The organism is Hydrocarboniphaga sp. (assembly GCF_028291725.1).
GTDB lineage: Bacteria > Pseudomonadota > Gammaproteobacteria > Nevskiales > Nevskiaceae > Hydrocarboniphaga.
The window spans coordinates 1-57,671 of the sequence record NZ_JAQGNT010000055.1 but is presented as its reverse complement, the minus strand read 5'-3'; the positions used below and the strand labels follow the sequence as shown (position 1 = coordinate 57,671).

Annotated in this window: 42 protein-coding genes (1 of these 42 running past the window's edge); 12 read left to right on the top strand and 30 right to left on the bottom strand. The window is 66.0% G+C overall.

Features of this window, described 5'->3' with window-relative positions; translation table 11 throughout:
- The 24 genes from JWQ90_RS15250 to aceE all read right to left on the bottom strand — a co-directional run.
- A protein-coding gene (locus JWQ90_RS15250) for a DUF6519 domain-containing protein (RefSeq protein WP_299695711.1) crosses the window boundary here: on the bottom strand, positions 1 to 1,805 show its 5' portion. Its footprint begins 1,423 nt before the window's first position; 1,805 of the gene's 3,228 nt are visible here — the first part of the coding sequence; its start codon is at positions 1,803 to 1,805; its stop codon lies beyond the left edge, outside the window.
- Between the two features lie 12 nt (positions 1,806 to 1,817).
- Positions 1,818 to 3,998: a hypothetical protein gene (locus tag JWQ90_RS15245; RefSeq protein ID WP_299695709.1), complete on the bottom strand. Its 2,181-nt coding sequence runs from the start codon at positions 3,996 to 3,998 to the stop codon at positions 1,818 to 1,820.
- Positions 3,995 to 6,766: a putative baseplate assembly protein gene (locus tag JWQ90_RS15240; RefSeq protein WP_299695707.1), complete on the bottom strand. Its 2,772-nt coding sequence runs from the start codon at positions 6,764 to 6,766 to the stop codon at positions 3,995 to 3,997. The genes JWQ90_RS15245 and JWQ90_RS15240 overlap by 4 nt, the downstream gene beginning before the upstream one ends.
- A gap of 1 nt (position 6,767) precedes the next feature.
- Positions 6,768 to 9,353, bottom strand: a complete 2,586-nt coding sequence (locus JWQ90_RS15235; RefSeq protein WP_299695705.1) for a putative baseplate assembly protein — start codon at positions 9,351 to 9,353, stop codon at positions 6,768 to 6,770.
- Positions 9,350 to 9,718, bottom strand: a complete 369-nt coding sequence (locus tag JWQ90_RS15230) for a GPW/gp25 family protein (RefSeq protein ID WP_299695703.1) — start codon at positions 9,716 to 9,718, stop codon at positions 9,350 to 9,352. Before JWQ90_RS15230 ends, JWQ90_RS15235 begins: the two co-directional genes overlap by 4 nt.
- Positions 9,719 to 9,737: 19 nt before the next feature.
- On the bottom strand, positions 9,738 to 10,046 hold the full coding sequence (locus tag JWQ90_RS15225) for a hypothetical protein (protein ID WP_299695701.1): 309 nt from the start codon (positions 10,044 to 10,046) through the stop codon (positions 9,738 to 9,740).
- Between the two features lie 2 nt (positions 10,047 to 10,048).
- Entirely contained in the window at positions 10,049 to 10,573 is a 525-nt protein-coding gene (locus tag JWQ90_RS15220) for a phage baseplate assembly protein V (RefSeq protein ID WP_299695699.1), read from the bottom strand.
- A complete protein-coding gene (locus tag JWQ90_RS15215) occupies positions 10,570 to 11,712 on the bottom strand; it encodes a hypothetical protein (protein WP_299695697.1) in 1,143 nt (380 codons plus the stop codon). The genes JWQ90_RS15220 and JWQ90_RS15215 overlap by 4 nt, the downstream gene beginning before the upstream one ends.
- Positions 11,705 to 12,067, bottom strand: coding sequence for a hypothetical protein (locus tag JWQ90_RS15210; protein ID WP_299695695.1), 363 nt, complete (start codon positions 12,065 to 12,067; stop codon positions 11,705 to 11,707). Before JWQ90_RS15210 ends, JWQ90_RS15215 begins: the two co-directional genes overlap by 8 nt.
- A 9-nt stretch (positions 12,068 to 12,076) precedes the next feature.
- Positions 12,077 to 12,724 (bottom strand): hypothetical protein, encoded by a 648-nt coding sequence (locus tag JWQ90_RS15205; RefSeq protein WP_299695693.1) that lies wholly within the window; start codon positions 12,722 to 12,724, stop codon positions 12,077 to 12,079.
- 15 nt (positions 12,725 to 12,739) lie between these two features.
- Complete coding sequence (locus JWQ90_RS15200; RefSeq protein ID WP_299695691.1) at positions 12,740 to 17,416, bottom strand: DUF4157 domain-containing protein; 4,677 nt, start codon at positions 17,414 to 17,416, stop codon at positions 12,740 to 12,742.
- Positions 17,413 to 18,057: a hypothetical protein gene (locus JWQ90_RS15195; protein WP_299695689.1), complete on the bottom strand. Its 645-nt coding sequence runs from the start codon at positions 18,055 to 18,057 to the stop codon at positions 17,413 to 17,415. Before JWQ90_RS15195 ends, JWQ90_RS15200 begins: the two co-directional genes overlap by 4 nt.
- Entirely contained in the window at positions 18,054 to 18,308 is a 255-nt protein-coding gene (locus JWQ90_RS15190) for a hypothetical protein (protein WP_299695688.1), read from the bottom strand. The genes JWQ90_RS15195 and JWQ90_RS15190 overlap by 4 nt, the downstream gene beginning before the upstream one ends.
- Positions 18,305 to 20,224 carry an ATP-binding protein gene (locus tag JWQ90_RS15185; protein ID WP_299695687.1) on the bottom strand — a complete coding sequence of 640 codons (1,920 nt, stop codon included), beginning with the start codon at positions 20,222 to 20,224 and terminating at the stop codon, positions 18,305 to 18,307. The genes JWQ90_RS15190 and JWQ90_RS15185 overlap by 4 nt, the downstream gene beginning before the upstream one ends.
- Positions 20,221 to 21,543 carry a DUF4255 domain-containing protein gene (locus JWQ90_RS15180; RefSeq protein WP_299695686.1) on the bottom strand — a complete coding sequence of 441 codons (1,323 nt, stop codon included), beginning with the start codon at positions 21,541 to 21,543 and terminating at the stop codon, positions 20,221 to 20,223. The genes JWQ90_RS15185 and JWQ90_RS15180 overlap by 4 nt, the downstream gene beginning before the upstream one ends.
- Complete coding sequence (locus JWQ90_RS15175; RefSeq protein WP_299695684.1) at positions 21,540 to 22,199, bottom strand: hypothetical protein; 660 nt, start codon at positions 22,197 to 22,199, stop codon at positions 21,540 to 21,542. The genes JWQ90_RS15180 and JWQ90_RS15175 overlap by 4 nt, the downstream gene beginning before the upstream one ends.
- Positions 22,196 to 22,897, bottom strand: a complete 702-nt coding sequence (locus tag JWQ90_RS15170) for a hypothetical protein (RefSeq protein WP_299695683.1) — start codon at positions 22,895 to 22,897, stop codon at positions 22,196 to 22,198. The genes JWQ90_RS15175 and JWQ90_RS15170 overlap by 4 nt, the downstream gene beginning before the upstream one ends.
- 9 nt (positions 22,898 to 22,906) lie before the next feature.
- Positions 22,907 to 23,428 (bottom strand): phage tail protein, encoded by a 522-nt coding sequence (locus JWQ90_RS15165; RefSeq protein ID WP_299695682.1) that lies wholly within the window; start codon positions 23,426 to 23,428, stop codon positions 22,907 to 22,909.
- Between the two features lie 18 nt (positions 23,429 to 23,446).
- Positions 23,447 to 24,997, bottom strand: coding sequence for a phage tail sheath subtilisin-like domain-containing protein (locus JWQ90_RS15160; protein WP_299695681.1), 1,551 nt, complete (start codon positions 24,995 to 24,997; stop codon positions 23,447 to 23,449).
- A gap of 41 nt (positions 24,998 to 25,038) precedes the next feature.
- Positions 25,039 to 25,407 (bottom strand): hypothetical protein, encoded by a 369-nt coding sequence (locus tag JWQ90_RS15155; protein WP_299695680.1) that lies wholly within the window; start codon positions 25,405 to 25,407, stop codon positions 25,039 to 25,041.
- Between the two features lie 16 nt (positions 25,408 to 25,423).
- Positions 25,424 to 25,705 (bottom strand): hypothetical protein, encoded by a 282-nt coding sequence (locus JWQ90_RS15150; protein ID WP_299695679.1) that lies wholly within the window; start codon positions 25,703 to 25,705, stop codon positions 25,424 to 25,426.
- A gap of 241 nt (positions 25,706 to 25,946) precedes the next feature.
- Complete coding sequence (locus tag JWQ90_RS15145; protein WP_299695678.1) at positions 25,947 to 26,924, bottom strand: sigma-54 dependent transcriptional regulator; 978 nt, start codon at positions 26,922 to 26,924, stop codon at positions 25,947 to 25,949.
- Positions 26,925 to 27,261: 337 nt separating this feature from the next.
- A complete protein-coding gene (gene aceF / locus JWQ90_RS15140; protein WP_299695677.1) occupies positions 27,262 to 29,025 on the bottom strand; it encodes a dihydrolipoyllysine-residue acetyltransferase in 1,764 nt (587 codons plus the stop codon).
- A 21-nt stretch (positions 29,026 to 29,046) separates the two neighbouring features.
- Positions 29,047 to 31,707, bottom strand: a complete 2,661-nt coding sequence (aceE, locus tag JWQ90_RS15135) for a pyruvate dehydrogenase (acetyl-transferring), homodimeric type (RefSeq protein ID WP_299695676.1) — start codon at positions 31,705 to 31,707, stop codon at positions 29,047 to 29,049.
- A gap of 110 nt (positions 31,708 to 31,817) precedes the next feature.
- Here aceE and JWQ90_RS15130 point away from each other — a divergent pair, with 110 nt between their 5' ends.
- The 4 genes from JWQ90_RS15130 (at position 31,818) to JWQ90_RS15115 (ending at position 36,124) form a co-directional block, all read left to right on the top strand.
- Complete coding sequence (locus JWQ90_RS15130; protein ID WP_299695675.1) at positions 31,818 to 32,723, top strand: LysR family transcriptional regulator; 906 nt, start codon at positions 31,818 to 31,820, stop codon at positions 32,721 to 32,723.
- A gap of 265 nt (positions 32,724 to 32,988) precedes the next feature.
- Positions 32,989 to 33,771, top strand: coding sequence for an SDR family oxidoreductase (locus JWQ90_RS15125; RefSeq protein ID WP_299695674.1), 783 nt, complete (start codon positions 32,989 to 32,991; stop codon positions 33,769 to 33,771).
- Between the two features lie 146 nt (positions 33,772 to 33,917).
- Positions 33,918 to 34,913: an NADPH:quinone oxidoreductase family protein gene (locus tag JWQ90_RS15120; protein WP_299695673.1), complete on the top strand. Its 996-nt coding sequence runs from the start codon at positions 33,918 to 33,920 to the stop codon at positions 34,911 to 34,913.
- Positions 34,913 to 36,124, top strand: coding sequence for an acyl-CoA dehydrogenase family protein (locus tag JWQ90_RS15115; protein ID WP_299695672.1), 1,212 nt, complete (start codon positions 34,913 to 34,915; stop codon positions 36,122 to 36,124). The genes JWQ90_RS15120 and JWQ90_RS15115 overlap by 1 nt, the downstream gene beginning before the upstream one ends.
- 139 nt (positions 36,125 to 36,263) lie before the next feature.
- Here the strand turns inward: JWQ90_RS15115 and JWQ90_RS15110 are convergent, their stop codons facing one another.
- Entirely contained in the window at positions 36,264 to 37,229 is a 966-nt protein-coding gene (locus tag JWQ90_RS15110; RefSeq protein ID WP_299695671.1) for a cation diffusion facilitator family transporter, read from the bottom strand.
- Positions 37,230 to 37,368: 139 nt separating this feature from the next.
- On the opposite strand from JWQ90_RS15110, the gene JWQ90_RS15105 reads away from it, so the two are divergent.
- Entirely contained in the window at positions 37,369 to 37,881 is a 513-nt protein-coding gene (locus JWQ90_RS15105; RefSeq protein WP_299695670.1) for a cytochrome c, read from the top strand.
- A gap of 4 nt (positions 37,882 to 37,885) precedes the next feature.
- On the opposite strand, the gene JWQ90_RS15100 is transcribed toward JWQ90_RS15105, so the two are convergent.
- A complete protein-coding gene (locus tag JWQ90_RS15100) occupies positions 37,886 to 39,187 on the bottom strand; it encodes a hypothetical protein (protein ID WP_299695669.1) in 1,302 nt (433 codons plus the stop codon).
- Between the two features lie 235 nt (positions 39,188 to 39,422).
- Here JWQ90_RS15100 and JWQ90_RS15095 point away from each other — a divergent pair, with 235 nt between their 5' ends.
- The gene (locus JWQ90_RS15095) at positions 39,423 to 41,261 is read left to right on the top strand and encodes an acyl-CoA dehydrogenase (RefSeq protein ID WP_299695668.1); all 1,839 of its coding nucleotides are present in this window, start codon (positions 39,423 to 39,425) and stop codon (positions 41,259 to 41,261) included.
- Between the two features lie 83 nt (positions 41,262 to 41,344).
- Here the strand turns inward: JWQ90_RS15095 and JWQ90_RS15090 are convergent, their stop codons facing one another.
- Genes JWQ90_RS15090 through JWQ90_RS15080 form a run of 3 tightly spaced genes read right to left on the bottom strand, consistent with a single transcriptional unit; the run spans position 41,345 to position 43,208 of the window.
- Entirely contained in the window at positions 41,345 to 42,205 is an 861-nt protein-coding gene (locus tag JWQ90_RS15090) for a carbon-nitrogen hydrolase family protein (protein WP_299695667.1), read from the bottom strand.
- Entirely contained in the window at positions 42,202 to 42,798 is a 597-nt protein-coding gene (locus JWQ90_RS15085) for a GNAT family N-acetyltransferase (RefSeq protein WP_299695666.1), read from the bottom strand. The genes JWQ90_RS15090 and JWQ90_RS15085 overlap by 4 nt, the downstream gene beginning before the upstream one ends.
- Before the next feature lie 2 nt (positions 42,799 to 42,800).
- Positions 42,801 to 43,208, bottom strand: a complete 408-nt coding sequence (locus tag JWQ90_RS15080; protein WP_299695665.1) for a ketosteroid isomerase-related protein — start codon at positions 43,206 to 43,208, stop codon at positions 42,801 to 42,803.
- 420 nt (positions 43,209 to 43,628) lie between these two features.
- On the opposite strand from JWQ90_RS15080, the gene JWQ90_RS15075 reads away from it, so the two are divergent.
- The 5 genes from JWQ90_RS15075 (at position 43,629) to glgB (ending at position 55,236) form a co-directional block, all read left to right on the top strand.
- Positions 43,629 to 44,828 carry an acyl-CoA dehydrogenase family protein gene (locus tag JWQ90_RS15075; RefSeq protein ID WP_299695664.1) on the top strand — a complete coding sequence of 400 codons (1,200 nt, stop codon included), beginning with the start codon at positions 43,629 to 43,631 and terminating at the stop codon, positions 44,826 to 44,828.
- Positions 44,829 to 44,980: 152 nt separating this feature from the next.
- Positions 44,981 to 45,823: an SDR family oxidoreductase gene (locus JWQ90_RS15070; RefSeq protein ID WP_299695663.1), complete on the top strand. Its 843-nt coding sequence runs from the start codon at positions 44,981 to 44,983 to the stop codon at positions 45,821 to 45,823.
- Positions 45,824 to 46,081: 258 nt separating this feature from the next.
- On the top strand, positions 46,082 to 49,357 hold the full coding sequence (locus JWQ90_RS15065) for an alpha-1,4-glucan--maltose-1-phosphate maltosyltransferase (protein ID WP_299695662.1): 3,276 nt from the start codon (positions 46,082 to 46,084) through the stop codon (positions 49,355 to 49,357).
- A 160-nt stretch (positions 49,358 to 49,517) separates the two neighbouring features.
- Positions 49,518 to 52,964 (top strand): maltose alpha-D-glucosyltransferase, encoded by a 3,447-nt coding sequence (gene treS, locus JWQ90_RS15060; protein WP_299695661.1) that lies wholly within the window; start codon positions 49,518 to 49,520, stop codon positions 52,962 to 52,964.
- A gap of 55 nt (positions 52,965 to 53,019) precedes the next feature.
- The gene (glgB, locus tag JWQ90_RS15055; RefSeq protein WP_299695660.1) at positions 53,020 to 55,236 is read left to right on the top strand and encodes a 1,4-alpha-glucan branching protein GlgB; all 2,217 of its coding nucleotides are present in this window, start codon (positions 53,020 to 53,022) and stop codon (positions 55,234 to 55,236) included.
- A gap of 83 nt (positions 55,237 to 55,319) precedes the next feature.
- On the opposite strand, the gene JWQ90_RS15050 is transcribed toward glgB, so the two are convergent.
- Complete coding sequence (locus JWQ90_RS15050) at positions 55,320 to 56,540, bottom strand: patatin-like phospholipase family protein (RefSeq protein ID WP_299695659.1); 1,221 nt, start codon at positions 56,538 to 56,540, stop codon at positions 55,320 to 55,322.
- Between the two features lie 268 nt (positions 56,541 to 56,808).
- Between JWQ90_RS15050 and JWQ90_RS15045 the strand changes: the two genes are divergently transcribed.
- The gene (locus JWQ90_RS15045) at positions 56,809 to 57,441 is read left to right on the top strand and encodes a LysE family translocator (RefSeq protein WP_299695658.1); all 633 of its coding nucleotides are present in this window, start codon (positions 56,809 to 56,811) and stop codon (positions 57,439 to 57,441) included.
- Positions 57,442 to 57,671 lie beyond the last annotated feature (230 nt).

Here is a 57,671-nt window from a genome sequence, read left to right as displayed (position 1 = left end):
GCCAGCTGGCCGATCAGTGCGACCGCGACGCCGGCCGCTTTTTCCGCGGGCCCGATCGCGAGTTGCCGCAGGCGCAGACCCTGCACGCTGTCTGCGACGATCGAGGCGAAACCGGCCGCCTCGGATGCCCGGTAAACGATACTGAATCGTTCCAGCGTCAAATCGGCGCTTTTGCCGATCGTGATCGCAGCTGCTTCGGTCAGTAGGCGGGTGGCCAGGCCCTGTCCACGCAGCGTCAGCGTCGCAGCGCCCTCGATGCGCAGCGGCGCTCGCAGCGCGTAGTCACCGGCCTCCAGGCATACCGTGCCGCCACCACGCGCGACCACCGTGTCGATCGCCTGCTGCAGCGAAGGCGCGCCCTGCGCGTGTGCCTGCGGGCTCACGCAGATCGTGCAGCCGCAGTTCTCATGGCCGAACGACGGCGGCCAGAACTGGCGGCAATCGGTGGGCTGGCTGCCCGGCGTATACAGGCCGAGCTTCGCGTAGTGATGGTGGATGCCGCGCGGCGGCGCATGGTCGAGCAGCTCGACGGAAGCGTCGGTGCTGCGCGCTGCAAACACCCACCAGTCGCCGGATTTGAACGCGCCGCCGGCAGAGAAAAGATCGAAGCTGACGACGATGCCGCTTTCCAGCGCAAGCGTGACCGTACCGTCGGCCGGCACCGGAATCGCGCCGCTGCTGGCGGCACTGCCCAGGTCGAAATACAGGCTGGGCTGCGCGGTATCGGTACGCAGCACCTGGCTTTTCTGATCCCAGCGCCGGATGCGCGTATGCCGCTCCGCGGCAGGCCTGCCCTGCGCGTCGACCGGGAACAGTCCGGCGCTGACCGGCTTCTCCAGCGTGATCGTGCGCGTCGCATCGTCGACGCCGCCGCCAACGGCGACGCGGTGCAGCTCGCCGGGGAGATTGTTGAGCTCAAGCCAGTCGTCGACGATCTCGATCCAGTCGCCGTCGCTGAAGCGCAGCACGCCGTCCTTGCCGACGCTTTCGACGAGCAGCGTGCCGGCATCGACGAAGCGCGTGACGCGCGTCTCCACCGAGGCGTTGTCGCGCGACCATTTGAACGTCGCCTTGCCCGGCTCGCCGCCGTCGTGAATCTCGACGCGGTACAGCTGGTTCTCCAGGCCGGTGTAGCCACCGGTGGGCGGAATCAGGCAGGGATTGTCGCTGCCGTAAGTCGCGGTGGCGGTGCTCAGCCGGCCGACTGAGGGCGCAGTCAAAGCCGACCAGCCCGGAATGTCATCCGCATCGGTGTCGCAGGCGAGGCTCACATTGCGCTCGTTGGCGAGCACCTTGACCTGCCACACGGTCTGCAGGCGCGTCGTGGTATCCACGCCCAGCGCCTTGTCGACCAGATCCGGCGCCTCGAACTGCGTCAGCTCGCGCTGCCAGACATCGACGTAGACCAGGTGCGGCCCGCCCGACGTGGGCAGAGCCAGCGGATTCGGCAGATAGGGCTGCTGGTCGTACGGAATCGGCTGAGTACCATACAGCTCGGCCAGCGCCGCGTCCCAGGCCGACGCCGGCAGACCGTGATTCTCCGCGAGCAGGCCGTCGACATAGATACGGCCGCGGCCGATGGTCAATTGCGCGCCGTTGACGGCGAGCTTGAAGCCGTCCGGCGTCGTCAGCGGCACGACGGCCGCGCCGCCAAAGGTGTCGTAGCGCGTCGCCTGGTCGCGGCGGTTGATCTGTGCGACCAGATCGTTCCAGTCCCAGTCGGTCAGCGGCCGCCCCTGTTGCAGCAGCACGCCGCCATAGTCGCGCGCGGGCTCGTAGACGTACCGGCTGTAGTCACCGCTCATGTCGTGCTCCTCTCAGCTTTCATAGAGAATTCCGGCTTGAAGGCCGACGCGCAGATACTCGTCGAGCCGCATGCGCAGATTGGTTTCGCGCTGCGGCTGGAATAGGAAGTTGAATGCGCCCGGCTGGCCCTCGTTGTCGGCGCCGCTCAGCAACTGCGCGCCGGACGAGACCGCGAGCTGCGCATAAGCCGCGAAGCCATAGCGCAGCGAGGTGAAGCGCGGCACCGCCAGCTCCGGCGATGCCGCCGATTCCGGCAGGCAGCGATAGCGGCGCGGCACGCGCGCGGTGTCCGGCAGATAGCTGAAGCGCACGCAGCCTTCCTGACGCCGCTGTGCAATCACCGGCGCGCCCCAGGTGTCCGCCGCGGCAAGGCTTGCGAGCAGGATCGAGTTCGACACCAGCGGCAGCTTCAGTGCATTGAGCTTGCCGACCACGGTGCAGCCCTTGAGCTGCAGCGCGCCGCCAGCGCCGCTGCCGTCGACTGCGGCGTAGGCGATGCTGCTCGCCGCAGTGGCGTCGATGATGCTGTCGGTCGCCGCCACGGTGGCTTGCGCAGCGACGCGCAGCGCGCCGCTGATGGTCCGCTCCAGCGTCAGCGCGAGGCTGTCGATCTCGACGATCAGGCTCACCGCGCCGGGTTGCTGCGGCGAACTGTCGGCGTTCAACGCGAGGCCCGGCACCAGCGTGCAATGTGCCAGAACCAGCCGCGCGAGCCGGTTGCCGGCGGTGTCGGCGACATGTAGAGGCGCGCCGGTGATCAGCAGGCCGTCGAGCCGAATCCCGGCGTCATCGCCGCCGCTCAAGGCCAGCTCGCCGCTGAGTACCAGCGTCGGCCGGCAGCCGTTGGCGGCGCGCAGTTCGACCTGTTTCTGCGCCGGCGCGTTGATCGCCAGAGTCTCTGCGTAACGGCCGCTGTCGCCGATCTCGACCACGCCGCCATCGGCGCCGAGCGCGTTCAACGCGGCCTGGATCGTCGCGTAATCCTGCGGCACCCTCGCCAAGTGCGGCGGCGGCTGCGCATCAGCGGCCACGCGCTCGTATTCGCCGCCGCCGAGCGCACCGCTGAAGCCGTAGTGAAAGTCGACGCGCAGCTGTGTGCCGGCCGGCAAGCCCGGCGGCAGCGCGATGCGGCCGAGCAGCGGGTCGACGACGTAGTGATCGTCGCTCGGCAGATGCGCCCAGCTGCCGCCGAGATCGTCAAGATTGCAGACACGCACTTTGGCCGGATCGACCGCCTGGAAGCTGCCGCCGGAATTCTCGTACAGACACAGGCTTTTCGGCTCGGCGTCGGCGCTGGAGTAATAGTCGGCCAGCGATGCGGCCAGCACGCGCCGGCTGATCGGCAGCGGCACGTTGAGCGGCGTCGACAACTGCGCGAAATCGGCCAGCGTCTGCGGATGCGTGTACAGCGGCTGGTCGATGCCCAGCGGATGGAAGCGCCAGCGGCGCTCGTCGACCGCGACCGCCGGCGACGCCGTCAGCGGCCAGGCGTCGAGGCGCCACAGAAACAGGCCGACATTGGGAATGTTGTAGCGGCCGCGCCGGCTGCCGATGCGGCGCACGTCGACCGTGTGCATGACGCTGTCGAACGCGGTGCCGAGCCGTTCCAGCGGCTGCCACTGGCGCAGATCCGGCGCGGCCAGGCACTGCGGCCGCCGGTGGTTCATGTACTGCGTCATCACCAGCTTCTGGAAGAACTCCACCGCGGTCGCGTTCCAGCCGGTGACGTCGCGCGCCAGCTGCTCCAGCACGATCACGGTGCCCTTGCGGCGGCGGTAGGCGATGGTGTGCGCGACTTCGGCACGCGGGCTGGCGATCTTCGGCGTCACCCCGTGCAGCATGCGGTAGCCGATCAGGTCGCCGATGTAGGGCGCGGCCCAGTCCGCGCAGGTCTCGATGAACTGGTCGTCGTAGAGCTGGGCGAGATCCTCCTGCAACACGCCGAGCTGTTCGGCGAACACTGCCAGCAGCGAAGCCAGAGGGCCGGCCAGCGCGGCATTCTGCAGACGATCGGCCTGCTGCTGTTGCAGCGGCGTCAGCGGAATGCCGGCGTCGATCAGCGTCCGCAGTTCGACGTAGGCGTCGCGATCGTCCGCGAGCAGCCAGCCGGGCGTGACCACGGCCTGCGCCTGATCGCGGATGCGCAGAATCGCCGGCAACAGCTTGAACAGGCTTTGCGCGTCGATGCTCATGCCATGATCCCCAGCGACAGCGCCGCGACATCGAGCGTCAGCAGTTCGGCCGCGTTGACGCTGCCGTCGCTGTGCACCGCCGGCAGCGCCGCGATCAATCGGGGCCGCGGCTGTGGATCGATCGAACCAGCGTCGCTGCGATAGATCTGCCGGATATCCGCCGCGACCACGCCGCTGACGTTCTGGATCACCGCATAGGCTTCGTCGATCGTCACCGGCTGGCCGAAGTCGCGCGCATCGAAAGCGTAGGCGGCGCGCAAAGCCGTTGCGACCGCGGCCAGCGTCAGATCGGGATCGGCGGCGTCGGCGATCTTGACGGTCGCCTGCAGCGCGAAGCTCGCCCGGCCGTAGCTCTGCACGCACAGCGGCAGCAGCGGGTCGCCGTAGCGGCGCAGCGCGGCGACCAGGCTGTTGTGCGTCGCGCCGTTGTCGGCGAGCGTGCTGCCATCGGTGCCGGCGACGGTGACGTAGACGCCGCGTGCGCGGCCGTTGTCGATCCACAGCGCGTGCGCCTTGGCGATGCCGGCGAAGGCGCGCGCAAAATCGGCGTAATCCTGTGCGGAAACGGCGCGGTCCAGCGTCAGCACGCGCAGCGGCGCGTTGCGGCGCGCGCGGTCCCGTGTCTCCGCGTCCTGGCCGCCGCTGGCCGGCGCCGGATTGGTCGCCGCCTTCACGCCCAGCGGCCGCGTCAGCAGCGTGCTGATCTGGCCGCTGCGCAAATTGCCGGCCGCGCCGAGGCCCTTGCGATAACTGAAGCGCAGATTGTTCTGCGCGCTCGGCAGGCGCGCGCCCTCGCTGCCGTCGCCGAAGTCGAGCGTGGTCTTGCCGGCGTCGTCCTGGCGCAGCGCGTAGACGCGGTCCTTGGCGCCGCTGCCGTACAGCGTCGCGCGCTCGCTCCACAGCAGATTGTTGACGCGCACCTGCAGCGTGGACACCGCGCCGCTGGGATCGCTGCCGCTGGCGACGTAGGTCAGCGGCGGCTGCTTGAGCGTGAAGCTCTGGCTGGCCTGTGCGGCGTCGCCGCTGCCGCCGATCTCGGACACGGTTTCGCCATGCGTCGCCGGCGCAACATTGGCGTTGACCGCTACGCTGGCGCGCTCGTAGCAGTTCGTCAGCGGTGCCGACAACGTCAGCGTCGTGGTCTCGCGATCGCTGACGACGCCATCGGCGCCGTTGGCGATAGCGGCGGATTCCGACACCGTGTCATCGTCGTCCAGCGCCGCCTGCAGCAGCAGGCTGCCGGCCGGCGCGACGATCGTCACGTTGGCACCGTCGTGATCGGCGAGCGTCCAGCGCCAGCTGCCGCCAGGTGCCGGCGCGGCATCGAGCGCATCGGGATCGAGCGCCTGCCACTGGTCCGCGGCGATCTGCACTTCCGGCGCCGCGAGCATCACGAACGAGTCACCGGCACGCGCGCTGCGGCTGGCGTCGCCTGGAAAAGTGATGCCGGTGGTATCGGCCGGTATCGCGATGCGCTGGCGCTTGCCGCTGAGCGCGATCAGCTGGCCGGGCTGCAACTCCGGCTCGCGTTCCGCGAGCGCCAGGCAGCTGCCGTAGACCGGATACAGCAGCGGCCGCGATGCCAGCCTCAGCGCCTCGTTCTGGGCGAGCACGACGGTTTCGCGAAAGCCGAACTGGGCCAGATGCTCATCGCTGTCGACGACGATCCGCGTGAACCTGCCGCTCATCGCATAAGCGGCGCGTGAAGTCTGGACGGCGCTGTTGACCCGATACAGCTCGACATAGCCGGCCGGCGCGGTGGCGCCGCTGCCGCCGGCCAGCGCGACCCAGCTGCCGGTCACGATTCTTGGATAGCTCGCGTCGAGATCGATCTGCTGGTTTTTGGGATCGACGCTGACATTGTCCCAGTCGCCGTTCTGATCGACCTGGCCGGCCGGAACATTGCTGAGCAGCGCCGGTGCCGGGGCCGTGCTGCCGAACAGTGCCGCACGCTGCCGGAACACATGCACCGACACGCCTTGCGCCGACGGCTCGCTCCAGGATTTCCCCAGCCCTTTCGACCAGGCCAGGCGCGTAATGCCGCGCGCGGTGTCGATCGCCACCGCATCGATCCAGCGCAGATCCCAGCGCTCGCTACCGATGTCGTCGAGCCGCTCGCGGCCGACGATCAGAATCGCGTCGCCCGGCTGGATCGAGTTGCCGGTGCCGGCGATGAACAGCTCGGTGAGCCCGAGCCCGATCGACTGCGCGGCGGAGCGCTGCACCGCCATCGCATTCCACTCGACACGCGCGGTGATCGCGGCCACGGTCTCGAAAGTCTGCGGGCTCTGCTCGGGGTCGGGCACGCTCTGCACGCGCGTGCCGGCCGGAATCGTCACCGGCTGCGCGGCCAGCGCGCGCTGGCCGGGCGCGCTTTCCAGCGTGAACGCCAGCGCGGTGCTGGAGGCGACGCCCGGCGCGAGCCGGTAGCCGATCAGCCTCGCCAGTTCGAGCACCGAGCGGCGCTCGGTGGCGGTGCGCAGCCAGGACTCGTTGGCGATGCGCTCCTGATAGAACGTCAGCACGTCGGCCATGCAGGCGAAAGCGTCGCCGAGCGCGATCGTCCAGTCGTCGTTGCTGCGCGTGGTCAGCGCGGCGAGCGCCGGGTAGTCGGTGCTCGACAGCCGCGCCTGCAGTGTGGTCTTGAACTCGGAGTAGCGGCCGACGCGATACGAAACCGCCGGCAGGCCGGGCGCGTTGAACTTCGCCGCCGGCGTGTCGATCGCGGTGCCGGCGCAGCAGCCGCAGTCCTCGCTTGCGCTGTCCATGTCACTTGCCCCCATGAATATCGAGCCGCAGCACGCCGCGCTCGGGGAAGTTCGGGTCGTTGTCGAGCCTGGCGATTTCGAGCCGGTTGAGCGGCAGCTCGCCGTTCAACAGATAGCTCGGATCGCCAGTCCCCTGGCGCTGAAACTTCGTCACCTGCGCCGAGGCGACGCCGGGCACCTGATGCGCCGCGGCGTACAGCGGGCTCAGGTACACGGTCTGGCCGAACGTGAAGTTGTCCGGATGAAACAGACCCAGGCGGCCATCGGCGAGCCGGCGATTGCCGAGGAACTGCAGCAGGCTCTGCTTGACGTCGCTGCGGAAGTAGTCGTCCTTGACGCAGACATGCAGGCCGACTTCCAAGGGCACGTAGCGTGGATCGTTGAATTCCAGGTCGTGGCCGGCCATGCGGTAGCGGTCGACAAAGGGCAGCAGCTGGTTCTTCAGCGCCGCGCTGTCGACGCCGGCCAGCGGATCGACGGTGATGAACACCGTGTGCCAGCTGCCGGTCCAGCGCAGCGTCGCCGCGGCGCGCTGCACCTGCACGTTGCGCTCGGTGACGGCGGCGTAGTCGTCGGTGGTGACGGCGCGCTGCTGCGTGCGGAATGCCTGCGGCGCATTGCGGCGCACGCTGTCGGCGGATTCCGGATCGACACCGCCGGCGGCGGCCAGCGGATTGCGCACCGACAACAGCTGCGCCAGATCGCCGGGCTGCGCGACGACGTGGACGATGCGGTCGGCGCCGACATTGCCGGCGGCGCCGTTGCCGATGCGGTAAGCCGCGGTGAACGCAGTGCCGCTGTCCGGGCGCTCGCCGTGCTCGTCGTCGCCGAAACGCAGCGCGGCCGCGCCGTCGTCGTCGATCTCGACGACAAACTCGCTGGCGTCGCCGGCACTGTTGAGCAGATGGCGCTGCGCCTGCCAGCGCGTATTGCGCGTGCCCAGCACGCTGTCGAGCGCGATCTGCGGCAGCACCTGATCCATGCTCCAGTCGAAGACCTGCGCCGCCGACGCGAACGGACCGGCCGCGGCGCCGAGCGGGTTCGCAGCCTGGGTCAGCGGTGCGTACGCGAGCTGCGGGCGATAGCGCGGCGGAATTGCGATCCGCGCCGGCGGATCGCAGCGATCGGCACTGCAGTCGGGGATTGCGTACAGCGTCGGCTGCGGCACCGTGCCGAGCGCCTCGCGGTTGATCGTGCGGCCGTGATCGACCAGCAGCAGATTGCCGCGCGCGACGCTGATGTCGTCGAGATGCTGCGCACCATGCTCCGCGTCGGTGACGCCGGAGATGCACAGCGCAAACGGCAGCGCGTCGGCCAGCGCCCACTCGATCTCGGTGATCGGCTCGCCGGTCAGCGGATCGCTCAGCGTTGCCGGCGCGGTCGGCAACACCCGCGTCAGCTTCACGACATGACGGTGCGCCGGATCGGCGTCGCCGGCCTTGCCGGTGTTGGGGCCGACGAGTTCCTCGAACAGCAGCGCGTCGCCGGCCTTCAGGTCGGGATAAGCGCCCTTGAGCGTCGCCTGCGTCGCGCCCTGCGGCATACAGCAGCGCTGGTCGCTCCAGGTGTAGAACGACATCCGGTTGTGTGCGGCATACAGCGGCTGCCGATAGTCCGGAGCAAAACGCGAATCCAGCAGCGGCTCAAAAACCTGCGGCGCGAGCTGCATCGCCGCGTCGAACTGCGGCGAGTCGACGGCGATGCCGGTGTCGAAGCCCGGCAGCCGCGTCAGGAACTGCGTGCCGGCGAGCGGCAGCAACGCACTGGCGGCTTCGACCTGCAGCTGCAGCCAGGCGCGCGCGTTGCAGCCGTCGTGCATCGGATAGTCCACCAGCAGCGCATGGCGGCGCAGCGACACGCGGCGGCGCGCGGTGCCGAGATAGGCTTCGGTGGCGATCGCGTCCTGCTGATAGCTGAGCTGGTCCGCGGCATAGGCGAGCAACTCGGCGACGGCGATGCCGGTATCGGCCACGCTGCTCTGCTGCCACTGCGGCACCAGCTGCGCCATGCGGTCGAGAATCAGACGGCGGAAGCTCGAATAATCCTTCGCCAGGTAGTCGATGTCGGGCGCGTCCGCATCCGCCGGCGGACACAGGCTCTGCGGCGCGCAGTCAAAGTCGGACGGGCACTCGACCTTGAACGAGAAATCGATCTCGCGCATCCGCGGGTCGAAGTCGGCCGGTGGATCGTCGTCCAGCGGCGAGTTGACCAGGCGCAGCGTGTAGACCGAGAAGTCGCCGGCCAGCGCGGTGCGTACCAGCAGCGTGCTAGCCGCGTCGGGCAGCGCCTGCACGAGCGCGCGCGTCGCCGCCTCGCCGCTGGCGCTCAGCTGCGCGGGAAGCGGCGACGCCGGCGAGGCCCATTGCACTTCGATGTTCCTGACGCGCTCGCCGCCGAGCAGCTCGACATTGCCGGCCGAGAACGCCGCCGGCAAGGGCTTCAGGCAATGCACCAGCAGCGTGCGCTGGCGCAGCGCGTCGAACTCCGGCAACTCGCGGTCGATGACTTCCAGATAGTCGATGCCGTTGAGCGTCGGGTGCGCGGCGACCAGATTGCGGCGCAGCGCATCGCAGCAGCGATAGATCATGAGCCGTCTCCGAGCGCGCGCGTGAAGGTTTGCACCTGGCTCTGGTCGCTGCCGCGCAGGCTGTAGCGCACGGTGACGATCAAGCTTGCGTCGTCGGTATCGACGCTGACCCCCTGCAGCGCTATCAGATCGCCGAGCCACTGCTGCAGCGCGCCCTGCACCAGCATCTGTGTGGCGCCGGCCAGCTCGACCGAGTTCGGCGCGAACACCAGCTGCGCCACGCCACTGCCGAAATCCGGGCGCATCACCCGCTCGCCGGGCGCGGTGAACAGCACTTGCTCGATCAGGTCGCGCACATGACGCTCGTCAGGCGCTTCCGCGGTGCGGCCGCTGTGGTCGAACTGATAGGCATAAGCGAGATTCATCGCGCGCTCCCTTGCTGGCTCAATTCGCCGTCACGCGGTGCTGCACGCGCCGCGGTACCATCGGCGTTGACGTCGGCACGCAGGCCGATGCGCCGGTATCGATCGCGAGCGGCTGGCCCATCACGCGAACCTGCTGTGCGCCGCTGGTCCACTGCCCGCTAACGCAGGGACTCGACAAAGGACAGCCGGCGACCGCATACGGCATGGCAACCACCACCACGGCCTGGCCGCTGACGGTGACGCGGGCAATCGACATATTCGGCGTCGCCAGACCGGGAACATGCGAGCACTCGACAACAGCGCCGACGTGTAGAACATGGCCCGCCATGGCTAGGTCACCTCCAGCGCGTCGCCGTTGATGCTGACGGTGCCGCCCTGCAGCTTGATCGTCGCGCCGGCTCCGTTGTCGATGGTGATGCCGCTGTCGTTGACAATCAGCGTCGCGCCGCCGGCGCTTTCGATGACGATGCCGCCGCCGGCGCCGGGCGCGTCGCTGATCGTCAGGCCGTTGTGCTGCCGGGTCTGGAACGTGATGGCGGTGACCGGACTCGGCGTTGCCAGCGTCATCGGCGTCACCTGATTCTCGTCCCAGAAGCACCCGACCCAGATCGGGTGATCCATTTCGCCGTCCTCGAATTCGACCCATACGCGGGCCTCGAGATCCGGCAAAGCGAACAGACCACTGGCCGAGCCGGGCGCTCCCGCGATCGGCACACAGGGCAAGGCCCAGGTCGAGGTCTCCTTGCCGAGCACATTGGGCACTTTAAGCCGCAGGCGGCCCTGTTGAAGCGGGTCGAGGTTATCCGCCACCGTGCCGCGATATTTGCCGTGGAACCTGGCGCCGGCTCTGCTCATGCCGGCACCCTCGGTGTAATCGAGATCAGGCCGTTGCGGCTGAGTTGGAAGCTCTGCTTGAACTGCCCGCGCTTGAGTGTGCTCTTCACGCTCTGCACGTAATAGAGGCCGTCGTAAGCGAGGCCGGCTCCGCGCACACCGACCAGCTGGCGCGCCTTGAGCATGCGTCCGTAACGCAGCACATCAAGCTCGCCATTGGCACTAACGGCGTCCTGCGAGCGCGCCGCTTCGGCGACGCCGCGCTTGAGAGCCTCCAGAGGTTTCAGCTTGGCCGTGTCCTTGAGCAGCGAGACTCGCGTGAGCGGCGACGGCAGCAGGCCGAGCGGCGGCTGCAGCGGATTCGAGGCCGGAATCGGGATCGGCAATGCAGGCACATGCGCCACCGGCAACTGCACATAGACGATCGGCAGCACGCCCCGGGTGGAATCGAAGTTGAAACTCAGCGACTCGACATTGGTATACGCATCCATGTCGACGTTGAGTGCCGGCTGCGGCACACCGACTTTGATCTCGGGCCCAAAGTAGGCGACGCTGGTGCCGGGCGCAGGGCCGGGCTCGATGTAGAACACGTAGCCGCAAAGATGGGCTAGCTCCTGCAGGTACTCCAGATCGGTGCCGTTGTGCGCGGGAATCTTCTCGGCTGGAATCGGCGTATCCGGATAGATCGCCGACACCGGCAGCGGCACGATGCCGAACGATGCGTACTTGGCGCAGATCAGCGCGACGCGCGCCTCGATCGACATCGCCGCATACGGCAGGCCGCTCCAGTCATAGTTGTCCATCATCCGCGTCAGATCTTCGCCGGTCATCGACAATGTCCCCGAGCTTCCATTCGCGCCGGGCTGCACCGCGATATGAGTCATCACGCCATCGAACAGCGGTTGCGCCGTGCCGTTCATGGTGACGAACATCAGCACCCGCAACGGCGGCGTATAAGCACTGGCCGCCTGCACGCCCGCGATCAGCAGAATCTGATTCAGCGCCGACCTGCTGTTGAACTGAAAGCTGAGCTGAAAGCCGCTGGCGGAACCCGACGCCGTCGTGACCTCGACGCTGTCGAGCGCGTCCATCACCAGAGACGGAGCCGGAACCAGCACCGCCGGCCCCATCATCAGCGTCAGATGGATGCCCTTAAGCATCGCCCACTCCCGGAACGCCGGCCTGCAGCGTGATGCGCAGATGCCGGCCGATGGCCTCGGTCAAGTCATCCGGACTCATCGCCCGATTGGCGTCGCAGATGCGCCAGTACAACTCGGGATCGCCGAAGTAACGCGCGGCCAGGTTGTCCAGCCGGTCGCCACTGACCACCACATGCTCGTGCAGCAGCGCGTAGCGCTCCGGCTGGGGAATGAAGCGGCGCTGCAGATATGACAGCAGCGTGCCGTCCGCCTTGCTCATCTGCGTGGTGCCGACATTCGCATAGCGGCTGTTGGCCGGAAATTTCTGCGCCTGCAAGCCGCTGGCCTGCAGAAAAGCCTGGATCGCGTCGCTCATCGAAAACCCTCAGATGCCGAGAGCGGACAGCACACCGCCCACCGCTTTAATCGCCAGTTGTTCGGTGGCTTGCAGCCCGCTCAAAAACAAGCCGGCGCCGCGATGCCCCAGCGGAAAATCCTCAACCGTCAGCACGCGCAGCCCAAGGCTCAGCTTGGCGCGAATCGGATTCAGCGACGTATCGAAAGCTTCTTCGGTGATGCTGAATTCCGTGACCCGCACCGGCACCACGCGACTGCGGCCCCACACGAACAAGGCCAGTGGCGCTTCCATCGGCGCAATCTCCAGCGTGCCGTTCATGATCTGCGCGTTGTTCATCAGTAACTGGCCGCTGGTCGGATTCACCAGCGATTCCAACGCCGCAAGCTGCGGCTGGATGCCGAACTGCACCGCGTCCGGATTCTGATCCGGAAACTCGAGCTGGTCGGTAGCGTCGATCTCCGCCTCCAGCTTGATCGTTTCGATCGCCGGACCCTTCAAACGCAGCGGTTCGGCGCGTTGTCCGCCCTCCGCACCCTCGCCTTGAACCTGCAGCGAGCGCGATAGCGAGTCGGGGTTGTACTGCAGCGAGATCATGCGCTGGACGCGGCCGGAGCCCGGATCGATCAAAGCGAGGCCGGCTTTGAGGATGCGCGGGGAGTTTGGGAATGTACTCATGAGTGACCCACTGGTTCAGTCCGGTGAAATCGGGTGGGCGTCGCCGAGCACGCGTTTGCCGGGGCCGATTTTTCCGTTCGGTTCCCACGCCCACATCTTTTTCGGGGGACGGACCCTGCCGGTGACCGGGTCGTACTTGACCACCCAGTATTCGTATCCCTCGCGCCGCATCTTGTTGGCGTGGTCGGGACCGACGGTGGTCTCGAGGTTGTCGTCCACCCACTCCGTCTTCTTCTGCCCCGGCGTGGGCTCCGACGTGTCGTACTTCATCTCGGCGACGACGTGCTTGGGTTCATCGGGCGGTGGAGTTTCGTTCTCGAATACGCCGTCGAGTCCCTGATCCTTGGGTTTACCCAGCGCCGGCTCCTTGGACGAGCCCTTGAACTTGTATCCCTTTTCGTTCAAGTCAGCGCGACCCCTCTTCTCGCCATAGACGCCCTTGTCGGCGGTGAGATCCGGGTAGTCGTCGGGACTGATGGCCCGATCGAGGTCCTGCATGCGTTCGAGCTGCTTCTCCTTCGCCTTGAGCGCGTCGGAGTTGCGACCTTCGGCGCGTGCCAGATCATGCTCGGCCTGGTTCAGCTGATTTCGGGCCCTCTCCCTGACGTTGAACTTCGACTTGGTATTCGGATCCCAGGCTTCTCCCGGTTCCGCCTTGTCAAAAGCCTTCTGCTTCCGGGCAACCTCGTCCTTGGCAGCGGCAACGGCGGGTTCATTTTCTTTCATGAATTCGTCGAGCTCGCCGACCCGCTCCATGCGCCGCCCGTATTCCTCCTCCGCGTGCTGGCGGAGCTCCGTATCGTGTTTCGCTGCCGCGGGATCCAGATCCCGCCGGCGCTTGAGGCCGATGCGTTCCGCGGCTTCGGCCTCGATCTCCGCGCGCTTTGCGTCGGCCACTTCTTTTTTTGCCTCCTCGAGCGCAGCCTTGTGCTTCTGCAGTTCGTCGTGAATGTGATCACGCTCGGGCCGCGGACCCAGTTCCTTGTTGATCTGCTCGATTTCCGCGACCTCCCGGTGCACCTTGGCGGCGGTGTCCTCGGCGGCGATTCGGCGGCTGCGCGCCTCACGCACGGCGAGTTCGTCGGCGAGTTCGGCATCGAACTGCGCGGGCCCCACGTCCTGCCGGGCAGCAGCGCCGGCCCCTTCCGGCTCGACGTTCGATACCGCGGTTCCTTTCGTCGGTGCCGGGCCGCCGTGCGCACCGGCTTCGGGATGCGGCATTGCACGCGTGGAACTCATCGTTGTCGCAGGGCGAGTGGCCGGAGCCTGCGCATTTCCGGCACGAGGACCTGCGCCCGGGATCTCGCGTGCCGGTGGCATCTGCGAGACGCCCCCGGCTGGAGGCGAAGCCTCTCCGGCCGGTCCCGGCGTCTCCGGCCGGGGAGTTGCCGCGGGCGGAGATTTTTCCGGTGGCCTGAAGCCGATCGGCCCTTTGGGCGCCGGTGGTGTGGTCTCGGGGGCGGTTGGCTTATTGCGATGATGAAGCCGCGGACTATCTACATTCGTGTCCGGGGTGCCGGTTGCCCCCCGTGCTTTAGCGGGAGACACTTTTTCGTACGGTAGTTCGAAGCCCACCCGCCCCGGCTTGGGCGCGGGCGCTTCACCGGATGTGTCGGGTGTGGGCTGCTGTTTCGGCTGCGGTTCGGGTGCCTTCGTCGAGGTGTCTGACTGGGGCAATTGCTCGTCTGCCTGCGGGAAGGCGGGGCCATCCGGCGCTGGCTCGGGAAACCTCGCGGACGTGTCCGGGCCGGGAATTTCTTCATGCGGCGGTTTGAAGCCTGGGGCATCGGACGGCGGCGCGGGCGGTCTGTCGGTCGCCTCCGCGCCGGGGACACCCTCATGCGGGATGTTCAGATTATCGGGCAGGCCGGGCTTCGGCAGATCTACTGCCATGCCTCCGACTGCCGCGACCGGGGGCTCGAGCGGAATCGGCGGCAGTTTGGGCCGGAAAGGATTCGTGAACAACTTCGGGAAGCGCAGCTTCGCCGACTTGTAAAAGCGGCCCACACCTTCCTTCGCGCCAAAGAGCGCAATAAAGAAATTGCCGATGGCGAATCCCCGCTCGAAGTCCGGCATCTTCTGGTCAGTGAATGAACGGCGAAAGTCAGTCAACCCGGTGACGTCCGCGACCGCTCCGAAAAATGCAGAAGCCGCGCTGTCACCGGCCTTACGGCGTTCCTTGTACGCCTGCACACCGTAGTAGCCCATCGCGAAGCCGCTAACGAAAGCGATGAGACAAACAACGACCAGCGCGGCCTCTGCTCCGAGGATGAATGGCAGCGCGACAACCAGGGCTGCGAACACAAGCACGGCGGCAAGGACCCCAAGAAAGATATCGGCGCCGCGGACAATGCGGTCCCTGACCGGGTGGTCGTACACCCAGGCGGCATGGCGCGCGGCCTTGGGAATTTCCTTTAGCAGCTTCCACTTTTCGTCCGATATCTGGCCCAGTCCCTGGTTGACCGACGTGATGACGTCCTTGCGAGCCTGCTCCAACGGGTCATAGATCGTGTCACGCGTATCGACCACGATCTTGGTGAGCGCTGCCGCCGCGCGGACTATGCCCTCGTGATAGCTCCCGTCGAGATCGGTCAGCGTCGCTGCGAGAAAGTCGTCCGCGTTGCCGCTGAACTCGATCATCTCGAATTCTTTCTGCGCGCCTTCCTCGTTAAGCTGCTGTCGAAAGCTGGCAAATCTCTGCGCGAAGCGCAGCTTGGCGAGCGGGCCAGCCGACGCGAGGGAACTGACCCCCGTGTTGCGCGCGCCGGCGAATATCGCGCGAGTGCCCTCGGCGGCGTCGACCGAAAACTGCACCACTTCGCCGACGAACTGCCTCGCAGCCGCTGGATCGAGCTCTTCCTTCCGGCTCGCGAGCAAACCAACTGCATCGTTCACGACGTCGCCGATGGGTTTCATCGCCGTGGGCGCCGCGCGCAGGATCCGCTTGTCCGCACCGGAGCGGGCCTTGTCGATTTCGGATTTGACCTGCGATTCGAACTCAGCGTTGCGCTTCGTGGCATCGTGCTCGAGCAAGTCCAGGCGTGCGTGCAACGCCGCCCTGACCTTCGTGAGCTTGACGCCCACCTTCATACGCTTCACGTCGATATCGACCCGCGCCGCGGCGAGCTGATCGTCGACACCCTTGAGTACGGGTTGCAGGCCTTCCTTGTATTTTTCCAATGCGTCGTCGCGCTGCTTCCACACCTGGCGGATCAGATTCGACGTGATTTCCGAAAGTGAGGTGGTGATCGGTGGCTCGACCTTGTTCGCGTTTTCGATGAAGTCCATCGCGACTTCGGTGGCCGCATCGCGCTGAACTTCGGCGCGCCCGGCGCTCTGGCTGGTATTCGACCGGATATAGATGATGTCGTAATTGCCTGCGTAGTCGAGCGCTGTCGATCTGAATCCGGTCATGGTCTCCTTGATTCGTGTGCCCTCGTCCTTGTCGAGTTTTTCGAACCTCCTTCCCCACACGTTGAAAACCCCGGCCAACTCGCCGCGGTAGAGATCGAATCCGTCGGTGTAGGCCTGCTTCGCGTTCGCCGCATACTCGCCCGCGCGTTCCTTGCACTGCTTGACCTGCCAGGCCAGCTGCGATTCATGGGCGTCGACCAGCTGATCCACCTGCTTGTGCCGTGTGCCGGCCTTGGCGATCATCGCGTCTTCCGCGTCCTTCGCGTGATCGCCAGCCTTCTTGATCGCGGCATCCGCGCTCCGATCGACGTGCGCCCGCGCGTCCCGGGCATAGGATTCGACCGTCTTGCGCGACTCGCGTGCACCGAACGCCAACGCACGAAACAGCTCTGCAAGATCGACTTTGTCTGCTTCGAAGTTTCCTTCACGCGGCGTGGAATCACCAGTCGTTGCGACCGGATCGGTAAACCGGTCGGTCAGCCGTGGCATCTCGCTTTCACCGGTCTCTGCTGGGCTGACCGCGGGAGCAGTAGCGGACGCGCCTTCCCCGGCGGCTGCGGGACTCGCGAGTGGGTTCACCTGCGGCACCGGCCCTCCATTAATCGGCGGCTGCGCGGCCATGGGCTTGGGTGCAGCGTACGGAACAGATATGTTCGCCGGCGGGGATTGCGAGGGCTGGTCGAAGACGATCGGACCTGGGTCAGGCCTTTCGAGCAGCGGCGGCGAACTCTCGTTGCCGACAGGATCGCGAAGCGGCTTCCGCTGCACCACCCCAGCATTTCCCGCCGCCGCGCCTTTCGATGATTGCTGGACGACGTGTGCGAGCTCGTGCGCGATCAGGTGTCTGCCGGAGTGTGTCGTCGGCGCGAAATGGCCGGTGCCGAAGACGATGTGATTCCCTACGGTGTAGGCCTGTGCATCGATCTGGCGCGCGGAATCTGCCCCGGCTGAATCCGCATGCACGCGCACGTGCGAGAAGTCATGTCCGAGCCTGCGCTCCATGTCCATTCGCAAGCCGCGTTCGAGTGGCGCACCGGGCGTCACCAACGTGCGCTGCACACTTTCCGAGAGAGGCTCATAGTCGCCGGGACCCAGAGTGTTCTGGCTGAGGTGGACGCGACTGACACTCCCGACTTCACTTTCCGACACGGCCAGCGCCTGGTCCGCAGCGCGATCAGCTTCTCTTTCCAGATTGTCCCAGCGAGAGTTGCCGGCGCTCGAATGTTCCGAGTTGGGCGAAAGCGCCGGAGCAACCGACTGCCGGGATGCATGCGTCATGACGTGAGAGCTCCCGCTATGCCCTGCGCCATCAAATGCGGTGGGTCCTTCGCCGGCGCGTTGCTCTCGCGGCGGATGTTCAGCGTTCGAATCTCGCACGCACTGCCGATACCGTCGCCGGGTAAGCGCTGCGCTAGCTGTCGTGCGAGATCGCTTTGCAGCTCCAGCGCCAAGCTGGCCTGGTTGATATGCATGCCCCGCAGTACTACCCGATCGCTCGCTACAGTGATCTGCTTCATACCCATGCGTTGCAGCAGGTAGCTGACCTCGATGTTCGCGTAGCGGTCGTGGCTGTCCCTCACTTCGCTGCGCTTGCCGAACAGCGCATCGGCCGCGTCCTGCCGCGGCGCGGGCTCCAGCGGTGTACCGGCATTCGCAAGGACGCCATCGACGCTATCGGGCACTCCACCGGAGCCTTCAGCGGGCAGCCCGCGATGGCGCTGAATGCTCGTCGGAGCGCGGCCGACATCCGACGGCGCGTAGCCGGACAGAAACCGATCGGCCACCCGGTCCGCTTCCACCTCCAAAGCGTCCTTGCGGGCACCCATATTGAGCTTGGGTCGCAGTAGCACGCTGGCATGCGGCAGGTTCGACGGTGCCTTCGACGGGGGCGCGGGCTTGGCCGATCTGCGGGCGGTCATGCCTTGACTCCTTGCGTAATACTGCCAGCCAGGTGCGATCCGACCTTCGCAGGCGATGCGGATGCGGCGATACGCACGGCGCCGGTCTTGATCACCCCAATGTCGCCTTTCGCCACCAGCTGCCGCATCAGGCCCGGCTCGGCAAACATTCGCGTCAGCTCCTGCTGCAGGCCGGCAGCGAGCGCATGCCGGTCCCGGCGATCGAATCCCTTAAGTACCAGCCGGTCGATGTACAGAACCACGCGCTTCATACCCAGCCTCGGGTTTCGGCGTCGGACAAGGGCCGCTCGCGCTTGGACGCTTCGGCGTGCGTGGCCTGCAGCAGGTGCTTCATGCTCACGGCTTCGTGCGCTTCCGCTGCATTGAACGCGGCGTTGAGCGCGATGTTGCGGATGCTGCCGCCAGCAGCGCTGAGACGTGCGAGTTTGGCGTAGTCGAGCGCGGCGAGCGGCGTTGCGGCGGGGAAGATGCCGCGCCATAGGGTTTCACGTTGCGGTGCATCCGGGAACGGGAACTGCACGACGAAACGCAGACGCCGCTGGAATGCGGTGTCCAGCGCGGTCTTGAGGTTGGTCGTGAGGATCGAGAGGCCGCGGTGGGCTTCCATGCGCTGCAGTAGATAGCTCACCTCGATGTTGGCGTAGCGGTCGTGGCTGTCCTTCACTTCGCTGCGCTTGCCGAACAGAGCGTCGGCCTCGTCGAACAGCAGGATGGCGCCGCTGTCTTCGGCGGCGTCGAAGACGCGGCGCAGGTTCTTTTCGGTTTCGCCGATGTACTTGCTGACCACCGAGGCGAGATCGATGCGATAGAGATCGAGGTGCAGCTCTTTGGCCAGCACTTCGGCGGCCATGGTCTTGCCGGTGCCGCTTTCGCCGGCGAACAGCACGCTGATGCCGAGGCCGCGCGCGCCCTTGCCGGCGAAGCCCCATTGCTCGTAGACGGTGAGACGGTGGCGGACGTGCGCGGCGATCTGCTTGAGCGTGTTTTTCTGCGGCTCGGGCAGCACCAGGTCGTCCCAGCCGGCGGCGGGTTCGATGCGCTGGGCGAGTTCGTTCAGCCGCGTGTGTTCGGAGCTGCGGCAGGCTTGCCATAGCGCATCCGGCGCCATGTCCGCCGTATGGTCGTTCGGCAGTTCCGCAGCGGTCTGCGCGATGGTCCGCGCACTCAGGCGGAATTGCGCGGCGACGCCGTCCAGCGTGCCGTTGAGGCGCGCGGCGCCGGCGCCGAGCGCCTGTGTCCATAGTTGCTTCTGGTCGAGGCGCTCGGGCTTGTTCACGGTGAAATGCAGATCCGAGCGGCGCAGTTTCAGTCGCTCGCGTGTGGCGACGAATGCGACGCCGCCGACGCGTTCGATGAAGCGTCTCGCCGCGGCGCTGATCGCGGCTTCTCCGCATTCGATCAGCAGCGCGCTGTCGAGCAGCGCGGCTTCGCGTTCCCACAGCACGATCAGCGCTTCGGCCTCAAGCAGGTTCGCGGGGATGTCGTCCGTGTTCAGCGCGTGCAATTGCAGCGACCATTGCGCGGCGATGTGCGCGGCGATGTCCTGCTGGGCATGCGGATCATCGCCGCTGAGTTGCAGGATGGGCGAGCGAGCGGCCGGTGCCGCGAGTGCTTGGGTGATGCTGGCGCAAAGTCGCTGGTGGGCCGGCGCCATCAACTGTGCGAGCGGCAGCGGCTGCAGCAGCGGCTGCAGGCGCGGATCGAGGTAGTTGATGCCGGCGAGATAGTGCAGCACGCGCTCGTCGATGCGCAGCCGGGCGGCGGCGATGCTGGCTTCGTCGGCGGGTTCGAGCAGCCGCCAGCGGCGCAGCGGGCGCGCGGGCGTGAGCGCGCTCCAGTGCGGGTCCGCTAGCACGGCCAGCGCGAGGCCGAAGCTGGCGCCGCCGCGAGGGCTGGTTTTTGTGGAGGCGCACAGCGCGGCGAGTTCCGCGTCCATTTCCACGCCGGCGCAAAGCAGCAGCAGATCGCGCTCGAACGCGCTGAGGCCGAAGGCCTGCGCCAGCGTGTCGATGGCCGCCGGCGCGGATAGCGCGGCTTGGGCCGCTTGCAGTCCGGCAAGCGCATCCGCGGCGTCATCACCAGCGAGCTGGCGTTTGAGCCGCGCGAACTCGGCGGCGAGCAGGCGCTGGTTGGCGTCGCTCCAGTCGAGCGGCTGAGGCGCGTTCACGCCTGCACCTCGATTCTGGGGCCGATGAAGCTCGGCACTTCGCCGACCGTGCGTTTGACCAGCAGGCTGTCGATGCCGTCCACACGCAGCCGCACCCAATACTCGCCCACCGGCAACTTCGCGAACGTGAAGCTCGGCGTGGTCGTCGCGGTAGTGAAGCTGTCCGCGACGACTTCGTACCCGCCGAGTATCAGCGATACGCGCTGTTCGGGCCGAACCGGCGGCGTGCAGGTCGGCGTCAGTGTGAGATTGCCGGCGGCGTCGAGGTGGATCGGCGAAGCAAGGCCGCCGGTTATTTTTGGTGCGACGACGAGCGCCGCCGCATTGGTGGTACGCGCCTGGAGTTCGCCGACCTTCAACAGCTTCAGTGTGGCGGCGTAGGTACCGGCCGGGATGTTGTTTGGATCGTTTAGATCGAACGGTACCGACAACGCTGAAGCGGGATCGGCCTCGGGCCCCAGTTCGCGTTCGACGCCGAGTTTTGCATTGGACAGCAGCAGCCGGTATTGCCCGGCGCTTCCATCGAGGTTGTGGCCGGACACGATCAGCCTGTCGCCCATTTCCGCGGCGATTTGCGCGGTGTCGGGAGCTATGGATTCGATGTACGGATACGGCGGCAGCAGATCCGGCTGCACCTTGATGCCCGCTTCGCGATGAGTGACGGCATCGACCTTGCCGCGCGACAGCACCGGCAGCGGCGAGCGCGCCGGCTGCGTCGCCTGGATCAGCACCACCGATACCTGGTACGCGGCGCTGGGCCGGTAGCGGCTCTGCATCGCTGTCCACAGCTTGGAGAGTTCTTCGGTGTTGAGGTATTCCGGCGTGATGCGGATCTGTTCGATCTGCTGGTCCAGCCCGGAGTCGGCGAGCGCGCGCAGCGCGGGTGGCAGGTCGAGGCCAACGTCCGGCGACGGAACCAGTGCGGTGCGAATCGCGGTGCGCGTCAGTACCGGCGTCTCGTGCATCAGCTGCATCGCGTAGCCGAGCAGGATGTCGCCGTGCAGGTCGCCGCCGGAATAGGCGCTCAGCAGGTAGTGCAGATTCAAGGCCAGCGGCGGATTGCTGAGCCGGGTCTGACCGGCGGTATCGCGCGATGGCAGGCCCTCGTTGCACCAGCCGGTGTTGAGCGTGACTTTGTGCAGGAACAGATTGAGCTGCGAGGTTTCCGATCCGCTCGCCGACACCACCTGGTCGGGCGGCAGCGCACTGACCGTGACGGTGGTACCGAGAATGCCGCTGACGTTGCCATTGACGACGCCGTCGTTGAGCTTGTCGCGCAACACCGCGGTGACGCCGGCGATGGCGAGCGCGCTGCTCACCCACGCCCCGGCTGCCGCTTGGCCAGATAGTCGTCGAGCGACATCAGTTTTTTCGCCGGCTTGGCGGCGGGTGCCCGACGCGGCGGCGGCGCTTCGTGGACCGCGGTGATTTCGATGCGGCCGATCGTGACGTGGACCTCGTGCGCCTCGCTGTCCGCCGGTGGCCGGCTCGCGAATGCAACTGCCGCCGAAGGCGTGAAGCGCGTTTGTGGCGGAAGCAGTGGCGGCGGTGGGGGCCGGCGCTCGGATACAACAGCGCTGGCGGCATCCGCTGTGTCGACGAACGACGCATGCCGCTGCGGCGAAGCTTCCGCCTCGCGGCGCAGCTCTGGGGATCGGGGCCTGTCGATCAGCGGTGGCGGTAGCTCGATTGGCGGATCTTTGTCGAAAGAATCGAGGTGAGCGCGCGCGCGGGCGACGTGTGGCGCCGAAGTGAAGAAAGGACCATCGGCTTGCAGCGGGCCGGCAGCAATAGTTTGTCTTTCAGTCGAAAACGGGTGCGGCATTGGCGCGGGTGCGACCTCGTGCGCCACTTCTTCGCTCATCGGATGATTGAGCTGCATCGGCCCAGCGGCATACGGCAACCGAGTTGCGGATCGCACCGGCGCAGCGCTGCCTAGCGCCTGCGCCGAAAGCCTGCGCAGGAAGCCGCTCATGCCGCCACCATGCCCAGATAAGCCGCCCGGCGCTGTTCGCTGAGCGCGAGGATGTCGCGCTCGCACCAGCCGTAGGCGCCGGCCAGCGCATGCACTTCGCCCAGCAGCGCGCGGGCACGGGCATCGACCTCGTCCCAGAGCATCGCGCCGATGTCGAACGGTGCGTTCCAGGCATGTCCGCAAGTCTCGCAAGCCAGCGACAGTTCGATGTCGGCATCCGGGTCTAGCGATTCAAGCCCGGCCTCTACTGTGCCGAGCAGATCACGAAGCGTCGCCGTGTCGGGCCGCGAGACGCAGCAACGTTCGAGCAGATGCAGTGCGGCGGATTCCGCATCCGCGTGGCCCAGCACCGCCGCCAGATCGCGGCTGGTGACGGCGCGGAAGCGCAAGCCGTCGGCTTCGAATTCGGCGGCTGTATCGGGCGCTGCGGCCTCGGACAGAAACGCATCGGTGCGCAACGCCAGTTCCATGCGGTCGCCGCAATCCGGGCAGTCGGCATGGGCGACGATGCGCGGCCCGAAGCTGTGCTGACGCAGCCGCAGCAAGGCCTGGTTGCGCTGCCCTAGCGGCCGGTCGGCGAGCTGGTCTGCCGGCAACTCCGGGCAGGCGGCAGCGAACAGCAGCAACGCGCGGTCGAGCGCATGGCGCGTCTGGCCTTGCTCCCATATCGCCAGCAGATCCTTTGCGGCAAATCGCATGTTATGAACTCAGGGTTCGCTGTAGCTCGGCTCGGCCGGCTCGGTGACTTCGTAGTCGCGTTCCCAGCCCTCGTTTTCCAGCTTGATGTGCTGGATCGCGATGGCATTGGCATTGGCGTCCAGGTCGGGCAGCGCCTGGTATTCCGAAACCCAGCAGCGGTAGACCTTGTAGGCCAGCGCGAGCTGGCCGGCTTCGTTGTAGACCTCGATGATCAGGTCCTTGCGGAAGTCCTTCAGCGAGACTTCCGAGCCGAGGCCGGAGCCAAAGTTCCAGACCTTGTTGGCCCATCGCTCGAACTCGGTGTCGTGGGTGACACCGCGCTCCAGCGTGATCGCCTCGTACTTGGTTCGGCTCGGTGATTTCCGCGACGTGGACGGATCGCCGCCTTCGCGGTGCTCCACCGGATCGGTACTGCGCTTGAGCGCGCCAACCTTGGAGATGCCCGCGACATAGCGGCCGTCCCATTTCACCCGGAACTTGAAGTTCTTGTAGGGATCGAAGCGCGTCGCGTTGACGGTGAATTGTGCCATTTCGTTGTCCCCGGCTTTTCAGGACTGCGGAGTGATTTGCTGGATCTGGATCACGACGAATTCCGCCGGCTTCAGCGGTGCGAAACCGACAATGATGTTGACGATGCCGTTGTCGATGTCGGTTTGCGTCGTGGTCTCGCTGCTGCATTTGACGAAGTACGCGTCCTTCGGCGTCGAGCCCTGGAACGCGCCCTGGCGGAACAGGGTCTGCAGAAACCCGCCGACGTTGAGACGGATCTGCGACCACAGCGGCTCGTCGTTGGGCTCGAACACTACCCACTGCGTGCCGCGGAACAGGCTCTCCTCGATGTAGAGCGCGAGCCTGCGGATCGGCAGGTATTTCCATTGCGAGGCCAGCGCGTCGGTGCCTGCAAGCGTGCGCGTGCCCCAGACTACGGGCCCGGTCACCGGGAAATTGCGCAGGCAATTCACTGCCATCGGATTGAGCAGGCCGTTGTCGCCGTCGGTGAGATGTGCGGGCGGCGCCACCTGATCGCCGAACGCCAACCCGGAAACACCGGTGAGCGTGGCGTCGATGCCGGCCGGTGCCTTCCACACGCCGCGCTGCGCGTCGGTGCGCGCGATGATGCCGGCGACGACGCCGCCGGGTGCAAAGCTGGCGAGCCGGTTTTCCTGCAGCGGATCGGCAATCAACAGGCGCGGAAAATACAGCGCCGCGCTATCGCTGCGCGTGGTCGCTACCGCGCTCACGTCGGCGTCGGAGAGGGTCGTAGGGTCGGTCCACGTCAGCGGCGCATCCACAATGACCACCGCGCGCCGGCCCTGCGCATAGGCAATCGCCGCAGCCCAGGTCGCCGGAAGAAAATCCGAATCGCGCGTCGGCGGCGGCAGGCATAGCAGGTTGAACAGGTCGGTCTTGTCCAGCAAAGGCAGCCCGGCAGTCACTTCGGCGTCGCCGATCGCGGACCCGTCCGCTCCGGTCGCGGTGACGGAATACGCATTGCCGGCGGCGCTGAACGGATCGGTGCCCGCCGGTGCCGCAACGCTGGACTGCGGACGCGTGAGCACACCGATGCTGGCCACGCGGGCGAGTTGAGACTGCTGCGCGAGTACCGACGTCACGAAACGCGGATCGGCCGTGTCGATCGAGACGTTGCGGAAGGTTTCGGTAGTGCCGGTGCCGGCGTCCTTCAAATAGAGATTGAACAGGCTGATGTCAGTCGGATCCCGGGTCAGCCAGTCGATGCGGGCGAACAGCTTATTGGCCCAAACACCTTGATTCGCCGCAGCGAGAACGAAATTGTTGCCCGGGTCGAGGTCGAGTTGAGCGGTGGCGGCATCGGCAGGCACAACCCGCACGATCACCGCCCGGCTGCCGCCGTTGAGGAAGAACTGCTGCACCGCGTAACCAAGCGTGCTGGTACTCCACAGTCCGCCGTAGACGCGAGTGAAATCGGCGAAGCTCAGGATGGTCGCCGGCTGATCCGTGGGCCCGCGCGGGGCCGAACCGATGAACGCGGCAATGGACGTCGCCACGCCGGTGATCGTGCGCACGCTGCTGGGCAGCTCCTCGATGTAGACGCCGGGATAACTGAGTTGCACTGGCATTGGAAGCCCCTCGATTGATCGATCTGGAGTGCGCGCCGCGCTTAGGCGCTGCGGCCGACGAGAATGTCGATGGTGATGTCGGCAGTGGAGGTATTTTTGAATGTCAGGGTTGCTGCGCCGGCTCCCAGCAGCGACACAGCGCCGAGGCCGGCCAGGAACAGCGTGCCGTCCAGCACGATATCGCTCGTGCCGAAGTTGTAAGTGAGGGTATTGCTCGCCGCAGACGGGTTGATCACCAGCAACTGCACCGAGGTCCAATTGCCGGGCGCGATGTTGACCGCCTGCGTCGCGCCGGCAGCGACGGTGACCTCGAGCTTGTCGTAGGCATCCGCCTGTAGGCTGCCACCTGACGCGATCTGTGGCCCGCCGATGGCGCGTGTCGTTACGTTCCAGCTGATCGATTCCGTCACGAAAGGCTCCTTGGTCTCAAACACCCGCTGCGCTCGAATAAAGCTCGATGCCATCCGCCAGAACGCTGACCCGGATCTGCCGGCGCGCGACCATTTGGTCGAGCGCGGCCTGCAGCTCCATCGCGCTTGCTTTGAAGCCCACGTCGCCCAGCCACCACTGGCGGATTCCGACGGCGCTGTCCGCCGCATTCGGATGCGCCGCGAGATAGCGCAAGACCGCGTTGCTCAGTTCAGCAAGACGTCGTTCCATCACAACCAGCCTCCGGTTTGCGCACCGCAAGCCCAGTTCGACGGGCAAGCCTCGGGCCATCCGGTAGACATGGATAACGAGTTGATAGTTAAGTGTTTATTTTTTCGACATCGAAGCCGTGCGGCGGCGATAACCCACCCTCCGCCAATACCGCGGCCATGCAAATATCAATGCCTTCAAGGCGCAGCCGGGCGGGGCGTGGAGGCCCCAGGGGTGGGTTGATGACGACCCATCCGCGAACACACGAAAGCCGCCACACGCCGTGGCGATTGTCGAATGGGAATGCCGCTTAGCTGCGGAACTGCTGCGTGCCGATGTCGTACTTCTTCAGCAGCTTGCCGAGTGAGCGGCGCTCTTTGCCGGCCAGGCGCGCGGCGGCGCTGACATTGCCGCTGGTCTCTTCGAGCAGATGCACGAGGTAGCGGTGTTCAAACTCGGCGATGGCGAGCGCCTTGGCACTATGGAACGCCGGATAGGACAGACCATCGCCTGGCGCGTGCCCCAAGGACCGCAGCTCAGTGGGCGTTCCGCCATCGACATCACTGCTGCTGAAAACAATCTCGCGCCCATCGGCGAGCAGCACGAAGCGGTGCATCAGGTTTTCCAGCTCGCGCACGTTTCCGGGCCAGTGGTGGGCTTTCATCCAGTGCAGCGTGGCCGGATGCAGAGACTTGCGCGCGAGATTGTACTGCTCGCAAAAACGGGCAATGTAGTGGCGCGCGAGCGTTTCGATATCCTCGGCGCGTTCGCGCAGCGGTGGAATGCGCAACGACAGGATGTCGAGCCGGTACAACAGATCGCCGCGGAACTCGCCGCGGCCGACCAGTTCCTTCAGTGAACGGTTGCTAGCAGCGATGATGCGCGCGTCGCTGACCTGATCACGGTCGTGGCCAACTGGGCGATAGCGGTGATCCTGCAGAAAGCGCAGCAGCGCGACCTGCGCCTTGAGCGACAGCGAATCGACTTCGTCGAGAAACAGCGTGCCGCCGTTGGCCTGGGTAACCACGCCGAACCGCGCCTGCTTGGCATCGGTGAAAGCACCACGAACGTGGCCGAACAGCTCGGACTCGACGAGGTTGTCCGGGATGGCGCCGCAGTTGAGCGGTACGAACGGCTGGTCGCGCCGCGCACTCAGATAGTGGATCGCGCGTGCTGCCAACTCTTTGCCCGAGCCGGTTTCGCCCTCGATCAGCACCGGCGCGATGGCACCCGCGATTCTGCGAACCTGCTCCAGCATCGCGAGGAACCTGGGGGCCGCACCGACCATGTTCGGAAGATCGGGGGCCGCGAGGGCCTGAACCGATACCTCACCCACCGGCAATGCCGCCCAGCCAGAAAAAGCAGCGCTCCCCATTCTCATAAGCATCGCGCCCCCGCAGACTTCCAATGTCTCCGAACCCGATTCTGGCCCCATTTCCTGCTCGATCGCCAGAGCCTGGACCGACATACGGCGACGCTCAATGAGACCTGCGTCAAACTACTTCGACTACTGGCGCAAACTATCGTAGGCAATCACTTGCTGATATGCACGCGCGAGCAATATGTAACAGATGCCTTTGCAAGTGTTTCAAGTTGTACGAGCGCAGCTCGATCCAGCGGATCTTTTACAACGCCAGCCGTCGCAGATCGCCGAGCAGCCTGGTCAGCAGCACGATGAAGCGGGCGCCGAGGGCGCCGTCAATCACCCGGTGGTCGTAGCTCAGCGACAGCGGCAGCATCAGCCGCGGCTGGAAAGCTTTGCCGTCCCAGACCGGTTTCATCACGCCGCGCGACACGCCCAGGATCGCCACTTCGGGTGCGTTGACGATCGGCGTGAAATAGCTGCCGCCGATGCCGCCCAGGCTGGAGATCGAGAAGCAGCCCCCTTTCATTTCGTCGGGCTTGAGCTTGCCGTCGCGCGCCCTCGATGCCAGCTCGGCGCATTCATTGGCGAGCTGCACGATGCCCTTCTTGTCGACGTCGCGCACCACCGGCACGACCAGGCCGTTGGGGGTGTCGGCTGCGAAGCCGATGTGCAGGTATTTCTTCTTGATCAGGCTGGCGCCGTCGGGCGACAGCGAGGTGTTGAAATCGGGATGCGCCTGCATCGCCTTCTCGACCGCCTTCATTACGAAGGGCAGCAGCGTCAGCTTGGTGCCGGTCTCCTCGCTGGCCGACTTGCGGAAGGCTTCAAGCTCGGTGATGTCGGCGTCGTCGGTCTGGGTGACGTGCGGGATGTTGACCCAGGCGCGGTGCAGATGCGTGGCCGACAGCTTGCGGATGCGCGCCAGCGGCGTGGTCTCGATCTCGCCGAATAGGCTGAAATCCACGGCCGGGATCGGCGGGATGCCGCTGCCGCCGCTGGGTGCCGCAGCCACTGCCGCCGGCTGAGCGAGCGTCTGTTTGACGAAACCCTGCACGTCTTCGACGACGATGCGGCCGCGCAGGCCGCTGCCTTTTACTTTCGTCAGATCGACGCCGAGTTCGCGCGCGAACTTGCGCGTGCCGGGGCCGGCGTAGGGGAGTTCGCCGGGTTTGCCGCTTGAGGCTTGCGGGGTTTCTTCGCTGAGCCCTCCCCCGCTTGCGGTGGAGGGTTGGGTGGGGGCGGACGACGGAGCCGCCGTTGCGCTCTTCGCGCCCCCATCCCGGCCTTCCCCCGCTGGCGCAGGGGAAGGTGACGAGGCTGCGGGGGCGGCGCTTTCTTTCGCACCGCTGCTCGAACCCTGCAGCGTGCAAACCACATCGCCCTTGGACACCTTGTCGCCGACCTTGATCCTGAAGCCCTGGACGACGCCGGCGCCGGGGCTCGGCACCTCCATCGTCGCCTTGTCCGTTTCCAGCACCAGCAGCGCCTGTTCGGCGGTGACGGTGTCGCCGTCCTTGACCAGCACCTCGATCACCGGCACGCCCTGGTAGTCGCCGATGTCGGGGATCTTCACTTCAAGGATCTGCCCTCCCCCGCTTGCGGGGGAGGGTTGGGTGGGGGCGGACGGTGGGGCCGCCGTTGCGCTTTTCGCGCCCCCATCCCGCCGTTGGCTTAACTCAGACCGAGAATCCTCGGTCTTCGCCTGGGCCAACGGCTCCCCCGCTGGCGCAGGGGAAGGAGTTTTTGCCGCGGCGGGTTCGACCTTCGGAGCAGCTGCCGCCGCCGCTTCGGTCTCGATCTCGCCGATCAGCGTGCCCTTGGACACCTTGTCGCCGACCTTGATCGACAGGCTCCGGATCACGCCGGCTTCCGGCGCCGGCACCTCCATCGTCGCCTTCTCGGATTCGAGCACGATCAGCGACTGTTCCCTGGTGACGGTATCGCCGACCTTGACCAGCAGCTCGATCACCGGCACATCGCTGCTGTCACCGATATCGGGGACCTTGATTTCAAGCTTCGCCATCGTGCGTCCTTTGAGTTCTTCTTATACGGTCCACGGCGCGGCGCGATTCGGCTTGATGCCGTAGATCTTGATCGCCTGCGTCACGCGTTCCGGCGGTAACAGCTTCTGTTCGGCGAGCGCGCCGAGCGCCTTGACCACGATCCAGCGGCGATCCACTTCGAAGAAGTCGCGCAGCGCCGGGCGATTGTCCGAGCGGCCGAAACCGTCGGTGCCGAGCACGTGATACGGCGCGGCCACGTAGGGGCGGATGCTCTCGGCATAGGCGCGCACCCAGTCGGTCGCCACGATCACCGGGCCGGTCATGCCGCCCAGGCATTCGGCGACATAGCTCTTCTTTTGCGGCTTGGTCGGATTCAGCAGATTCCAGCGCTCGACTTCGCGGCCATCGCGCGACAGCTCGTTGAAGCTCGGCACGCTCCAAACATCGCTGCTGACTCCCCAGTCTTCGCGCAGCAGATCGGCCGCGGCGATGACCTCGCGCATGATCGAGCCCGAGCCCATCAGCTGCACGTGCGTCTTGGCCGGCTTGTCCTCGGCCTTGAACAGGTACATGCCCTTGATGATGCCGCTCTCGACGCCGGCCGGCATCGCCGGGTGCGTGTGGTTCTCGTTGTAGATCGTCAGGTAGTAGTAGTGATCCTGCTGGTCGATGTACATCTCGCGCAGGCCCTGATGCACGATCACCGCGAGCTCGTAGCCGAACGCCGGGTCGTAGCTCTTGCAGTTCGGCACCAGGCCGGCCATCACCAGGCTATGGCCGTCTTCGTGCTGCAGGCCCTCGCCGTTGATCGTCGTGCGGCCGGCGGTCGCGCCGAGCAGGAAGCCGCGCGCGCGCATGTCGCCGGCGGCCCAGCACAGGTCCATCACGCGCTGGAAGCCGAACATCGAGTAGAACGCATAGAACGGCAGCAGGCTGTAGCCGTGGTTCGCATACGCGGTGCCGGCGGCGATGAAGCTCGACATGCTGCCGGCCTCGGTGATGCCTTCCTCCAGGATCTGGCCCTTGATGTCTTCGCGGTAGAACGCGAGCTGGTCGGCGTCTTCGGGCTTGTACTTCTGGCCGACGATGGAATAGATGCCGAGCTGGCGGAACATGCCCTCCATGCCGAAAGTGCGCGCCTCGTCGGGGATGATCGGCACCACGCGCTTGCCGACATTTTTATCACGGATCAGCGCCTGCAGCAGCTGCACGAAGGACATCGTCGTGCTGATCTCGCGCTCGCCGGTGCCGTCGAGCAGGCGCTGGAACGTCGCCAGCGGCGGGATCTCCAGCGCTTCGGGCTTGACCACGCGCGCCGGCAGCGAGCCGCCGAGTTCAGCGCGGCGTGCCTTCAGATACTGGATCTCGGGCGAGTCGTCAGCGGGCTTGTAGAACGGCATCTCCTCGAGCTGCTCGTCCGGCACCGGGATCTTGAAGCGGTCGCGGAATTTGCGCAGCGCGTCGAGGCCGATCTTCTTCTGCTGATGCGTGATGTTCTGGCCTTCGCCGGCCTCGCCCATGCCATAACCCTTAACGGTCTTGGCCAGGATCACCGTCGGCGAACCGGTGTGCTTGATCGCGGCAGCGTAGGCCGCATAGACCTTGTGCGGATCGTGGCCGCCGCGCGGCAGCGCGGCGATCTCCTCGTCGCTGAGCGTCGACACCAGGCGCTCCAGCTCCGGGTACTTACCGAAGAAATGTTCGCGCGTGAATGCACCGCCGCGAGCCTTGTAGCCCTGGTATTCGCCGTCGACGGTTTCGTTCATCGCCTGGATCAGCTTGCCGCTGGCGTCACGCGCCAGCAGCGCGTCCCAGGGCCCGCCCCAAACCAGCTTGATCACGTTCCAGCCGGCACCGCGGAACGTGCCCTCGAGCTCCTGGATGATCTTGCCGTTGCCGCGCACCGGGCCGTCGAGCCGCTGCAGGTTGCAGTTGACGACGAATACCAGGTTGTCGAGCTGCTCGCGATGCGCGATGTCGAGCGCGCCCATGGACTCGGGCTCGTCCATCTCGCCGTCGCCGCAGAAGCACCAGACCTTGCGCTGGCTCATTTCCTTGAGCCCGCGGTGATGCATGTACTTCATCAGCCGCGCCTGGTAGATCGCCATGATCGGCCCCAGGCCCATCGACACCGTGGCGAACTGCCAGAAGTCCGGCATCAGCCAGGGATGCGGGTACGAGGACAGGCCTGGCGACAGCGCCTCCATGCGGAAGCGGCCGAGCTGTTCGGTGCTCAGCCGGCCTTCGAGGTAGGCACGCGCATAAATGCCCGGCGTGCAATGGCCCTGGATGTAGACCAGATCCTGGCCGTCGGGATGCTCGGCGCCTTTCCAGAAATGGTTGAAGCCGACTTCATACAAGGTAGCGGCCGAGGCGTAGGACGCGATGTGTCCGCCGATGCCGTGATGCTCCTTGTTGGCGTTGACTACCAGCGCCATCGCGTTCCAGCGCAGCAAGGATCGGATTTTCCATTCCAGCTCGTGGTTGCCGGGGCTGCGTTCCTCCAGGTTCGGAGGGATCGTGTTGATGTAGGGCGTGTTCGGAGAGAACGGGATGAAGGCGCCGGATAGGCGCGCCTTTTCGGTCAAGGTCTCCAGCAGCTGGTGCGCGCGCTCGGGGCCTTCGCGTTCCAGCACCGCCTGCAGCGCATCGAGCCATTCCTTGGTCTCGGCCGGGTTCTGGTCCATGTCGTTCATCATCATCGGGTTTGCTCCACCTGCCACCATAGCAGCCTAGGCGGCGACTGTAGACTTGGAGTTATCGATACGTCCAATATATGGCGCCGTTATCAGCCATACGTACGGAGTATCAGATGGAACTGAGACACCTGCGCTATTTCGTCGCCGTCGCCGAAGAGCTGCACTTCACCCGCGCGGCGCAGCGGCTGGGCCTGGGCCAGCCGCCGCTGTCGCAGCAGATCCAGCAGCTCGAGGCCGAGCTGGGCTCGCCGCTGTTCAAGCGCCTGCCGCGCGGCGTCTCGCTGACCGAGACCGGCATGGCGTTTTTCTTCGACGCCAAGGCGATCCTGGCCCAGGTGGAGCGCGCGACGCGCAACGTGCAGCGCATCGCCCGCGGCGACCAGGGCGCGATCACCATCGGCATGATCAACTCGGCGCCGTTCCATCCGCGCATTCAGCTGATCCTGCGCGAATTCCGCGAGCAGTACCGCGCGGTGGCGCTATCGCTGATCGAGGGCAGCACGCCGGACCTGGCCAAGGCGGTGCTGGCCGGCACCATGGACGCAGCCTTCGTACGGCCGCTGATCAGCGACGACCCCGGCCTGGTCGTCGAAACCCTGTTCGACGAAGACCTGCTGATCGCGCTGCCGTCGAATCATCCGCTGGGCAAGCAGAAAACGCTGTCGGTGGAATCCCTCGCCCGCGAGCCTTTCGTGATGTTCTCGCGCGAAGTCGGCTCGGGCCTGTATGACGAGATCATCGCGGCCTGCCGCCGCGGCGGCTTCTCGCCGCGGATCGAGCAGGAAGCGCTGCAGGTGACCTCGATCGTCAACCTGGTGGCGGCCGGCATGGGCGTGTCGATGGTCCCGGCGTCGATGCGGCAGATCAATTCCGAGGGCGTAATCTACCGGCGCATCGACGACCCGGCGCCGAAGGCGAGGATGAGCCTGGTGTACCGCGAGAACTACCAGTCGGCGAGCCTGGCCCATCTGATTACGCTGGCAAGGAAGCTGTCGAAAGACAACAAGCGGGGCGGATGAAGTTCCCTCCCCCGCTTGCGGGGGAGGGTTAGGGTGGGGGCGAACAGTCGCGGAGCAACTCTTTACCGTCCCGCCCCCATCCCAACCTTCCCCCGCATGCGGGGGAAGGAGACCAGCGAAGCAGGGCGGTAGGTTGGGGTGAGCGCAGCGAACCCCAACCTACTCCGCTCAGCATAAGCCGTGTTCATTTGATCGAGAGCAAGGGCCAGCCTAGGCTCTGCGCAACCGATTCCGACCCAGCCAGACTCAAGGACAGGAGCCCCTCATGACTTCGCAGACCCGCCCCGCCGCGCTGTTCGACCTCGGCGGCAAGATCACCGTGGTCACCGGCGCCAGCCGCGGCATCGGCGAATCGATCGCGCGCACGCTGGCCGCGGCCGGTGCCGAGGTCATCGTGTCGAGCCGCAAGCTGGCCGATTGCGAAAAGGTCGCGGCCGCGATCCGCGACGGCGGCGGCAAGGCCGAGGCCTGGGCCTGCCACATCGGCGAGCTGGCGCAGATCGACGCGCTGTTCGCGCATGTCGAGCAGCGCTACGGCCGGCTCGACATCCTGGTCAACAACGCCGCGACCAATCCGCACTACGGCCCGATCTGGGAGACCGATGTCGGCGCGTTCCAGAAGACCGTCGACGTGAACATCCGCGGCTACTGGTTCATGAGCAGCGGCGGCGTCAAGCTGATGCAGAAGAACGGCGGCGGCGTGATCGTCAACACCGCCTCGATCAACGGCGTGGTGCCCGGCCCGCTGCAGGGCATCTATTCGGTGACCAAGTCCGCGGTGATCGCGATGACCAGGGCCTTTGCCCGCGAATGCGCGCCGCTGAACATCCGCGTCAACGCACTGCTGCCGGGGCTCACCGACACCAAGTTCGCTGCAACGCTGATCCAGCAGGGCGAAGCCAACGCCGGCTTCATGTCGCACATCCCGATGGGCCGGCATGCGAGCCCGGACGAGATGGCCGGCACGGTTTTGTATCTGGTGTCACCTGCGGCGAGTTATACGACGGGTGCGTGCATCAATGTCGATGGCGGGTATCTGACGGCGTGAGCGTTATCCCCTCTCCCACGCGTGGGAGAGGGTGGCCCGGAGGGCCGGGTGAGGGGCTTTTCTGCGACATAGCAAGCCCTCACCCCCCGCTGCGCGGGACCCTCTCCCGCAAGCGGGAGAGGGGAACAACCTATGGAGACTTTTAAATGAAAGCCCTGCTCTGCAAACAACACGGCGAGCCTGAAAGCCTGGTGATCGAAGAAACCGAGGCGCCGGTGCCTGGTGAAAACCAGGCCCTGATCCGCGTGCATGCGGCCGGTGTGAACTTTCCCGATACGCTGATCATCCAGAACAAGTACCAGTTCAAGCCGCCGCTGCCGTTCTCGCCGGGCGGCGAATGCGCCGGTGTGGTTGAAGCAGTCGGCACCGAGGTGAAGAACCTGAGGCCCGGCGACCGCGTGATCGCGTTCACCGGCTGGGGCGCGTTCGCCGAGTTGGTGGTCGCCGACGCCGATGCGCTGATACCGATGCCGGCCGGGCTGGACTTCGTCACCGCGTCCGCTTTCGTGATGACCTATGGCACCTCGTACCACGCACTCGCGGATCGCGCGGCACTGAAGTCCGGCGAGACCCTGCTGGTGCTCGGCGCCTCGGGCGGCGTCGGCCTGGCCGCGATCGAGATCGGCAAGGTGCTGGGGGCGCGCGTGATCGCCGCGGCGTCCTCGGCTGAAAAGCTCGCGGTTTGCAAGCAGCATGGCGCCGACGAGCTGATCAATTACAGCAGCGAGGATTTGAAGGAACGGCTGAAGACGATCACCGCAGGCCGCGGCGTCGACGTGACCTACGACCCGGTCGGCGGCGCGTACACCGAGATCGCGTTGCGCTCCAGCGCTTGGCGCGGGCGCCATCTGATTGTCGGCTTCGCCAATGGCGAGATTCCGAAAATCCCGGTGAATCTGACGCTGCTGAAGGGCTGCAGCATCGTCGGCGTGTTCTGGGGCGAGCACATCAAGCGCAATCCCAAGGACAACTACGAAAGTCTGACGACGCTGTTCGGCTGGCTAAAAGAAGGCCGCCTGCGGCCACATATCGGCGAGCGCTTTTCTCTGGCGCGCGGTGCCGAGGCGATCCGCGCGCTGATGGACAGGCGCGTCTCCGGCAAGGTCGTCATCACCGTCGCAAAAGATGTGGGAGCTGCGTAATGGATTTCGAATATTCCGAGCGTGTCAAGGATCTGCAGCAGCGCCTGAACGCGTTCATGGACGAGCACGTCTACCCTAACGAGAGACGCTTCACCGCCGAGGTTGCCGAAGGTGATCGCTGGCAACCGACGAAAGTCGTCGAAGAGCTGAAAAACAAGGCGAAAGCGGCGGGATTGTGGAATCTTTTTCTGCCCGAATCCGCGCATGGCGCCGGTCTGAGCAACATCGAGTACGCGCCGCTGTGCGAGATCATGGGCCGCGTGCCCTGGGCGCCGGAAGTGTTCAACTGCAACGCGCCCGACACCGGCAACATGGAGGTGCTGACGCGCTACGGCACGCCGGAGCAACAGCAGCGCTGGCTCAAGCCGCTGCTCGCGGGCGAGATCCGCTCGTGCTTTGCGATGACCGAGCCGGATGTCGCGTCGAGCGACGCCACCAACATCAGCAGCGCTATCGTGCGCGACGGCGACGAGTACGTGATCAACGGCCGCAAGTGGTGGTCGTCGGGCGCCAACGATCCGCGCTGCGCGATCTTCATCTTCATGGGCAAGAGCGACCCCGACAACGCCAGCCGCCATTCGCAGCAGAGCATGATCCTGGTGCCGCGCGACACGCCGGGTTTGAAAATCCTGCGTCACCTGCCGGTGTTCGGCTACGACGACGCGCCGCACGGCCACGGCGAAGTGCTGTTCGAGAACGTGCGCGTACCGGTGAGCAATATGCTGCTGGGCGAGGGCCGCGGCTTCGAGATCGCGCAGGGCCGGCTTGGCCCGGGCCGTATCCATCACTGCATGCGCCTGATCGGCCTGGCCGAGCGCGCACTGGAGTACCTGTGCAAACGGGCGCTGGCACGTACTGCATTCGGCAAGCCGATCGCCGCGCAGACGGTGACGCTGGAACGCATCGCCGAGGCGCGCATCCAGATCGACCAGTGCCGGCTGCTGACCCTGAACGCGGCCTACATGATGGACACCGTCGGCAACAAGATCGCGGCCAAGCAGATCGCGATGATCAAGGTCGCCGCGCCGCTGATGGCCTGCCAGGTGATCGACTGGGCGATCCAGGTGCATGGTGGCGGCGGCGTATCGGACGACTTCCCGCTGGCCTACGCCTACGCGCAGGCCCGCACCCTGCGCCTGGCCGACGGGCCGGACGAGGTTCACCGCAACCAGATCGGCAAGCTCGAGCTCGCGCGCCATATCAAGCACTGAATCAAGCCCTGAATCCGGCACTGATACCGAACGATGTCGGACGGCGAATGAACCGTAGGCCGGCAATCCTTTGCCGACGTGCGAAGCCCGATGCGTAACCGGGGCCTCACGTCGGCAAGGGATTGCCGACCTACGGGCGCTACGTAGTGACCCTGCTCGCCGGCGGCGGCACGCGCTGCTGTCGCGACTCCCACATCGCGCGCGACTGCGGCTTGATGAACAGCATGCCGATGTCGGGATGCTGTTCGCGGATCTTCGCCTCCAGCCGGTTGACGGTGCATTCGATCTGATCGGTCGTCAGGCCGTCGCAGAATTCGGCGCTGAGCGCGACGAAGATCTGCGACGGCGACAAGTGCGAAGTGATCGCGCCATTGGCATGCAGGATCGAGGGATCGTCATTGGCGATCTTCAGCAGCGATTCCTGTACTGCCGCCAGTGCCGGTTCGCCGATCAGCAGCTCCTTGCTCTCGCGCGCCAGGAACATCGCGGTGACGCTGAGAATCAGGCCGACACCGATCGAGGCCAGGCCGTCGAGCCGCGGCATATCGAGCTGGTGCGCGGCGGTGATGCCGACGAACGCGACGCACAGGCCCAGCAGCGCGGCGCTGTCCTCGAACAGCACGCTGAACACGCTGGGGTCCTTGCTGGCGCGCGCCGCCTCCAGGTAGCCGGCCTTGCCCTTGGACGCGCGGAACTCGCGCATCGCGACGATCCACGAGGCAGCTTCGAACACGAAGGAGATCGCCAACACGACATACGCGGCAGTGACGCTTTCCAGCGGCGTCGGCTTCAGCAGATGCGACACACCCTCGTAGAACGACACGCCGGCGCCGATCGAGAACACCAGCAGCGCGACGATGAAGCTCCAGAAGTACAGTTCGCGGCCGTAGCCCAGCGGATGGAAGCGATCCGGCGGCAGGCGCGAGCGCTTGAGCCCGTACAGCAGCAGCAGCTCGTTGCCGGTATCCACCAGCGAGTGGATGCCTTCACTGAGCATCACCGAGCTGCCGGTGATGCCGGCCGCGATGAACTTGGTGATCGCGATCAGCAGATTGCCGGCAAGCGCCGCGTAGATAACCCGATTGCGTGAGGATTCGGTGGCCATGCCTGCACGGTACCTGAACTTCAGACCTTGCTGGCTTGCTTATTGCCTGACCAGTTGCCCTCCCGAACAACAGACGCCTGCACAAGGCGCCGCGCCCTACGAACCCCGGGTTCCGCGGCACGCTGACGAGGTACGCGCGATGAGACGCCGCAAGTCCGCACTGCTGGCTGGCCTGCTGCTGCTGAGCCTGCAGCCGGCCGACGTGTTCGCGCAGAAGAAAACCAATCGCGTGATCTACACCTCGACCGTCGGCCGGCAGATCTACAACGACCGCTGCGCGGTCTGCCATCTGCCCGACGGCAAGGGCCGCGGGGGCGAAGATGCCGCCGGCAACGGCTTCCCGCCGCTGATCGGCCTGAGCGAATGGCTGGCGACGCGCGAAGGCCAGCTGTACGTGGCTCACGCCATCATTTTCGGACCGTATGGCACGGTGCTGGTCGGCGACAAGTTCTATTACGGCCTGATGCCGCGCTTCGGCATCCGCTTTACCGATCAGCAGATCGTCGAGGTAATCCGCTATGTCGCCGAAGTGATCAACAAACCCGCGCCCGGCTACAAGCCGATCACCGAGGCCCTGGTACAGCAGGCGCGCCGGCTGCCCGACAACATGGACGCGCTGGAGATGCAGCGCAACGAACTGCCGCAGCGCTGACGCGCTACGGCCCGCGATACAGCCGCGCGTAGACGCCAAAGTCGCCAGAACGCATCGGGTTCTGCGCCCAGGCCAGCACGAAGTCGCCATTGCCGTCGATCGCGACCGCCGGTGTCATCAGATATCCTTCCGACAGAGCGGCAACGGCGATGCGGTTGTCGGCGGCGACGCCGGCCACGTCGTAGCGCTGCGCCTCGACGGCAGCGTCGCCCGCTAGCGAATTCTTGGACCAGCCGACGATGATTTCGCCGCCGGGCTGCATGCCCAGCGTGACGCCGCGAATCCCGTAGTCTCCGCTGCTGGCGTAGGCGTTCAACGGCGAAGCTTGCGGCTTGCCGTCGGCAGCGAAGCGCTGCACGCCGACGTGGGCCGCAGCCCCTGGCGCGCCTTCGGCCAAGGCCCAGCCGATCACGAAATCACCGGCATCGTCGATCGCAACCGCAGGCGCATAGGGCTGTGCGTCGGCATTGGGATTGGCCTGCCGTTTGAGCCCCAGCGCGCGGCCGGCGGCGTCGAAACGCTGATACTCGATGGTATTGCGATACAGGCCGTTGCTGGACCATGCGACGACGAACGCGCCGCTCGCATTCATCGCCAGCACCGGGACGCTATTGCCGTAAAGGCCGAGCGGGCTGAGGTCCGGCAAATCGGAGCCGGCGCGGAAAGCCGCGCCTTTGGCAACACCGTCGCTGCCGTAACGCCGCGCATCCAGATTGTTGGTGCTGAAACCACCGAAGACCGTTGCCATGCTGCTGCCGATCTGCGTCGCCGAAGCGTGATTCCAGACGACGACGAAATTGCCCGCCGCATCGCTGGCGACCGGCGCCGCCGCATAAGCCACCAAATTGCCGGTCCTGGCGTAAGACGCGACCTCAATGACACCGCTCACGGCGGTTCCGTCGAGCGCATATTGCTGAGCCTGGATGTGGTAGCGCCGCATAGCGTCGTCGTAGCTGCTGCAGCTGACGACGTAGCGGCCGCCGGGCAGCATCGCCACGGACGGCCAGCCATCGGTCAATGCAAGCTTGATCTCCGGACTCAGCGCGACACCGCTGGCGTCATAGGCGCGCGCATAGATTCCCGGCGCATTTGCGTCAATGCGCTGCCACACGATCACGCTGTTGCCGGCCGCATCGCGCGCGCTGTCGACGAGGCTGCCGATCCCAGAGGAGCCGACCGCGTCGACACGGAACGCCGGGCCCAGATTGCCGTCCTGAGCCCAGCTGGTCGGCGCGACCGGCAGCGCTGCAGCCGCGTACAGCGGCGCGCACAGGATCAACAGCTTGCGCAGCATTCGGGTCTTCATGAGGCTCTCCTCCTCGGTACAGCGGGTACTGCTGCACGGCGCGGCGGAAGACCGGCCGTCATTTTGTGGACTCGATTCCGAGGCGAATGATGGCACCAACTTAAGCCTTCCGGTGTAGGAGCCAGCTTACTGGCGACAGACGGTCCCACCCGTCAGCACGCGGTCTTCGCAGCAGCCGGGGCCGCGGAAGCCGCGGCTTGCACCTGGGACAGGGGCATCGCGTTATCCTTGCCCCATGTCCCTGATCCTCTCCCGCCGCGATCTCGATTTCCTGCTCTACGAATGGCTGAACGTCGAGACGCTGACGCGCTATCCGCGCTACGCCGATCACGCGCGTGAAACTTTCGACGCGGTGCTCGACACCAGCGAGCGCATCGCCACCGAGTTGTTCGCGACGCACAACAAGAAGAACGACCAAAACGAGCCGCACTTCGACGGCGAGCGCGTGCACATCATCCCGGAAGTGAAAGCCGCGCTGGACGCCTACAGCGAGGCCGGCCTGATGGCGGCCGCGCAGGATCTCGACAACGGCGGCATGCAGTTGCCGACGGTGGTGGAGAAGGCCTCGTTCGCGTACTTCGTCGGCGCCAATGCCGGCACCTCGGCCTACCCGTTCCTGACCATCGGCAACGCCAATACGCTGCTCAAGCACGGCACGCCGGCGCAGATTCACGCCTTCGTCAAACCCGAATTCGAGGGCCGGTTCTTCGGCACCATGTGCCTGTCGGAACCGCAGGCCGGATCATCGCTGAGCGACGTCGCCACCCGCGCCGAATTCGACGGCGACAGCGCACTCGGCGCGCAGTACCGGCTGACCGGCAACAAGATGTGGATCTCCGGCGGCGAGCATCAGCTGAGCGACAACATCGTGCATCTGGTGCTCGCCAAAGTGCCGGACGACAGCGGCAAGCTGATCCCCGGCGTCAAAGGCATTTCGCTGTTCGTGGTGCCGAAGGTGCTGGTCAACGCGGACGGCTCGCTGGGCGAACACAACGACGTCGTGCTCGCCGGCCTGAATCACAAGATGGGCTATCGCGGCACCACCAACTGCCTGCTCAATTTCGGCGAGGGCAGGCGCCACAAGCCCGGCGGCAAAGCGGGAGCAATCGGCTATCTGATTGGCGAAAAGCATCGCGGCCTGGCCTGCATGTTCCACATGATGAACGAGGCGCGCATCGGCGTCGGCCTGGGCGCAACGATGCTCGGCTACACCGGTTATCTGCACTCGCTGGAATATGCCCGGACACGACTGCAGGGCCGCGTCGTCACCGGCACCGGCAAGGAGGCGACCTCGCCGCCGCTGCGCATCATCGAGCATGCCGATGTGCGCCGGATGCTGCTGGCGCAGAAGGCCTATGTCGAAGGCGCGCTGGCCTTGAACCTGTATTGCTCGCTGCTGGTCGACGAGCAGCGCAATACCGAAGATGCGGCGGAACGCGAGCGCGTGACGCTGCTGCTGGAGATCCTGACGCCGATCGCCAAGAGCTGGCCCTCGCAGTGGTGCCTGGAGGCGAACAGCCTCGCGATCCAGGTGCACGGCGGCTACGGCTATACGCGCGACTACAACGTCGAGCAGTTCTATCGCGACAATCGTTTGAACCCGATCCACGAGGGCACGCACGGCGTGCAGGGCCTGGACCTGCTCGGGCGCAAGGTGGTGATGCAGCAGGGCGCGGCGCTGAAGGCGCTCGGCGACGTGGTGCAGAAGACTGCCAAGGCGGCCGCCGCGGTGCCGGCGCTGGCAGGCTATGCAAAAGAGCTGGGCGAGTCGCTGCAAAACGTCGCGGTGGTCACGCAGCGGCTGTGGGCGGACGGCGATCCACGGCGCACGCTGGCCAATTCCAGCGTGTACCTGGAGGCTTTCGGCCACACCGTGCTCGCGTGGATCTGGCTGGAGCAGGCGCTGGTCGCGCAGCGCGCCGAGCCCGGCGACTTCGATCACGATTTCTATCGCGGCAAGCTGCAGGCCTGCCGCTACTTCTTCAACTGGGAACTGCCGAAGATCGGGCCGATGCTGGATCTGCTGGCGTCGATGGATACCACGGCGCTGGATATGCAGGACGAGTGGTTCTGAGCGCTGATCGTAGGTTGGGGTGAGCGCAGCGAACCCCAACATGGTTCCGCGCCGATGTTGGGGTTCGCTGCGCTCACCCCAACCTACGGGGCCTGCTCGGGCCAATGCGCGTAGTTCAGAACCTGTCCATTGGCGCGTACATTGCGCACGAGATCCAGATCGATTTCCGCATACACCCAGCCCGGCGCGTTGATCACGCCCTGCGCGACCACGCCGTCGTCCGGAAACCCGCGATCCGGCGGCCCGTACACACCGGCCGCGCCGACATTCACATCGATCGCCGGTGACCACGCCGCCTCGCCCACCAGCGGCGATACCAGCACATAGCACTGCGACTCCAGCGCCCGCGCCTGCGCCGCCACGCGCACGCGGTGATACCCGGCGAGCGCGTCGGTGCACGACGGCACCAGCAGGATCTCGGCACCGGCCTGGACCTGTGCACGCGCCAGCAGCGGGAACTCGGCGTCGTAGCAGATCGCAACGCCGATCCTGCCGAGCGCGGTATCGAACACCCGCTGCGGATCGCCGCTGCTGATCGCCCAGATCTCGCGCTCGAAGCGCGTCATGATCTGCTTGTCCTGGTAGCTCGCGCCGCCATCCGGCGTGCACAGCCAGGCGCGGTTGTGAAACCTTGCCGGCGCGCATCGCCACGGAAAGCTGCCCGCGAGAATATGCACGCCGTGGCGTTGTGCGAGCCGCTGATGCAGCGACACGTAGTCATCGCGCAAGCTCTGCAGCGAGTCCAGCTGCGCGGCCAGGTCGCCGCGCACCCGGTCGCCGAACAGCGCCGCCAGCGACATCGCCGCGTACTCGGGGAATACCAGCAGCTGCGCAGCCTTGTCCGCCGCCTCGGCAACCCAGAGCGACAGCTGGTCTTCCACTTCGGTCCAGCTGCCCGGCGTGCTGACCGGGTACGCGGAGGTCGCCGCGATGAAGCCGCTCATGCCGGCAACTCGCGCATCCAGAACGTCATGCGCTTGGCGGACGACCCGGTCTCGCCGATATCCGGCCACGAGAAACGGCTCTGCATCTGCGGCTGCTGGCGATAGCCGCGATGGCTCCAGAACGCATCGTTGGCGACGTAGTCCGCCGGCTTGCGCGCATCGTCCGCATCGCGATCCACCGAGCAGAACGCGCAGAGGCGCAGCCCCTGCGCGCGTGCATGCGCTTCGCGCTGCCTGAAGAACTCGACGCCGACGCCGCGGCCGCGATACTCGCGCAGCAGCACCGATTCACCGAAGTAGTCGATGCGTGAAAGATCCATACCGTGCTCGACGAAAGGCTGTTGCATGTCCGGCAGCGCATCCGCCAGCGGCAGGCAGGTCGACGCGCCAACGCAGCGCCCGCCGTCCCAGACCAGCACCGCCAGGCTGCGCGGGCAGTCGACATAAACCTGCAGGTAATGCGCCTCGTACTCGGCGCTGCCCTCGTACAGATACGGCCAGTCGCGGAACACGCGGATGCGCAGCGCGGCGAGCGCGTCCATGCGCTGCAGAATCCCGGCGCCGCCGAGCCGCTCCAGTCGCAGGCCCTCCATCGCTAAGCGCCCACCTGCTTCAGCCAGTCCTGCAGGTTGTAGTAGTTGCTGATGCGCGCGACGCGGCCATCGCGGATCTCGAAGAAGGCGCCGGCCGGCAGCTTGTAGGTCTGGCCGGTCGCCGGCGGCAGGCCCTCGTCGGTGTTCTTGTAGACACCCAGCACGGTGAACTCGACGGCGGCGCGCGAGCCGTCGGCGTTGGTGGTGATCGACAGATCGACGATCTGTTCGCTATAGCTGCGGTCCATGCGCTCGAGAAATTCGCGGAAAGCCTCGCGGCCGATCTCGCGGCCGCTCTGGTTGATGTCGTGGACGACATCGTCGGTCAGCAGCTCCAGAAACCCGTCCCAGTCGAGCGCATTGAATCGCGCGTAATAGGTCTCCAGCAGCTTGCGGCTCGGCTCGTTCATGTCGGCTTCTCGTCGGACGATGTGTCACAGCAGATAACGCGGGCAAGAACCGCTCCTGCCGCGCTGCGGGTCGTCGACACTCCCCACGCTCTAGCAGCCTGTCGGGCTTGGCAAGATCTACTGCGGCTTCGGCCCGCTGCGCCCAAACTGCGGGCGCCCTCGTCAAATATGACTCGATATTCTCCTCCGTCGCCCGCAGCTTGGACACAGCAGGCCAAACCCTCGCTACGATCTCCCAAGCCCGACAGGCTGCTAGCGCCTGAGGCATCAGTGTGGTGTTTCCGACACACTCGAAGCGCGATGCGCCGGGGCTTGCCGGGCTCTCACCTGATTGGACGAAGCGGCCGCCCCGGCGGCTTCTCTATCTTAGCTGGTAAGTCCGACTCACTTAATCGTTTTACCATGGCCGACGATCAGCGCATGCCCTCTTCCGAACGCATCAGCGTGATGCAGGCCTTCTCCGGCCTGAGCAACGACGAGATGGAAACCTTAAGCAATGCCGACCGCTTCGCCCAGGCCGAGCTGTATCCGCTCGCGCAGAGAATGGACGACGAGGAATGGTGGCCGAAAGACGTCTTCCCGAAGATCGGCGCAACCGGCTATTTCGGCGTCACCGCGCCCGAGGAATTCGGCGGCTCGGGCATGGACGTGTTCACCTCCGGCCTGATCCTGCAGGCGTTCTCGCGCTGGAACCATGCGCTGGGCCTGGCCTGGGTTGCGCACGAGAACCTGTGCATGAACAACCTGCTGCGCAACGCCAACGACGCGCAGCGCAAAAAGTATCTGCCGGCGATGAACCAGGGCACGTCGATCGGCGCGCTCGGCCTGACCGAACCCGGCGCCGGCTCCGACGCGCTGGGCTCGATGCGCACCACCGCGCGCCGGGATGGCGGCTACTACTACTTGAACGGCAGCAAGATCTACATCACCAACGGCCCGGTCGCCGACGTGCTGCTGGTCTACGCCAAGACCGACAAGGACAAGGGCGCGCAGGGCATCAGCGCGTTCATCATCGAGAAGGATTTTCCCGGCTTCAAGGTCGCACAGAAGCTGAAGAAGATGGGCTTCCGCGGCTCGCAGACCGCGGAGCTGGTGTTCGAGGAATGCCGGGTGCCGGCCGAGAACCTGGTCGGCGACGAGAACCGCGGCGTCAAGATCGTGATGTCCGGCCTGGACCTCGAGCGCGCGATGATTTCGCCGATCTGCCTGGGCATCGCCGAGCGCGCGCTGCAGCTGGCCATCGACTACGCCAAGCAGCGCAAGCAGTTCGGCAAGCCGATCGCCGAATTTCAGATGGTGCAGTCGATGATCGCCGAGATGTACGTCTGGGTGGAATCGATGCGCGTGTTCACCTACCAGGTGCTGCGCGCGGCGAATTCCGTGGACGAGGGCGAAGGCGGCCGCGGCGACATCCACAAGCTCACCGCCGCCGGCGTGATGTACGTGGCCGAGACCATGAACAAGGTGCTGAACCACGCGGTGCAGGTGCATGGCGGCAGCGGCTACATCTGGGAGAGCGAAATCAACCGGCTGTATCGCTCGATCAAGCTGCTGGAGATCGGCGCCGGCACCACCGAAGTGCGGAAGATGATCATCGCGGGGGAGTTGTTGCGCAGCTGATCATCAGCTCACCCAAGCTGAGCCGAGTAGGTTGGGGTGAGCGCAGCGAACCCCAAAGTTTGCCCGCGCCGATGTTGGGGTTCGCTGCGCTCACCCCAACCTACACGCTAGCCCTCCCCCGCAGGCGTGGAGGGAATTCAAAGTGATGGCCGATGACAGATCCCAACACCCCCGAAGCACTCTGGGCCGCCGACACCGTCTACCGCCCCGACCTGTTCGCCGGCAAAGTGGTGATGGTCTCCGGCGGCGGCAGCGGCATCGGCCGCGCGACGGCGCTGCTGTTCGCGAGGCTCGGCGCGAGCGTGGCGATCTGCGGCCGCACGCCCGAGAAGCTCGACGTCGTCACGAACTTCGCACGCTCACGCGGCGCTGTGATGATCAGCGTGCCGACCAATGTGCGCGAACCCGAACAGGTCGACGCGCTGTTCAGACGCATCCACGACGAATTCGGGCGGCTCGACTGCACCATCAACAACGCCGGCGGCCAGTTCCCGCAGAACGCGATCGACTACGCGCCCAAGGGCTGGAGCGCCGTCATCAACAACAACCTCAACGGCACCTGGTACATGATGCAGCGCGCCGCGCAGTACTGGCGCGACACCGCCACGCCCGGCTCGATCTGCAACATCGCGGTGGTCATCGAGCGCGGCATGCCGGGCGTTGCGCACACCGTCGCCGCGCGCGCCGGCATCATTGGCGCATCGCGCACCGTCGCGGTGGAATGGGCGCCGCTGAACATCCGCGTCAACTGCATCGCGCCGGGCCTGACCGCGACCGAAGGCCTCGAGGTCTACCCGCCGGAAGCGCGCAAGGAATTCCCGCGCGCCAACCCGATGAAGCGGCCCGGCACGGCGATGGAAATCGCCGAGGCCTGCGTGTACCTGAGCGCGTCCAGCGGCAGCTTCATCACCGGCGAAGTGCTGACCGTCGACGGCGGCGGCAAGCTCTGGGGCGAGCTGTGGACCGCGGGGCGGCCGGAGTATTTTCAGGTTTAGCGCGGTCTTCATCGCGGACAAGGTCCGCTCCTACCGTCGCGGATTCGAGGGTGCGCAAGATTTCTGTAGGAGCGGTCCTTGACCGCGATTCGCACTCGCAGTACGCCGCACGTTCAGCATGCCGCGCGTACTTTGGAATCCACTACGGATGTCAGCTACATCAGAGCGGTGAGGCAGTAAAGCTCACCGTCACTGTGCGCCCGTAGTTTCCGCGCGGGTGCCCGCCGTACCTGCGCATGACCAAGGAGAGGTCAGGCGATGTCCGACGGCAGCCAGGTTTCCGTGGCGTTCTGTCCCCGCATTTATTACCTGCATCCGCTGCTGGCAGGGCCGCTCGGCGAATGGCCGCGGCAGTTTCAGCGCATCGCCCGGCTCGGCTTCGATCATGTGCTGCTGCCCTCGGTGTTCATGCCCGGCCGCACGATCTGGCTGACCGATGACTACGAGCGCCTGCATCCCGCACTGGCTTTCGACGGCGACGTCCGGCAGGGCCTGAAGACCATCGCCGACGCGGCGCGCGATGCCGGCCTTTCGGTGATTCTCGACGCGATGCCGGACCGCAGCGCGAGCGGCGGCCGCTATGCCCGCGAGCACGCTTCGTGGCTGACCCACGACACCACCACCGATCCGCCCGATCCGCGCCGGCCGCTGCCCTGGCAGGGCGCGAGCGCGATGCGGCTCGACGATCCCTGGGTTGCCGGCGAAGTGCTGAGCGACTGGAGTGCGCGCATCCACAGCTGGCTCGACGCGGGCATCGCCGGCGTCTGCGTGCAGACGCCGCAGCGCGTGCCGCGCACGCTGATGGAGCCGCTGATGCGTAGCGCTCGCGATTACGCGCCCTGCCGTTTTCTCGCTGCCACCACCGGCCTGTCCTGGGACGATCTCGTCGGCCTGGTCGGCCAGCCCTACGACGCGGTGTTCGGCTCGACCGCCTGGTGGGATTTCAAGGGCGACTGGCTGTTGCAGGAGCACGAGAAACTGTCGCGCATCGCGCCGGTGATCGCGTCCTGCGAAGCGCCGTTCGAGCCGCGTGCGACGCGGCGAGCGGCGCGCGCGGATCTCGCGCCGCGTGCCGCGCGCCGCGCGCTGCGCCTCGCGGTCGGCAGCGGCTGCGGCTGGCTGATGACGATGGGTTTTGAATATGGCGCGATCGAAGCGCTGTCGCCGACCTCGGGTTCGCCCGAGGATTTCCGCTTGTGGCAGCACGACGCGCTGTTCGATCTGTCGCCCGAAATCACGCAGCTGAACCGGTGGATCGCCGGCGAAGCGCGCTTGCGCCAGCCGGCGAAGCTGGTGCCGCTCAGCGGCGCCGGCGGCCGGATCGCGGCCCTGCTGCGCAGCGATGCCGACCCGCGCCAGGTCGCGGACGCGCTGATGATCGTCGCCAACGCCGACCTCGCCCACGACGCCGAGCTGTTGCCGGCGCTGCTGCTGGGCGCCAATGCCGGCGGGCTGGGCAGCATCGCGTCCGAGACCGGCATGCTGGCGCTGGATCAGACGATCACGCTGGCCGGTGGTGACCTGCAGTTCTACCGCCTCAGCCGGCCCAAGCCGGTGCTGACGCCGGCGATCACGCGCAGCAAGCGCACGATCGAGGCCGCGCTGAAAGTGCCGCGTGTGGCGATCGAGGCGATCACGCCGGCGGTCGACGGCGGCGACTTCCACGTCAAGCGCATCGTCGGCGATCTGGTCGAGGTCGAGGCCGATGCGTTCATGGACGGCCACGACAGCGTTGCCGTCGCGCTGCTGTGGCGGCCGGCCGATGAGCCCCGATGGCGTGAGCTGCGCATGCGCCCGCTCGGCAACGACCGCTGGGCCGGCGAGTTCCCGCTGGAGCGGCTCGGCCGCCATCTGTACACGGTCGAGGCCTGGCGCGATGCCTGGGCCAGTTACCGGCACGAGATCGAGAAGAAGCATGCAGTGCGCATGGACATCGGTGTCGAGCTGCGGGAAGGCATCCGCATGCTGGAGGAAGCGGCGGCGCGCCTCGGTGGCGATAGCGCAGCGGAACTGACGGCACTGCTGGAAACGCTGACTGAGGACGAGCAGCGCTACGACACCTTGGTATCGGATACGACCACGGCGCTGATGCGCATCGCCGACACGCGCGCGTTCCCGGCGCGTCACGAGCCCGCGCTGGTGGTCGACGCCGAGCCGCCCGGCGCGCGCTACGCCAGCTGGTACGAGCTGTTCCCACGCTCGATGAGCTTCGACGAAAACCGTCACGGCACGTTCCGCGACGTGATCGCGCAAATGCCGCGCGTGCGCGACATGGGCTTCGACGTGCTGTATTTCCCGCCGATCCATCCGATCGGCCGCACCCACCGCAAGGGCCGCAACAATTCGCTGACCGCGGGCCCTGACGACCCCGGCAGCCCGTATGCGATCGGCGCCAGCGAGGGCGGCTTCGACGCGATTGATCCGCGGCTCGGCACACTGGACGACTTCCGCGCGATGCGCGATGCCGCGCTGGAACACGGCCTGGCCATCGCGCTGGATTTCGCGATCCAGTGTTCGCCCGATCACCCCTGGCTGAAACAGCATCCGGACTGGTTCGCATGGCGGCCGGACGGCACGATCAAGTACGCCGAGAATCCGCCGAAGAAATACGAGGACATCGTCAACGTCGATTTCTACAGCGAAGGCGCGATGCCGGCGCTGTGGGTCGCGCTGCGCGACGCGGTGCTGTTCTGGTGCGCCGAGGGGATTCGCCTGTTCCGCGTCGACAATCCGCACACCAAGCCGCTGCCGTTCTGGAAGTGGATGATCGCCGATGTGCGCGGCCGCTATCCCGACGCGCTGTTCCTGGCCGAGGCGTTCACGCGGCCCAAGCTGATGCGGCGCCTGGCGAAGATCGGCTACTCGCAGAGCTACACCTATTTCACCTGGCGCAACACCAAGGCCGAGTTGAGCGAGTACCTCAGCGAGTTGAACGACACCGAGATGCGCGAATATTTTCGTCCGCATTTCTTCGTCAACACGCCGGACATCAATCCGGTATTTCTGCAGACCTCGGGCCGCGCCGGCTTCGTGATCCGCGCCGCACTCGCCGCCACGCTGTCGGGCCTGTGGGGCGTGTACAGCGGCTTCGAGCTATGCGAAGCCGCGGCGCTGCCGGGCAAGGAGGAATATCTCGATTCCGAGAAGTACCAGATCCGCGTCTGGGACTGGAACCGCCCCGGCAACATCAGCAGCGAGATCACACTGCTGAACCGCGTGCGCAAGCTGCATCCGGCGCTGCAGACGCATCTGGGATTGAGCTTCCTGAACTGCTGGAACGAGCAGATCCTGTACTACTGCAAGGCGACGCCGGATCGCGCCGACGTGCTGCTGATCGCGGTCAGCCTGGATCCGCATAACGCGCAGGAAGCCGACTTCGAAATTCCGCTGTGGGACTTCGGCCTGCCCGATCACGGCACGCTGGCGGTGGACGATCTGGTCCACGGCCAGCGCTTTCAGTGGCACGGCAAGATCCAGCATCTGCGGCTGACGCCGGAGAGTCCGTTCGCGATATGGCGGGTGGAACAGGCGTGACGTTCAAAAGAACAATCAAAGCCCGTTCCTCCCGCACGCCAGGCATTTCTGTGAGCGTATCGAGGGACCGCGCGCTGCCGATGCGTCCCTCGATACGCTCACTGCGTGAGCTACTCGGGAGGAACGGAGTTCTGCTCCACCCCTATAACAGGAGAACGCCATGGCCGATGACTCGTCTCCGGCAATAGCGGCGGTGAAGAAGAAACCCGCCCAGCGCAGGAAACCATCGACGCTCAGCGACGACCCGAACTGGTATCGCGACGCGGTGATCTACCAGGTCCACGTGAAGTCGTTCTTCGACGCCAACGACGACGGCATCGGCGACTTTCGCGGCCTGATCGACAAGCTCGGCTACATCGCCGACCTCGGCGTCGACACGGTCTGGCTGCTGCCGTTCTATCCGAGCCCGCGGCGCGACGACGGCTACGACATCGCCGAGTTCCGCGGCGTGCACGCCGATTACGGCACGATGGCCGATGCGCGCGATTTCATCGCCGAGGCGCACAAGCGCGGCCTGCGCGTGATCACCGAGCTGGTCATCAACCACACCTCGGACCAGCATCCCTGGTTCCAGAAAGCGCGTGCGTCCAAGCCCGGTTCGGCGGCGCGCGACTTCTATGTCTGGTCCGACAGCGATCAGAAGTACAGCGAGACCCGCATCATTTTCTGCGACACCGAGAAATCCAACTGGACCTGGGATCCCGTTGCCAACGCCTACTTCTGGCATCGCTTCTATTCGCATCAGCCGGATCTTAATTTCGACAATCCGGCGGTGCTGAAGGCGGTGCTCAGCGTGATGCGCCACTGGCTCGATCTTGGCGTCGATGGCCTGCGTCTGGACGCAGTGCCGTATCTGATCGAGCGCGAAGGCACCAGCAACGAAAACCTGCCGGAGACGCACCAGATCCTGAAGACGATCCGCAAGGTCATCGACGCCGAGTATCCGAACCGCATGCTGCTGGCCGAAGCCAATATGTGGCCAGAAGACGTGCAGGAGTACTTCGGTGGAGTTGTGGATCGCAGCCATGCCGAACCCGGCAGAGCCGACTCCGGCACGCCAACTGGAAAGGGCGATGAGTGCCACATGGCTTTCCACTTTCCGCTGATGCCGCGTATGTATATGGCGATCGCGCAGGAAGATCGCTTCCCGATCATCGACATCATGCGGCAGACACCGGACATTCCCGAGGGCTGCCAGTGGGCGATCTTTCTGCGCAACCACGACGAGCTGACGCTGGAGATGGTCACCGACATGGAGCGCGATTACTTGTGGGCGACTTACGCCACCGAGCGGCGCGCGCGTTTGAATCTCGGCATCCGCCGCCGCCTGGCACCGCTGCTGGAGCGAGACCGCCGCCGCATCGAGCTGATGAATTCGCTGCTGCTGTCGATGCCCGGCACGCCGGTGATCTACTACGGCGACGAGATCGGCATGGGCGACAACATCCATCTCGGCGACCGCGACGGCGTGCGCACGCCGATGCAGTGGACGCCGGATCGCAACGGCGGTTTCTCGAAAGCCGATCCGGAGCGCATGGTGCTGCCGGCGCTGCAGGGCTCGCTGTATGGCTTCGAGGTCGTCAACGTCGAGTCGCAGTCACGCGATCCACATTCGCTGTTGAACTGGACGCGGCGCATGCTCGCGGTGCGTCGTCGCTACCAGGCCTTCGGCCGCGGCGCGATCCGCTTCCTGCGGCCGGCCAATCGCAAGATCCTGGCCTATATCCGCTGCTACGAAAACGAGACGCTGCTGTGCGTGGCTAACCTGTCGCGCGCCGCGCAGGCGGTGGAGCTGGATCTGGCCAGCTTCGCCGGACACACGCCGGTGGAACTGCTAGGCGGCACCGCGTTCCCGCCGATCGGCCAGCTCAGCTATCTGCTGACCTTGCCGCCATATGGTTTTTACTGGTTCTCGATTTCTGCGTCCGAGGGCCTGCAGCTGGCGGGGCAGCGGCCGCCGGAAGCGCTGCCGGAGTTGGTGACCTTCGTGTTGCGCGCCGGCCCGACCGAAATTCTGAACCAGCCCCTGCGCGGCACGCTGGAGGGCGAAGTATTGCCGGCGTATCTGCCGATGCGGCGCTGGTTCGCGGCCAAGGATCGCAGGATCAGCAAAGCGCGCGTGTTTTACCTGGCGCCGATCCCCGGCACCGAAGTCGCATTTTCCACGGTCGAAGTCAGATTTTCCGACGGCGAAACCGCTCGCTACGCGCTGCCGGTCGGCATCGCCTGGGAGAGCGCGACGCTGCCGGCGCTGCCGCAGCAACTGGCGCTGGCGCGCGTGCGCCGCGGCCGCCGCGTCGGTTTTCTGACCGATGCGTTTTCGCTGGAGCCGTTCGCTCGCGGCGTGCTCGCCGGCCTGCGTGATTCCTTAAGCATCGACACCGACAGCAACGCCGCGCATGGCCGCCTGATGTTCCGCCCGACGTTGAGGATGCAGCAGCTGCAGATTGCCGACGACGCGCCGATCCAGTGGCTGTCGGCCGAGCAGTCGAACAGCTCGTTGACCGTCAACGACGCGGTGGTGATCAAGCTGGTGCGCCGTATCGAACCGGGCATTCATCCCGAAACCGAGATGACGCGCTACCTGACCGAAGTCGGCTACGCCAACACCGCGCCGCTGCTCGGCGACGTGGTGCGTATCGACGAAACCGGTGTCGAAAACACGCTGGTGATCGTGCAAGGCTACCTGTACAACGAGGGCGATGCCTGGCGCTGGGTCACCGACTACCTGCACCGCAACGTCGACGAGTTTTCGGTCAGCGGCGGCGATGACAACGCCGCCAAGCTCGATCCCGCCGTCGAAGGCTACGCCGCCTATGCCGCCAACGTCGGCCAGCGGCTTGCCGAGCTGCATGCGGCGCTGTCACAGCCGAGCGACAACGCCGACTTCGCGCCCACCCAGGCCGGGCCGGATGATTTCAAGCACTGGGCCTTTGATGCGGCCGAGCAATTGAGCGCGGCGCTAGACCTGCTCGCCGCGCGCAAGGAGTGGCCGGATGAGACCACGCGCGACCTCGCCGCCGGCCTGGTCGCGCGGCGCGATGCAATCCTGAAATCGGTGCGCGGCGCCGCCAGGCTCAAGGGACATGCGCTGTGCACGCGCATCCACGGCGATTTCCATCTGGGCCAGGTGCTGGTGTCCAGGGGCGACAGCTACATCATCGACTTTGAAGGCGAGCCGAAGCGGCCGCTGGAAGAACGCCGCCGCAAGACCACGCCGCTGCGCGATGTCGCCGGACTGCTGCGTTCGCTCGACTATGCGATCGCGTCGGTCGCCGGGCTCGAAGCGCGCGGCGATCCGAACCGGCCGGTGGATGCCTCGCGCGATCGCGCACAGGCGCTGCTGGTGCGCTTCGCCGTGGCCGGCGAGAGCGCCTTCCTGGCGCGGTATCGCGAAGTCGCCGCGCACAGTCCGCATCCCTGGAGTTCGGTCGAAACCGAAACTGCGCTGCTCGATCTGTTCCTGCTGCACAAGGCGGCGTACGAAGTCGGCTACGAGGCCGCCAACCGGCCGGGCTGGCTCGGCCTGCCGGTGCGCGGCCTGGCACGGCTCGCCGACCGGCTCACTGCCAGCAGCAGCACAGGAGCGCCCAAGCATGGCCAGTAGCCGTTCTTCCACCATCCACACATTTGCTCGCAGCAGCCGCGCTGCCGAGGCCCCGATGGCTAGCGATCAGATCTTGAGTCTGCCGGTGCCGCTACCCGAAATCGGGGCGCTGGAATCACTGGTGCAGGGCTGGCACGGCGATCCCTTTGCACTGCTCGGGCCGCATCGCGACGAACACGCGCGCGTGCTGGTCAGCGCGCTGTTGCCGGGCGCGCTCGCGGTACATGCGATTGCGCGCCGCGACGGCTCCGCATTGGGCGAGCTGAAGCAGCGGCATCCGCATGGATACTTCATCGGTCCGCTGACGCGCGACGAGCCCTATCGGCTGCGCATCCAGTGGCAGAACGGCGCGATGCAGATCGCCGACGACGCTTATGCGTTCGGGCCGCTGCTGTCGGAGCAGGATCTGGAGCGGCTCGCCGACGGCCGTCACCCGCATTACGCGGACACGCTGGGTGCGCATGCGACGACGATAGACAGCATCGCCGGTACGCGCTTCGCCGTGTGGGCGCCGAACGCGCGGCGCGTGTCGGTGATCGGCGATTTCAACAGCTGGGACGGCCGGCGCCATGCGATGCGCATGCGCCATCGCGCTGGCGTCTGGGAGCTGTTCATCCCCGGCATCGTCGCTGGCACGGTCTACAAGTACGAGGTGCTGACGCGCGACGGCACGCGCGTCGACAAGGCCGATCCGGTTGCGCGCGCCAGCGAGCTGCCGCCATCGACCGCCTCGGTGGTCGGCGATCCGCGGCCGCTGCGCTGGAGCGACGACACCTGGATGGCGCAGCGTAAGCAACGCCAGGCAGCCAATGCGCCGCTGTCGGTCTACGAAATGCATACCGGCTCGTGGCTGCGCATCAGCGAGGACGGCGGCCGCAGCCTGGACTGGAACGAGCTCGCCGATCGGCTCGTGCCCTATGTCGCCGACATGGGCTTCACGCATATCGAGCTGATGCCGATCATGGAACATCCGTTCTACGGCTCCTGGGGTTATCAGCCGCTGGGGCTGTTCTCGCCGACCGCGCGACATGGCCGGCCGGAAGATTTCGGGCACTTCGTCGATCGCTGCCATGCGGCCGGTATCGGCGTGCTTCTGGACTGGGTGCCGGCGCATTTTCCGAGCGACCGCCACGGCCTCGCGCAGTTCGACGGCAGCGCCTGCTACGAGCATGGCAATCCGCTCGAAGGCTTCCACAAGGACTGGAACACGCTGATCTACAACCTGGGCCGCAACGAGGTGCGCAACTTCCTGTTCGGCTCCGCGATCGAGTGGCTGGAGCGCTATCACGTCGACGGCCTGCGCGTGGACGCGGTCGCGTCGATGCTGTATCGCGACTACTCGCGCAAGGCCGGCGAATGGATACCGAACCGCTACGGCGGCCGCGAGAACCTGGAGGCGATCGACTTCCTGCGCGATCTGAACCGCCTGGTCACCGAGCGCTGCCCGGGCGCGGTGGTGATCGCCGAAGAATCCACCGCGTTCCCCCAGGTCAGTGGCGCCGTCGAACACGGCGGCCTGGGTTTCAACTACAAATGGAACATGGGCTGGATGCACGACACGCTGCACTTCATGGAGACCGACACGATCTATCGCCGCTGGCACTACGATTCGATGACTTTCGGCCTGATTTACGCGTTCTCCGAGCGTTTCATGCTGCCGCTGTCGCACGACGAAGTCGTCTACGGCAAGGGCTCGCTGATCGGCAAGATGCCCGGCGATCCCTGGCAGAAGTTTGCCAACCTGCGCGCGTATTACGGCTTCATGTGGGCGCATCCGGGCAAGAAGCTGATGTTCATGGGCGGCGAGATTGCGCAGTGGCGCGAGTGGAATCACGACGGCTCAATCGAATGGGACCTGCTCGATCAGCCCATGCATCGCGGCATGCAGCGCCTGGTGCGCGATCTCAATCATCACTACGCGGCGCAGAGCGCGCTGCATGCGAAGGACAGCGAACCGGCGGGTTTCGACTGGGCGGTCGCCAACGACGCCGAGAGCAGCGTGCTGGCCTTCCTGCGCTGGGATTCTCGTGACGCGGCGCCGGTACTGGCGATCAGCAACCTGACGCCGGTCGCGCGGCGCGGCTATCGCATCGGCGTGCCGCAGGCCGGGTACTGGCGCGAGCTGCTGAATACCGATGCGGCGATGTACGGCGGGTCCAATCAGGGTAACAACGGCGGTGTGCATAGCGATGCCGGTGGTGCGCATGGGCATGCGCAATCGTTGGTGCTGGATCTGCCGCCCTTGGCTACGCTGTGGCTGATGCCGTCGTAGGTTGGGGTGAGCGCAGCGAACCCCAACATTTCCCCCGCGCCGATGTTGGGGTTCGCAGGCTCACCCCAACCTACGATAGAAGATCAAGCCCGCAGAAACGCCTCGATTTCATCGATCCGCGCATTCGCATCGCGATAGCCGATGGCGATCAGCTCGCGCGTGAACGCCGAATCGAACAGCAGATAGCTCAGCAGATCGGCGCTCTGCGCGTCCGGCGTACCCAGGCCATCCATCGCGTAGCGGATCGTCCGCGGCATCCGGTGCGCCAGCGTCTTGGCGACCACCGCCAGATCTTCGGACGGCGCCACACTCAAGGGATGCACGATGCGCATCGGCTCGCTGACTTCGACCGGAGCCGCGTGATGCGACACCGACAGATACGCGGCGACCAGCTCGTTCATGCGCGTCAGATGCTCCAGATCCGCGTCCAGATGATCCAGGAAGATCGCATTCAGAAACACGCCGCAGATCTGCGACAGCGGCGGCCGCCGCAGCGTCTCGCCCTCCGACGCCGGCGCCATCTCCGCCCGCAGCAGATCGCCGGCCGCCGCCTGCGAGCGGATACCGATCGCGAACAGCTTGTCCGCGCCCAGACGGATCGCCGGGCTCAGCGGCGTCGTCAGCCGCATCGCACCGTCACCGAAGTAGGCGGTGACGCCGGCCGCGGCCAGCGGCACCGGCTGGAACACGATCGGGATCGCCGCCGACGCACAGACGTGCCGCGGCGTGATCCGCGCCGGCAGCGCGACGCGGCGGCTCTTCTGCCACACCGGATGCCCTTCGCGGCCCTCGATGAAGGTGAACGCGCGGCCCGAGTGATAGCCGGTGGCGGTGATCGCCAGCGCATACACGTGGCCCTTGGCGATCGCCTCGCTGATGCCGTTGGCCGGCAGCGAGCGCGTCAGCAGCTTGAGCAGCGGCGATGCGTCCAGCAGCGACTGCGTACGGCCGGCGCCGGTCACACCGCCGAACGCGAAGTCGGCGCCGATCCTGGCGACGTTGCCGACCAGTGCGCGCGTATCGGTGCGCACCACGTCGGTGATCTTCAGCTGCGACCACAGCTTGGCGAGCCGCTCGGTGGCCTCGCCGAAGTGGTCCGAGAAGGTCGCGATCGCCGCCCCATTGATCGCGCCGGCCGAGGCGCCGGCGATGATCGGGAACGGCGAAGGCTTGTCGCGCAGGCCCGGCACCTCGCCGATGCGCTTGAGCACGCCGGCCTGGTAGGCACCGCGCGCTCCGCCGGCGGTCAGCACCAAGCCGTTCATGCCGGGCTTGGCCGGCGACTTGTTCAGTGGACGAGACATGGTCTGGTCTTCTCTCTTTATGCGGGCGCCAGGCCGCCAGCAACGGCGGCGCACCCTCAGCCGAGGCGATGCAAACCCAAGCCGCAAGTTCGGTGCCACGCCCGCATCCGCCGATGTAATGCCGTACGCGAATGGCAGGCCACACGTGGCTGTTACTTGACGTGACAAAGCCCAATCCCGGGCGCGGTGACTGCAGGCAAAATTCCGCGCATCGAAGCGGAGGCTACTTCACAATCTGCGCTTCAAGCACTCCGCCGGAAATCTTGCAATGCCGACATCGACATCATGGATCTCGTTTGCACTGGTCGCGCTCGGCATGGTGCTGACGCCGGGGCCGAACATGATCTACCTGATCTCCCGCTCGATCTCGCAGGGACGCATCGCAGGGCTGATTTCACTGGGCGGCGTGGCGCTCGCGTTCGCGGTGTACATCGTGTTGTCGGCGCTGGGCATCACCGCGCTGATCATCGCCGTGCCCTATGCCTACGAGCTGCTGCGCTTCGGCGGCGCCTGCTATCTGCTGTACCTGGCATGGCAGACGCTCAGGCCGGGCGGGCGCTCGCCTTTCCACCTGCGCGAGTTGCCGAAGGACCGCCCGCGCACCTTGTTCGTGATGGGCTTCGTGACCAACCTGCTGAATCCCAAGGCCGCGGTGCTGTACCTGTCGCTGCTGCCGCAATTCATTGCACCGGAGCGCGGCAGCGTGCTGCTGCAATCCCTGGTGCTCGGCTTCACCCAGATCACGATCAGCGTGCTGGTCAACGGCGTCATCGCCCTGATGGCCGGCTCGATCGCCGCTTTCCTGGCAACGCGCCCGACCTGGATCAGCGTGCAGCGCTGGCTGATGGGCCTGGTGCTGGGCGGCCTGGCGCTGCGCATGGCAACGGAGGCGCGGCGGTGACGGAATCGATGGGATCACGATTGAATAATCGTGATCCCATCCGTGATCCCATCAAGTAGCAGAGCAGCATCTACCGACCGAATGGGCCAGTGGTCCGTTGCACGCTTGACGGCACATAAAACCGCGTCTTTCGACCTGCGGCGGCGTTGCAAATCCTCGCAATAGCGGTGCTATTGCTGTGGTTTGCGCCTTGCCACAGGCCGAAATCCATCGGTTTTATTTGTGTCGCC

Bases quoted from the DNA above. Each gene is read 5' to 3' on its own strand.
- JWQ90_RS15245 (WP_299695709.1), bottom strand. From the start codon at position 3,998: ATGAGCATCGACGCGCAAAGCCTGTTCAAGCTGTTGCCGGCGATTCTG.
- JWQ90_RS15240 (WP_299695707.1), bottom strand. From the start codon at position 6,766: ATGGACAGCGCAAGCGAGGACTGCGGCTGCTGCGCCGGCACCGCGATC.
- JWQ90_RS15235 (WP_299695705.1), bottom strand. From the start codon at position 9,353: ATGATCTATCGCTGCTGCGATGCGCTGCGCCGCAATCTGGTCGCCGCG.
- JWQ90_RS15230 (WP_299695703.1), bottom strand. From the start codon at position 9,718: ATGAATCTCGCTTATGCCTATCAGTTCGACCACAGCGGCCGCACCGCG.
- JWQ90_RS15225 (WP_299695701.1), bottom strand. From the start codon at position 10,046: ATGGCGGGCCATGTTCTACACGTCGGCGCTGTTGTCGAGTGCTCGCAT.
- JWQ90_RS15220 (WP_299695699.1), bottom strand. From the start codon at position 10,573: ATGAGCAGAGCCGGCGCCAGGTTCCACGGCAAATATCGCGGCACGGTG.
- JWQ90_RS15215 (WP_299695697.1), bottom strand. From the start codon at position 11,712: ATGCTTAAGGGCATCCATCTGACGCTGATGATGGGGCCGGCGGTGCTG.
- JWQ90_RS15210 (WP_299695695.1), bottom strand. From the start codon at position 12,067: ATGAGCGACGCGATCCAGGCTTTTCTGCAGGCCAGCGGCTTGCAGGCG.
- JWQ90_RS15205 (WP_299695693.1), bottom strand. From the start codon at position 12,724: ATGAGTACATTCCCAAACTCCCCGCGCATCCTCAAAGCCGGCCTCGCT.
- JWQ90_RS15200 (WP_299695691.1), bottom strand. From the start codon at position 17,416: ATGACGCATGCATCCCGGCAGTCGGTTGCTCCGGCGCTTTCGCCCAAC.
- JWQ90_RS15195 (WP_299695689.1), bottom strand. From the start codon at position 18,057: ATGACCGCCCGCAGATCGGCCAAGCCCGCGCCCCCGTCGAAGGCACCG.
- JWQ90_RS15190 (WP_299695688.1), bottom strand. From the start codon at position 18,308: ATGAAGCGCGTGGTTCTGTACATCGACCGGCTGGTACTTAAGGGATTC.
- JWQ90_RS15175 (WP_299695684.1), bottom strand. From the start codon at position 22,199: ATGAGCGGCTTCCTGCGCAGGCTTTCGGCGCAGGCGCTAGGCAGCGCT.
- JWQ90_RS15170 (WP_299695683.1), bottom strand. From the start codon at position 22,897: ATGCGATTTGCCGCAAAGGATCTGCTGGCGATATGGGAGCAAGGCCAG.
- JWQ90_RS15165 (WP_299695682.1), bottom strand. From the start codon at position 23,428: ATGGCACAATTCACCGTCAACGCGACGCGCTTCGATCCCTACAAGAAC.
- JWQ90_RS15160 (WP_299695681.1), bottom strand. From the start codon at position 24,997: ATGCCAGTGCAACTCAGTTATCCCGGCGTCTACATCGAGGAGCTGCCC.
- JWQ90_RS15145 (WP_299695678.1), bottom strand. From the start codon at position 26,924: ATGGTCGGTGCGGCCCCCAGGTTCCTCGCGATGCTGGAGCAGGTTCGC.
- aceF (WP_299695677.1), bottom strand. From the start codon at position 29,025: ATGGCGAAGCTTGAAATCAAGGTCCCCGATATCGGTGACAGCAGCGAT.
- aceE (WP_299695676.1), bottom strand. From the start codon at position 31,707: ATGATGATGAACGACATGGACCAGAACCCGGCCGAGACCAAGGAATGG.
- JWQ90_RS15130 (WP_299695675.1), top strand. From the start codon at position 31,818: ATGGAACTGAGACACCTGCGCTATTTCGTCGCCGTCGCCGAAGAGCTG.
- JWQ90_RS15125 (WP_299695674.1), top strand. From the start codon at position 32,989: ATGACTTCGCAGACCCGCCCCGCCGCGCTGTTCGACCTCGGCGGCAAG.
- JWQ90_RS15120 (WP_299695673.1), top strand. From the start codon at position 33,918: ATGAAAGCCCTGCTCTGCAAACAACACGGCGAGCCTGAAAGCCTGGTG.
- JWQ90_RS15115 (WP_299695672.1), top strand. From the start codon at position 34,913: ATGGATTTCGAATATTCCGAGCGTGTCAAGGATCTGCAGCAGCGCCTG.
- JWQ90_RS15110 (WP_299695671.1), bottom strand. From the start codon at position 37,229: ATGGCCACCGAATCCTCACGCAATCGGGTTATCTACGCGGCGCTTGCC.
- JWQ90_RS15105 (WP_299695670.1), top strand. From the start codon at position 37,369: ATGAGACGCCGCAAGTCCGCACTGCTGGCTGGCCTGCTGCTGCTGAGC.
- JWQ90_RS15100 (WP_299695669.1), bottom strand. From the start codon at position 39,187: ATGAAGACCCGAATGCTGCGCAAGCTGTTGATCCTGTGCGCGCCGCTG.
- JWQ90_RS15095 (WP_299695668.1), top strand. From the start codon at position 39,423: ATGTCCCTGATCCTCTCCCGCCGCGATCTCGATTTCCTGCTCTACGAA.
- JWQ90_RS15090 (WP_299695667.1), bottom strand. From the start codon at position 42,205: ATGAGCGGCTTCATCGCGGCGACCTCCGCGTACCCGGTCAGCACGCCG.
- JWQ90_RS15085 (WP_299695666.1), bottom strand. From the start codon at position 42,798: ATGGAGGGCCTGCGACTGGAGCGGCTCGGCGGCGCCGGGATTCTGCAG.
- JWQ90_RS15080 (WP_299695665.1), bottom strand. From the start codon at position 43,208: ATGAACGAGCCGAGCCGCAAGCTGCTGGAGACCTATTACGCGCGATTC.
- JWQ90_RS15075 (WP_299695664.1), top strand. From the start codon at position 43,629: ATGCCCTCTTCCGAACGCATCAGCGTGATGCAGGCCTTCTCCGGCCTG.
- JWQ90_RS15070 (WP_299695663.1), top strand. From the start codon at position 44,981: ATGACAGATCCCAACACCCCCGAAGCACTCTGGGCCGCCGACACCGTC.
- JWQ90_RS15065 (WP_299695662.1), top strand. From the start codon at position 46,082: ATGTCCGACGGCAGCCAGGTTTCCGTGGCGTTCTGTCCCCGCATTTAT.
- treS (WP_299695661.1), top strand. From the start codon at position 49,518: ATGGCCGATGACTCGTCTCCGGCAATAGCGGCGGTGAAGAAGAAACCC.
- glgB (WP_299695660.1), top strand. From the start codon at position 53,020: ATGGCTAGCGATCAGATCTTGAGTCTGCCGGTGCCGCTACCCGAAATC.
- JWQ90_RS15050 (WP_299695659.1), bottom strand. From the start codon at position 56,540: ATGTCTCGTCCACTGAACAAGTCGCCGGCCAAGCCCGGCATGAACGGC.
- JWQ90_RS15045 (WP_299695658.1), top strand. From the start codon at position 56,809: ATGCCGACATCGACATCATGGATCTCGTTTGCACTGGTCGCGCTCGGC.